Source organism: Massilia sp. BGA-UO-ETr-WB1 (assembly GCF_059567845.1).
Genome location: NZ_JCAQOT010000024.1, coordinates 957924 through 1014802, shown reverse-complemented (window position 1 = coordinate 1014802; position 56879 = coordinate 957924). Strand labels below are relative to the sequence as shown.

The 56879-nt window shown below is 67.8% G+C and carries 49 protein-coding genes (2 of these 49 cut by a window edge); 26 read left to right on the top strand and 23 right to left on the bottom strand.

Translation table 11 applies throughout. From position 1 onward, the window contains the following. From AC56DV_RS17705 to AC56DV_RS17665, 9 genes are all read left to right on the top strand, one after another. Positions 1-53, top strand: partial view of a TIGR04552 family protein gene (locus AC56DV_RS17705; protein WP_496315550.1) — the 3' portion only. The gene continues 1156 nt to the left of window position 1, outside the view; 53 of the gene's 1209 nt are visible here — the last part of the coding sequence; its start codon lies beyond the left edge, outside the window; it ends in the stop codon at positions 51-53. 11 nt (positions 54-64) lie between these two features. Next, positions 65-901 (top strand): substrate-binding periplasmic protein, encoded by an 837-nt coding sequence (locus AC56DV_RS17700; RefSeq protein WP_496315549.1) that lies wholly within the window; start codon positions 65-67, stop codon positions 899-901. A gap of 3 nt (positions 902-904) precedes the next feature. Continuing rightward, on the top strand, positions 905-1708 hold the full coding sequence (locus AC56DV_RS17695; RefSeq protein WP_496315548.1) for a transporter substrate-binding domain-containing protein: 804 nt from the start codon (positions 905-907) through the stop codon (positions 1706-1708). Positions 1709-1837: 129 nt separating this feature from the next. Then, positions 1838-2509, top strand: a complete 672-nt coding sequence (locus AC56DV_RS17690) for an RDD family protein (protein WP_496315547.1) — start codon at positions 1838-1840, stop codon at positions 2507-2509. Positions 2510-2519: 10 nt separating this feature from the next. Beyond that, positions 2520-3479, top strand: coding sequence for a stage II sporulation protein M (locus AC56DV_RS17685; protein WP_496315546.1), 960 nt, complete (start codon positions 2520-2522; stop codon positions 3477-3479). Next, complete coding sequence (locus AC56DV_RS17680; RefSeq protein WP_496315545.1) at positions 3469-5094, top strand: hypothetical protein; 1626 nt, start codon at positions 3469-3471, stop codon at positions 5092-5094. Before AC56DV_RS17685 ends, AC56DV_RS17680 begins: the two co-directional genes overlap by 11 nt. Beyond that, positions 5091-6428: a DUF4350 domain-containing protein gene (locus AC56DV_RS17675; protein WP_496315544.1), complete on the top strand. Its 1338-nt coding sequence runs from the start codon at positions 5091-5093 to the stop codon at positions 6426-6428. The genes AC56DV_RS17680 and AC56DV_RS17675 overlap by 4 nt, the downstream gene beginning before the upstream one ends. Then, complete coding sequence (locus AC56DV_RS17670; protein WP_496315543.1) at positions 6415-7437, top strand: AAA family ATPase; 1023 nt, start codon at positions 6415-6417, stop codon at positions 7435-7437. Before AC56DV_RS17675 ends, AC56DV_RS17670 begins: the two co-directional genes overlap by 14 nt. Beyond that, positions 7434-8798 carry a DUF58 domain-containing protein gene (locus AC56DV_RS17665; RefSeq protein WP_496315542.1) on the top strand — a complete coding sequence of 455 codons (1365 nt, stop codon included), beginning with the start codon at positions 7434-7436 and terminating at the stop codon, positions 8796-8798. Before AC56DV_RS17670 ends, AC56DV_RS17665 begins: the two co-directional genes overlap by 4 nt. A 3-nt stretch (positions 8799-8801) precedes the next feature. Here AC56DV_RS17665 and AC56DV_RS17660 read toward each other — a convergent pair whose 3' ends face one another. Beyond that, on the bottom strand, positions 8802-9374 hold the full coding sequence (locus AC56DV_RS17660) for a DUF805 domain-containing protein (protein ID WP_496315541.1): 573 nt from the start codon (positions 9372-9374) through the stop codon (positions 8802-8804). Between the two features lie 57 nt (positions 9375-9431). Between AC56DV_RS17660 and AC56DV_RS17655 the strand changes: the two genes are divergently transcribed. Next, on the top strand, positions 9432-10379 hold the full coding sequence (locus AC56DV_RS17655; protein ID WP_496315540.1) for an alpha/beta fold hydrolase: 948 nt from the start codon (positions 9432-9434) through the stop codon (positions 10377-10379). A 16-nt stretch (positions 10380-10395) separates the two neighbouring features. Here the strand turns inward: AC56DV_RS17655 and AC56DV_RS17650 are convergent, their stop codons facing one another. Both AC56DV_RS17650 and AC56DV_RS17645 read right to left on the bottom strand, forming a co-directional pair. Further along, positions 10396-11847 carry a M16 family metallopeptidase gene (locus AC56DV_RS17650; protein ID WP_496315539.1) on the bottom strand — a complete coding sequence of 484 codons (1452 nt, stop codon included), beginning with the start codon at positions 11845-11847 and terminating at the stop codon, positions 10396-10398. Positions 11848-11857: 10 nt separating this feature from the next. Continuing rightward, positions 11858-13264: a M16 family metallopeptidase gene (locus tag AC56DV_RS17645; protein ID WP_496315538.1), complete on the bottom strand. Its 1407-nt coding sequence runs from the start codon at positions 13262-13264 to the stop codon at positions 11858-11860. Positions 13265-13423: 159 nt separating this feature from the next. On the opposite strand from AC56DV_RS17645, the gene AC56DV_RS17640 reads away from it, so the two are divergent. The 3 genes from AC56DV_RS17640 to AC56DV_RS17630 all read left to right on the top strand — a co-directional run bounded on the left by AC56DV_RS17640 (position 13424) and on the right by AC56DV_RS17630 (position 17228). Then, entirely contained in the window at positions 13424-13888 is a 465-nt protein-coding gene (locus tag AC56DV_RS17640) for a cache domain-containing protein (RefSeq protein WP_496315537.1), read from the top strand. 114 nt (positions 13889-14002) lie between these two features. Next, positions 14003-16321 carry a putative bifunctional diguanylate cyclase/phosphodiesterase gene (locus AC56DV_RS17635; protein WP_496315536.1) on the top strand — a complete coding sequence of 773 codons (2319 nt, stop codon included), beginning with the start codon at positions 14003-14005 and terminating at the stop codon, positions 16319-16321. 568 nt (positions 16322-16889) lie between these two features. Beyond that, complete coding sequence (locus AC56DV_RS17630; RefSeq protein WP_496315535.1) at positions 16890-17228, top strand: HNH endonuclease family protein; 339 nt, start codon at positions 16890-16892, stop codon at positions 17226-17228. A gap of 55 nt (positions 17229-17283) precedes the next feature. Here the strand turns inward: AC56DV_RS17630 and AC56DV_RS17625 are convergent, their stop codons facing one another. Further along, positions 17284-17970: a hypothetical protein gene (locus AC56DV_RS17625; RefSeq protein WP_496315534.1), complete on the bottom strand. Its 687-nt coding sequence runs from the start codon at positions 17968-17970 to the stop codon at positions 17284-17286. A 453-nt stretch (positions 17971-18423) separates the two neighbouring features. Between AC56DV_RS17625 and AC56DV_RS17620 the strand changes: the two genes are divergently transcribed. Continuing rightward, positions 18424-19119, top strand: a complete 696-nt coding sequence (locus AC56DV_RS17620) for a hypothetical protein (protein ID WP_496315533.1) — start codon at positions 18424-18426, stop codon at positions 19117-19119. 63 nt (positions 19120-19182) lie between these two features. On the opposite strand, the gene AC56DV_RS17615 is transcribed toward AC56DV_RS17620, so the two are convergent. Further along, the gene (locus tag AC56DV_RS17615) at positions 19183-21246 is read right to left on the bottom strand and encodes a S9 family peptidase (protein WP_496315532.1); all 2064 of its coding nucleotides are present in this window, start codon (positions 21244-21246) and stop codon (positions 19183-19185) included. A gap of 166 nt (positions 21247-21412) precedes the next feature. Further along, positions 21413-21865: a hypothetical protein gene (locus tag AC56DV_RS17610; RefSeq protein WP_496315531.1), complete on the bottom strand. Its 453-nt coding sequence runs from the start codon at positions 21863-21865 to the stop codon at positions 21413-21415. Between the two features lie 196 nt (positions 21866-22061). Here AC56DV_RS17610 and AC56DV_RS17605 point away from each other — a divergent pair, with 196 nt between their 5' ends. Both AC56DV_RS17605 and AC56DV_RS17600 read left to right on the top strand, forming a co-directional pair. After that, positions 22062-22514: a GNAT family N-acetyltransferase gene (locus tag AC56DV_RS17605; RefSeq protein ID WP_496315530.1), complete on the top strand. Its 453-nt coding sequence runs from the start codon at positions 22062-22064 to the stop codon at positions 22512-22514. Next, complete coding sequence (locus AC56DV_RS17600; protein WP_496315529.1) at positions 22514-22867, top strand: nucleotide pyrophosphohydrolase; 354 nt, start codon at positions 22514-22516, stop codon at positions 22865-22867. The genes AC56DV_RS17605 and AC56DV_RS17600 overlap by 1 nt, the downstream gene beginning before the upstream one ends. 8 nt (positions 22868-22875) lie before the next feature. Here the strand turns inward: AC56DV_RS17600 and AC56DV_RS17595 are convergent, their stop codons facing one another. The 8 genes from AC56DV_RS17595 to AC56DV_RS17560 form a co-directional block, all read right to left on the bottom strand. After that, positions 22876-23781: an alpha/beta hydrolase gene (locus tag AC56DV_RS17595; RefSeq protein ID WP_496315528.1), complete on the bottom strand. Its 906-nt coding sequence runs from the start codon at positions 23779-23781 to the stop codon at positions 22876-22878. A gap of 65 nt (positions 23782-23846) precedes the next feature. Continuing rightward, positions 23847-26309, bottom strand: coding sequence for a TonB-dependent receptor plug domain-containing protein (locus tag AC56DV_RS17590; RefSeq protein WP_496315527.1), 2463 nt, complete (start codon positions 26307-26309; stop codon positions 23847-23849). 34 nt (positions 26310-26343) lie between these two features. Then, on the bottom strand, positions 26344-26844 hold the full coding sequence (locus AC56DV_RS17585) for a RidA family protein (protein WP_496315526.1): 501 nt from the start codon (positions 26842-26844) through the stop codon (positions 26344-26346). A gap of 8 nt (positions 26845-26852) precedes the next feature. Continuing rightward, positions 26853-27245: a c-type cytochrome gene (locus AC56DV_RS17580; protein WP_496315525.1), complete on the bottom strand. Its 393-nt coding sequence runs from the start codon at positions 27243-27245 to the stop codon at positions 26853-26855. Positions 27246-27253: 8 nt separating this feature from the next. Then, the gene (locus AC56DV_RS17575) at positions 27254-28822 is read right to left on the bottom strand and encodes a flavin monoamine oxidase family protein (RefSeq protein WP_496315524.1); all 1569 of its coding nucleotides are present in this window, start codon (positions 28820-28822) and stop codon (positions 27254-27256) included. A gap of 347 nt (positions 28823-29169) precedes the next feature. Beyond that, positions 29170-30966: a TnsB C-terminal domain-containing protein gene (locus tag AC56DV_RS17570; RefSeq protein WP_496315523.1), complete on the bottom strand. Its 1797-nt coding sequence runs from the start codon at positions 30964-30966 to the stop codon at positions 29170-29172. A 275-nt stretch (positions 30967-31241) separates the two neighbouring features. Further along, the gene (locus tag AC56DV_RS17565) at positions 31242-33545 is read right to left on the bottom strand and encodes a DEAD/DEAH box helicase (RefSeq protein ID WP_496315522.1); all 2304 of its coding nucleotides are present in this window, start codon (positions 33543-33545) and stop codon (positions 31242-31244) included. A 48-nt stretch (positions 33546-33593) separates the two neighbouring features. After that, on the bottom strand, positions 33594-34511 hold the full coding sequence (locus tag AC56DV_RS17560; protein ID WP_496315521.1) for a substrate-binding periplasmic protein: 918 nt from the start codon (positions 34509-34511) through the stop codon (positions 33594-33596). 122 nt (positions 34512-34633) lie between these two features. Between AC56DV_RS17560 and AC56DV_RS17555 the strand changes: the two genes are divergently transcribed. After that, positions 34634-35026, top strand: a complete 393-nt coding sequence (locus tag AC56DV_RS17555; protein WP_496315645.1) for a nuclear transport factor 2 family protein — start codon at positions 34634-34636, stop codon at positions 35024-35026. 66 nt (positions 35027-35092) lie between these two features. After that, complete coding sequence (locus AC56DV_RS17550) at positions 35093-36745, top strand: M28 family peptidase (protein ID WP_496315520.1); 1653 nt, start codon at positions 35093-35095, stop codon at positions 36743-36745. On the opposite strand, the gene AC56DV_RS17545 is transcribed toward AC56DV_RS17550, so the two are convergent. Both AC56DV_RS17545 and AC56DV_RS17540 read right to left on the bottom strand, forming a co-directional pair. Then, the gene (locus tag AC56DV_RS17545) at positions 36742-37812 is read right to left on the bottom strand and encodes a histone methylation protein DOT1-like protein (protein ID WP_496315519.1); all 1071 of its coding nucleotides are present in this window, start codon (positions 37810-37812) and stop codon (positions 36742-36744) included. The genes AC56DV_RS17550 and AC56DV_RS17545 overlap by 4 nt on opposite strands. Positions 37813-37821: 9 nt before the next feature. Beyond that, positions 37822-40641, bottom strand: a complete 2820-nt coding sequence (locus AC56DV_RS17540) for a bifunctional diguanylate cyclase/phosphodiesterase (RefSeq protein ID WP_496315518.1) — start codon at positions 40639-40641, stop codon at positions 37822-37824. A gap of 198 nt (positions 40642-40839) precedes the next feature. Between AC56DV_RS17540 and AC56DV_RS17535 the strand changes: the two genes are divergently transcribed. The 5 genes from AC56DV_RS17535 to AC56DV_RS17515 all read left to right on the top strand — a co-directional run bounded on the left by AC56DV_RS17535 (position 40840) and on the right by AC56DV_RS17515 (position 47060). Next, positions 40840-43905, top strand: coding sequence for a DUF6701 domain-containing protein (locus tag AC56DV_RS17535; protein ID WP_496315517.1), 3066 nt, complete (start codon positions 40840-40842; stop codon positions 43903-43905). 73 nt (positions 43906-43978) lie between these two features. Beyond that, complete coding sequence (locus AC56DV_RS17530) at positions 43979-44689, top strand: dienelactone hydrolase family protein (RefSeq protein WP_496315516.1); 711 nt, start codon at positions 43979-43981, stop codon at positions 44687-44689. 99 nt (positions 44690-44788) lie between these two features. Then, on the top strand, positions 44789-46672 hold the full coding sequence (locus AC56DV_RS17525; RefSeq protein WP_496315515.1) for an amidohydrolase: 1884 nt from the start codon (positions 44789-44791) through the stop codon (positions 46670-46672). 11 nt (positions 46673-46683) lie between these two features. Beyond that, positions 46684-46911 (top strand): DUF1427 family protein, encoded by a 228-nt coding sequence (locus tag AC56DV_RS17520; protein ID WP_496315514.1) that lies wholly within the window; start codon positions 46684-46686, stop codon positions 46909-46911. Beyond that, the gene (locus AC56DV_RS17515; RefSeq protein ID WP_496315513.1) at positions 46908-47060 is read left to right on the top strand and encodes a DUF1427 family protein; all 153 of its coding nucleotides are present in this window, start codon (positions 46908-46910) and stop codon (positions 47058-47060) included. Before AC56DV_RS17520 ends, AC56DV_RS17515 begins: the two co-directional genes overlap by 4 nt. 27 nt (positions 47061-47087) lie before the next feature. On the opposite strand, the gene AC56DV_RS17510 is transcribed toward AC56DV_RS17515, so the two are convergent. Next, complete coding sequence (locus AC56DV_RS17510) at positions 47088-47912, bottom strand: SDR family NAD(P)-dependent oxidoreductase (RefSeq protein ID WP_496315512.1); 825 nt, start codon at positions 47910-47912, stop codon at positions 47088-47090. A 31-nt stretch (positions 47913-47943) separates the two neighbouring features. Then, a complete protein-coding gene (locus AC56DV_RS17505) occupies positions 47944-48420 on the bottom strand; it encodes a DUF2306 domain-containing protein (RefSeq protein ID WP_496315511.1) in 477 nt (158 codons plus the stop codon). Between the two features lie 257 nt (positions 48421-48677). Between AC56DV_RS17505 and AC56DV_RS17500 the strand changes: the two genes are divergently transcribed. Continuing rightward, positions 48678-49898, top strand: a complete 1221-nt coding sequence (locus AC56DV_RS17500; protein WP_496315510.1) for a PQQ-dependent sugar dehydrogenase — start codon at positions 48678-48680, stop codon at positions 49896-49898. A 54-nt stretch (positions 49899-49952) separates the two neighbouring features. Next, positions 49953-50396, top strand: a complete 444-nt coding sequence (locus AC56DV_RS17495; protein WP_496315509.1) for a thioesterase family protein — start codon at positions 49953-49955, stop codon at positions 50394-50396. A gap of 11 nt (positions 50397-50407) precedes the next feature. Here the strand turns inward: AC56DV_RS17495 and AC56DV_RS17490 are convergent, their stop codons facing one another. Continuing rightward, positions 50408-50911, bottom strand: coding sequence for a DUF3016 domain-containing protein (locus tag AC56DV_RS17490; protein WP_496315508.1), 504 nt, complete (start codon positions 50909-50911; stop codon positions 50408-50410). A gap of 145 nt (positions 50912-51056) precedes the next feature. After that, entirely contained in the window at positions 51057-53309 is a 2253-nt protein-coding gene (locus tag AC56DV_RS17485; protein WP_496315507.1) for a PhoX family protein, read from the bottom strand. A 413-nt stretch (positions 53310-53722) separates the two neighbouring features. Between AC56DV_RS17485 and AC56DV_RS17480 the strand changes: the two genes are divergently transcribed. Further along, positions 53723-55225: a DUF3369 domain-containing protein gene (locus tag AC56DV_RS17480; RefSeq protein WP_496315506.1), complete on the top strand. Its 1503-nt coding sequence runs from the start codon at positions 53723-53725 to the stop codon at positions 55223-55225. Between the two features lie 3 nt (positions 55226-55228). Here AC56DV_RS17480 and AC56DV_RS17475 read toward each other — a convergent pair whose 3' ends face one another. From AC56DV_RS17475 to AC56DV_RS17465, 3 genes are all read right to left on the bottom strand, one after another. Beyond that, positions 55229-56320: a Fic family protein gene (locus AC56DV_RS17475; protein ID WP_496315505.1), complete on the bottom strand. Its 1092-nt coding sequence runs from the start codon at positions 56318-56320 to the stop codon at positions 55229-55231. Positions 56321-56323: 3 nt separating this feature from the next. Then, positions 56324-56710 carry a hypothetical protein gene (locus tag AC56DV_RS17470; RefSeq protein ID WP_496315504.1) on the bottom strand — a complete coding sequence of 129 codons (387 nt, stop codon included), beginning with the start codon at positions 56708-56710 and terminating at the stop codon, positions 56324-56326. An 88-nt stretch (positions 56711-56798) separates the two neighbouring features. Then, positions 56799-56879 carry the 3' end of a GAF domain-containing sensor histidine kinase gene (locus AC56DV_RS17465; protein ID WP_496315503.1) on the bottom strand. It continues 1875 nt past the right edge of the window, so the window shows 81 of its 1956 coding nt (coding positions 1876-1956); its start codon lies beyond the right edge, outside the window; its stop codon occupies positions 56799-56801.

Sequence of the window (56879 nt, the reverse complement as noted above, 5' to 3'; positions counted from 1 at the left end):
GCCGCGAGCTGCTGCGCTGGATGGACGAGCACAGCGGCGCCGCCGTCGCCTGAGCGGACCCGCCATGCCGCCAATGCCGACCACCATGCCGACGATGGCTCCATGCATGCCGCCGCTGCGGGCGATGGGAGCGCTGTGGGCGCCGGGGATGCTTGCCGCGGCGCTGGCCTGCAGCCTGCTGTCGACGGCTGCTGCGGCGGCCGGTCCGTTGCTGCTGCGCACGGCCGCGCAGGACAACAACACCCTGAAGTACGAGCTGAACGCCAAGCGCAAAGGCATCTGCGTGGAAGTGCTCAAGGCTGTCGAGCAGGTGGCGCCGGGGCTGCGCTTTAGCGGCTGGACCCAGCCCATGTCGCTGCCGCGCATCGAATCGGCGCTGGCCGAGGGCCAGCTGGACGCGTTCTGCGCGCTGATACCGACCCGGGCGCGGCAAGCGAAGTTCGCCTTCATCGAGATCCCGGTCTATACCGTGCGCCACAAGATCGCCGTGCGCGCCGACGACAAAATCGCCATCAGCACGCTGGACGAGATCCGCAAGCTGGGGCCGGACAACGTGATCATCGTATCCAGGGGCTCGGCGTATGAGAGCATGCTGCTCAGCGAACCGGGACTGCGCCTGGACGCCAGCAGCAGCGACACCGAAGTCAATCTGCGCAAGCTGCTGAACAAGCGCGGGCGCTTCTTCTACCACACCGAAGGCGCGCTGCGGCGCAGCATCGCCGACGAACATCTGACCGGCATGATCAAACTGCTGCCCATGGTGCTCCGGGAAGAGCCGCTGTACTTCGCGGTCTCGCGCAAGCTGGCGCCGGCCGCCACCGACCAGCTCAGGCAGGCGCTGCAAACGCTGGCCGACCGGGGCGAGCTGCAGAAGATCTACGCCAGCTACAAGGACAACTGACCCATGCCGCGCCTGCCCCCGCTTCTGTGCCTGCTCCTGCCTCTGCTGGCCGCGCCGGCGCGCGCCGGCGGCGGCGAGCAGGCCGGCCAGCCCGCGCCGCTGGTCATGTGCTATGAGGACGTGGAGCAGCGCCCCTGGAGTTCGCCGGACGGCACCGGCTTGAACTTCGAGCTGCTGCGGCGGGTGGAAAAGCAGCTGGGCGAGCGTTTCGTGTACGCCGCCAAGCCCTGGCGGCGCTGCATCGAAGAGCTGCGCCTGGGCACGGTGGACGCCGTCATCGCCGCCGCCGACGCCAAGGCCCGGCGCAGCTTCGCCGCCTATCCGCTGCTGCCGGACGGCAGGGCCGATCCGGCGCGCGCGCTGTACGCGGACAACGTCAACGTGTTCCTGCGAGCGGGCGGGCAAGGCAGCTGGGACGGCCACACGCTGCGCGCGCCCAACCAGGAAGTGGCGGTGCAGTCGGGCTACCTGATCAGCTCGGTGCTGCGCGAGCGCGGCTACCGCCCGCGCGAGCTGGTGAAGTCGGCCGACGACGCCTTGCGCCTGCTGTCGACCGGCATGTTCGACGTCGCCATCCTGCAGGGCCTCGAAGCGAGCAAGCTGGCGCGCAGCGACCCGCGCTTCCAGGGCCAGGTGGTGCAGGCCGCGCAGCCGTACTGGGTGGTGGAACTGCACCTGGCCTTCAACCGCGCCGCCTACCGCCGCAGCCCGCAGCGCGCGGACGCCATCTGGCACGCCATCGCCGCCGTGCGCAACTCGGCCGACTACCGCCGCCTGGCCAGCGAAGCCGGGGTGCCGGAACCGTAGCCGGCACCATGGCTGGAGCCACGGCCATCCACGCAGGGCGGTTAGCAAGCTGCCCTGTTTACGTTTTTTGCAACCCTTATGCCGTTCTTGGATACAATATGACTCCATGAACACCCCACCGCCACGGCCTTGATCGACGGCCGCCTCTCGCTCACCACGCCGGAAGGCACGCGCTTGCTGCTCACCCCGGCCGGGCCGGCTCCGCGCGCCTGGGCCTGGGCGCTGGACGTCACGCTGTGGCTGACCTTCATGTTGCTGGCCAACTGGCTGCTGAGCGGACCGCGCATGGCGCAGGGCGTGCTGGCGGTGCTGGCCTTCGTCAGCTATTGGGGCTACCCCGTCATCTGCGAAGTGTATTTCCAGGGCCAGACCGTGGGCAAGCGCGCGCTCGGCCTGCAGGTACGGCGCGACAACGGCCTGCCCGTGGGCTGGCGCGAATCGGCGCTGCGCAACCTGCTGCTGGCGGCCGACTTTTTGCCGCTGGCCTACGCAACCGGCCTCGCCTGCATGCTGTACGACCGCCAGTTCCGCCGCCTGGGCGACATCGTGGCCGGCACGCTGGTGGTGTACCGCGACCGGGCGCCGCCGCGTCCCGCGGTGCGCGAAGCGACGCCGCTGCCGCTGCCATTCCCCCTCACATCCGCGCAGCAGCGCGCGCTGGCCGACCTGTTCGAGCGCGAACAGGGCCTGCCGCCGGCGCGGCTGGAAGAGCTGGGCAGCATCGCCGAGCCGCTCACCGGCGCCACCGGCGCGGCCTCGCTGGAGCGGCTGCGCTCCTACGCGGCGGGGCTGAAGCAATGAGGCAGAACCGATGAAGCAGACCCAGTTCGAACAGCAGCACGCGCCGCTGTGGGAAGCCATCGACGCCATCCTGCAGAACCGCTCGGACGACGCGGCCGCGCTGCCGGCGCTGTACCGCCGCCTGTGCCAGTGCCTGGCGCTGGCCGGCCAGCGCGGTTACTCGCCTGCGCTCACGGACTACCTGCACGCGCAGGCGGCGGCCTGCCACCTGCGCCTGTACGGCAGCGTGGCCGAACGTCCGCGCGCGCTGCTGCAATGGATGCTGGTGGATTTTCCGCGCCGCGTGCGCGCCGAATGGCGCCTGCTGCTGCTGGCGGTGCTGGCGGTGTTCGGCGTGGCGCTGGGACTGGGCCTGCTGGTGTGGCAGCAGCCGCATTGGGCGCACAGCTTCATCGATCCGGCGCAGCTGGAAAAATACCGCCAGATGTACCGCCCCGGCCGCATCGACCTCGGGCGCGGACAGGAAGGCGACCTGCAGATGTTCGGCCACTACATCTGGAACAACGTGTCGATCTGCTTCCGCACTTTCGCCGGCGGCATTTTCGGCGGCCTGCCGTCGCTGCTCAGCCTGGCCTTCAACGGCATGCACATGGGCGTGATCGCCAGCTGGCTGAACATGGACCCGCTGACGCGCACCAATTTCTGGTCCTTCGTGGTGACCCACTCCAGCTTCGAGATTACCGGCCTGGTGCTGGCCGGCGTGTCCGGCATGCGGCTCGGCCTGGCGCTGATCGCGCCCGGACGCCTGAGCCGGCGCCACGCGCTGCACGCAGCCAGCCGCGCCATGTTCCCGGTGCTGGTGGGCGCCGCGCTGCTGACCCTGCTGGCGGCCTTCGTGGAGGCCTTCTGGTCGGCCAGCGCGGCGGTGCCGCCGCAGGTGAAGTACGCGGTGGGCGGCGTGTGCTGGGCGGCGGTCATCGCCTTCTTCCTGCTGGCGGGCCGCAGCCGGGGAGCGCAACATGCGGATTGACAATCTGCAGATCGCGCTGCGGCCGCGCCCCGCTCCGCAGGCGCTGGACCTGGGCTTCGCGCTGCTGCGCGCGCACGCCGGCCCGGTGTACAAGACCTGGCTGGCGCTGTGGCTGCCCTTGTGCGCGCTGTCCCTGCTGCTGATCTGGGCGGCGCCCGGCTACGCGGCCTTATGGATGTTCCTGCCCTGGTGGCTGCGGCCATTGCTGGAGCGCGGCCCGCTGTACGTGCTGTCGCGCCAGGTGTTCGGCGAAGACGTGACGTGGCGCCAGGCGCTGCGCGCGTGGCCGCGCCAGCTGGGCGGCGGCTGGTTCCGGATGCTCACGTGGTGGCGGCTGTTCATGCCGGGGCGCGGCCTGTACCAGCCGGTCTGGCAGCTGGAGCAGGCGCGCGGGGCCACCGCCAGCGAGCGGCGGCACGCCATCGGCCGCAACGGCACCGGCGCCGCCGCCTACCGCTTCGGCCTGGCCTGCGCGCATTTCGAGGCGGTGCTGAACTTCGGCCTGGTGGCCCTGGTCGGGCTGTTCCTCAGCGACGGGGCTTCCATCAATCCGCTGGCCATTTTCTTCAAAGGCTCCAACGGCCCGCTGCTCGACTTGCTGGCCATGGCCGCCTATGTGGTGGCGGGCGGCATCGTGGGACCGGTCTACACGGCGTGCTGCTTCACGCTGTACCTGAACCGGCGCGCCACGCTGGAAGCATGGGATATCGAGATCACGCTGCGCCAGATCCAGGCCCCAGCCGCTCGGCACCAGGCGCCTGCCCCGCTGCAGGCCGGCCATGCGAGTCCGCTGCTGCTGGCCTGGCTGGCCGCGCTGGGGCTGGCGGCTGCGCTGCTGTTCCCGCCGGCCAGCGCCGAGCCGCTGCAGGCGGCCGCGCCGCCCCCGGCTGCGGCGCCGGGCGACGCGCAGTGCGCGCGGCCCCGCCACTTGCAGGACCCGGTCGGCAGGCACGCGCCCGCGCGCAGCGCCGAACAGGCCGCGCTGCGCAAGGAACTCAAGCAGCTGTACAACAGCGACGACCTGCGCGGCTACAAATGCGAGGACAGCTGGCACCTCAAGGATTTCGACGACCCGCAGCCCGAGCAGCCGCTCAAGATGCCGGACCTGAGCGCCCTGGCGCTGGCCATCAAGGTGGTACTGATCGCCAGCGGCGTTGCGCTGGTGGCCTGGCTGATGTACCGCTATCGCGGCAAGTTCGCCTGGCTGCTGCCGGCGCCCGCCGTGCAGGCGGCCACCGAAATCGCGGGGCTGGACATCCGCGCCGAAAGCCTGCCGGCCGACGTGGCGGGCGCGGTGCGCAGCCTGTGGGAACAGGGCGAACGGCGCGGCGCGCTGGCCTTGCTGTACCGCGCCACCTTGTCGCGCCTGGTGCACCAGGATGGATTGCAACTGGCCCAGGGCGCCACGGAGGGCGACTGCCTGCGCCTGGCGCAGCAGGCCGGCCTGCCTCCCGCGCGCTACCAGGTCGCCGCCACCGCCACCACGCTGTGGCTGAACGGCGCCTATGGCGCGCGCTGGCCGGATAGCGCCGCGCTCTACGCCGCCTGCGGCGCGTGGCGGGCGCAGTTCGATGCGGCCGCAGCAACACCCGCCCCGCAGGGGGAGCACGCGTGAGCGCCGCCAAGCCAGCCATACAGCGCCGCCCGGGCCGAAGCGGCGCGCGCGCGCTGATCGCCCTGGCCTGCGTGGCCGCGCTGGCGGGCTGCGTGTGGCTCTGGTACGCGGTCATGGAGCGCTCGCCGACCGCGGTGACCTATATTTCCCCGCTGGCCATCGACAACCCCATGCTGGCCGCCGGCACCTTGCTCAAGCAGCACGGCTACAGCGTCCATGTCGAGAAACGCCTGAGCGGCGCAGGCCTGGCAGCGCTGCCGGGCGGCACGCTGATCCTGGCCGACAACAACGGCCAGGTCAATCCGGTGCAGGCGGCGCAGCTGATGGAATGGGTCCGGCGCGGCAACACCGTGGTGCTGCAGCCCAAGTGGGTGCCGGTGCAGTACCGCGACGCGGACAATGCGCGCCGCCCCGACACGCAAAAGCGGCTGACGCCGCTGACCGAACCGGACCCGCTGGGCGCGCGCTTCGGCGTCGGCCTGAGCTACCGCACCAAGCTGCGCGCCAACTGCGACACGCTGAATGGCGCCGCAGCGGCCCTGCCGCCCGAGGACGACGAGGAAGACGAGGAATTCGAAGAAGAGGCAAGCGCGGCCACGAACAAGCCGAAAGAGCTGCGCCAGCTCACCTGCGTCACCCTGCCCGGCGGCAGCTATCCGCTCGCGCTGGACACCGGCACCGAGGTGCTGCACACGCTGCGCGCCGGCCGCCAGCCCCTGTGGAGCGATTTCGACGGCATGTCGGTGCGCGTGTACGCCGAAGGGCGCGGCCATGTCGCCATGGTGTCGGACAATTACTTCAACAACCAGCGCCTGCCGCGCTTCGACCACGCCGAACTGCTGCTTGGCCTGGCGCGCCTGAACCAGCAGGGCCGCAACGTGACGCTGGTGCTGCACGCCGACGCGGCGCCGTGGTACGCCATAGTATGGCGCGCCGCGTGGATGCCGCTGACCGCGCTGGCGGTGCTGCTTGCGCTGCTGCTGTGGCGCGCGGCGCGCCGGTTCGGCCCCATGCTGCCGGAACCGGACGCCGAGCGCCGCTCGCTGCTCGAACACATCGAGGCCAGCGGCAACTGGCTGTGGCGCGCCAAGGGCGGCCGCGACGTGCTGCTGGCCGCCGCGCGCCAGGAAACCCAGGCGCTGCTGCGGCGGCGCGCGCCGGAGCTACAGCAGCTCGGCGACGAAGAACAAGCGGCGCGCCTGGCGCGCCTGTGCAATGTGCCGCTTATCGACATGCACAGCGCGCTGCACGGCCCGGCGGCGCCCCACCCGGCCGCCTTCACGCGCCAGATCCAGCTACTCCAACAAGCGAGAATCCACCATGAGCGACAGTAACCAAGCGATCCCCAACGAAGACAGCGCAAGCGGCGGCGAAATCAGCCCCGAGCGCCTGCAGCAGGCGCTCGACATTGTGCGCCGCATGGCCGGGGAAATCCGCCGCGCCGTGGTGGGCCAGCAGGAAGTGATCGACCAGGTGCTGGCCTGCATGCTGGCCGGCGGCCACGTGCTGGTGGAAGGCGTGCCGGGGCTGGGCAAGACGCTGCTGGTGCGCGCGCTGGCCAAGACCTTCGCCGGCGAATTCTCGCGCATCCAGTTCACGCCCGACCTGATGCCGGCCGACGTGATGGGCCACGCCGTGTTCGACCTGAAGAACCAGACCTTCAGCGTGCGCAAAGGCCCCGTGTTCGCCAACCTGCTGCTGGCCGACGAGATCAACCGTGCGCCGGCCAAGACCCAGTCCGCGCTGCTGGAGGCGATGCAGGAAAGCCAGGTCACCATCGAAGGCGAGGCGCACGCGCTGGCGCCGCCGTTCATGGTGCTGGCCACCCAGAATCCGCTGGAGAACGAAGGCACCTACCCGCTGCCCGAGGCGCAGCTGGACCGTTTCCTGATCAAGGTGCGCATCGCCTACCCGAGCGAGGGCGAGGAGCAGGCCATGCTGCAGACGGTCACGCGCAACCGCGTGGGCGACGGGCTGGACGTGGCCGCCGTGGCCACGCTGGTCAAACCGGAAACGGTGCTGGCGCTGCAGCAGCTGGTGGCGCGCATCCGGGTGGACGACAGCGTGGCCAACTACGCGGTGCGCCTGGTGCGCGCCACGCGCGACTGGCCAGGCATCGCCATCGGCGCCGGCCCGCGCGGCAGCATCGCGCTGGTGCGCATGGCGCGCGCCATGGCCCTGCTGGCCGGGCGCGACTACGTGACGCCGGACGACATCAAGCAGGCCAGCCTGCCGGTGCTGCGCCACCGCATCGCCATCTCGCCGGAAAGCGAACTCGACGGCCTGAACAGCGACCAGCTGCTGGCGGCGCTGGTGCAGCAGATCGCCGCGCCGCGCGCATGACGCCTTCGCGCCGCCTGCTGTTGCTGGTGCTGGCCTGGGCCGGCGCCGGCGCCGCCGCCAGCGCCGGCCTGGCGTGGGCGTCCCCGCCTGCCGCCCTGGCCACGGCGGTGACGGCCGCGTGGTGGCTGGCCGGCGCCGCGCTGCTGGCCGCCGCGCTGGCCGACGCCTGGCAGGCGCTGCGCGCGCCGCCGCTGCGGCTGGAGCGCCAGCTGTCCGGCGTGCTGCCGGTGGAGCTGTGGCACGGCGTAACGCTGACGGTGCACAACCTCGGCGCGCGCCCGCTGCGGCTGGACCTGTTCGACGCCTATCCCACCGCCTGGGCCATGGAGGGCATGCCGCACGCCTGCACGGTGGACGGCGGCGCCTTCGTGTCGGTGGCCTACCGCGTCAGGCCGGACCGGCGCGGCAACGCGCAGTTCGGCCAGCCGCACGTGCGCATCGCCACGCCGTGGGGCTTGTGGCAGCGCACGCGCCGCATCGGGCCGCAGCAACAGGTGAAGGTATTCCCCGACTATTCCCGCCTGCTGGGCCAGACCCTGCAGGCAACCGACCGCCGCGCGCCGGCGGCCGGCGCCATCCGCAAGCGGCGGCGCGGCGAAGGCACCGACTTCCGCCAGCTGCGCGAATACCGCCAGGGCGACAGCCTGCGCTCGATCGACTGGAAAGCCACGGCGCGCCAGCGCAAGCCGATCGCCCGCGAATACCAGGAGGAGCGCGACCAGCAGGTGGTGTTCCTGCTCGACTGCGGCCGCCGCATGCTGGCCCGGGAACAGGACGGCAGCGAACATGGCAGCCATTTCGACCACGCGCTGCAGGCGGTGCTGACTTTGGGCTTCGTGGCGCAGAAACAGGGCGATGCGGTGGGGCTGATGAGTTTTGGCGGGGCTGCCGGCAACGGGGACAACCGCTGGCTGGCGCCAAGCAAGGGCCGCGCCGGTTTCGACCGCCTGCTGGCGGGCGTGTATGATGTGCAGCCGGATGAAACCGCGCCCGACTACACGCAGGCGGCGGGCGCGCTGATGAAGAAGCTGTCCAAGCGCGCCTTCGTGGTGTTGATCACCAACCTGCGCGACGAGGACGACCAGGCCATGCGCAGCGCCTGCGAGCTGCTCGGCACGCGCCACATGGTGCTGTGCGCCAGCCTGCGCGAGCAGGCGCTGGACCGCGCCGCCGCCGCGCCGGTGGCCGGCTTCCAGGACGCGCTGCGCCAGCCGGCCGCCATGCTGTATCTGCAGCAGCGGCGCGAAGCGATACGGCGCCTGGGCCTGCGCGCCAGCGCGCTGGTGGACGTGGCGCCCGGCCAGCTCAGCGCCGCGCTGATCGAGCGCTACCTGGACATCAAGGAAAGCGGGCAGCTGTAGCGCTTACAGGCCCTGGCTTGCCGACGCGGCTTTCGCCTTCTGCACATAGTCCTGGTAGGCGGGAATGGCGACGGCGGCCATCACGCCGATCACGAACACGGTGAACAGGATGGGGAACACCAGGCCGAAGAGCTTGATCATCGTGGTGTTGGGCGAAGGCGCGGGGCCGAAATCGTTGCCGCCCTCGTCGCCGCGCGCGAAGACCAGGTACAGCGAGACGATGAAGTTCACCAGCGGCACCCACAGCAGCAGCGAGAACCAGCCGGAGCGGTTCACGTCGTTGAAGCGGCGCTTGGCCAGCACGAAGCTGAACACCAGCAGCGGCAGGTAGAGCACGGTGCTGATGGCGACGATGGCGTCCGGGTTGTCCGACAGGGCGCCGCTCGCGCCCAGCACGCCCATCAGGACGGTGACCGGCAGCATGTTGATGAGGGAGACGATGAACAGGTAGGCCAGGTAGCGCAGGCGGCCGATGCGGCCGCGCCAGGCCCACAGCCGGGGTTCGTAGGTGTCCTTGCCCGACGCCAGGCCGGACAAGGCGGCGCCGGGCGCCGAGTAAGGATTGGTAGTGTTCACGGTGATGCTCCCTGATATGCGTAAGTTTAAGTAAGTTCAATAAAAGGAAAATCTGTCATGGATCCACAACAACTGGTCTACTTCATCAGCGCCCTGCTTTCCCTGGGCGCTGCGGTGCTGATGGCGCTGGTCCTGTTCGACCGCCTGGCGCCGATAGCCGCCGCCCGCGTCGGCATTGCGCTGGAGCGGCTGCGCGCCGGCCTGCGCCTGCGCCAGGCCAGCGTGCCCGGCTTCAGCATGCCCTACCTGGAAGGCGGCAAAGGCGACACCCTGGTGCTGGTGCACGGCTTCGCCGGCGACAAGGACAACTTCACCCGCATGGCGCGCTTCCTCACGCCGCATTACCGCGTGATCTGCCCCGACCTGCCCGGCTTCGGCGACGCCGGCCGCGACCCGCAGGCCGCCTACGGCATCGCCGAGCAGACCGAGCGCCTGCGCGCGCTGCTGGACCAGGTCGCGCCGGGCAAAATCCACCTGGGCGGCAATTCCATGGGCGGCTTCATCGCCGCGCAGTTTGCCGCCGCCCATCCGGAGCGCGTGGCCAGCCTGTGGCTGCTGGACGCGGCCGGCACCGAAGCGTCGTACAGCTCCGACGTGCTGAAGCACTACGACGCCAGCGGCGACATGCCGCTGCTGGTGCGCGAAGAACAGGAGTACGGCGCCCTGGTCGACGCCTGCACCCGGGAACGCCCTTTCCTGCCGCATTCGGTGCTCACCGCGCTGGGCCGGCGCGCCGCGGCCGACTTCCCGCTGCATACGGCCATCATGCGCCAGGTGTCGGCCTCGCCGCTGCTGCAGCCGCAGCCGCAGTACGCGGCCCTGCCGGCGCTGGTGGTGTGGGGCGAGCAGGACAAGATACTGCACCCGTCCGGCGCCGCCGCCTTCGCCCGGCTGTTCCCGCGCAGCCGCACGGTGATGATGCCGGGCGTGGGCCACCTGCCGATGGTGGAAGAACCCAGGCGCACCGCGCAGGATTACCTGGACTTCCGCCGCACGCTGGCCTGAGCGGCGGCTGCGCGCCCTAGCGGTCGGTGACGGTGAACTCGCCGAACTCCTTCAGCTGTTCCTCGATGGCCTTCCTGTCGCCCACCACCACGATGGACTGGCTCTCCGGCGCGAAGTACTTCCTGCCCATCTCGCGCACCTGCTCGGCGCTCACCTTCTGAATCTTCGGCACGAAGCTGCCGAGGAATTCAGGCGGCAGGCCCACCAGCCAGTTGCCCGCCAGCGTGGCCGCCACCGCGCGCTGCAGCTGGTTGGTGATCAGGTAGGAGCCGGCCACGTAGCGCTTGTTCATGCTCATTTCCTCGTCGTCCACCAGCTCCGTGCCCAGCTTGCGGTACTCCTTGAAGTACTCGCCCAGCGAGGCGCCGGTGACTTCGTTGCGCACGTCCGCGCCGCCGACGATGGCGCCGCCGTTGCGGCTCATGCGCGCGCCGGCCGAGGCGCCGTAGGTGTAGCCCTTCTCTTCGCGCAGGTTGAGGTTGACGCGGCTGCTGAAGCCGCCGCCCAGGATGGTGCTGGCCAGGCGCAGCGGCACGTGGTCATCCACGCTGGCGGCGGCGCCGGGGCGGCCCAGGCGCAAGGTGGACTGCACGCTGCCGGCCCGCTCGAGCAGCAGGCGCTGCGGCGCCATGGCGGCCGGCGCGGGCGGCGTTTCCGGCAGCGCCGGGCCGCTGGCCTTCCAGCTGCCGAAGGCCGCTTCGGCCAGTTTCATGGCGTCCGCTTCCTTGATGCGGCCGGTGACCACCAGCAGGCTGCGCTCGGGGCGGAAGCGCTTGGCGTGTTCGGCGCGCAGCAGCGCGGCGTCGGTCGAATCGATCGATTCGGCGGTGGCGGTGGTGCGGCCGTAAGGATGGTCGCCGTAGACGGTGCGCGAGATGGCGCGTTCGGCGCGGAACGCCGGGCGCGCCTCGGCCGCCTTCAGCGCCTGCAGGGCGTTGGTCTTGGCCAGCTTGACTTCCTCGTCCGGGAAGGACGGCTCGCGCGCCACTTCGGCCAGCAGCGCCGCCATTGGCGCGGCGTTGGAGGCCAGCGCGTTGCCGAACACGGTGATGCCGTCGTTGGCGGTGGAGGCGCCCACGCTGCCGCCCATGCCCTGCGCCGCTTCGGCGATGGCGCGCGAGCTGCGCTTGGCGGTGCCTTCATTGAGCAGGTTGGCCAGCAGGCTGGCGAAGGCCGGATGCTTGGCGTCGTCGGCCGCGTAGCCGGCGCCGCGCACGGCCAGCACGAAGTCCACGCGCGGCAGGCCCTGGCGCGGCACCACCCACACTTCCAGGCCGTTGGCCAGCGTCTTCTTGGCGATCTTGGGCACCGGCAGCGGCTTGTCGGCGCCGTAGGGCGGCACCGGGGACACCGCGGCAGCGGCTGCGGGCGGCGCCGCCGGCGTCCCGGCCTTGGCGGCGGCGGTCTGGGCGTGCAGCATGGGAGCGCACAGCGTGGAGATGGCCACGGCCAGTATCAGTTTCTTCATGGTGCGGTCCTTATTTCGTGGCTGGGGCAGGCGCGGCGGCAGGCGCTGCAGGGGCGGCGGCCGGGGCGTCCTTGAGCGCCGGCTTGCGGTCGATCACGGTGCGGTTGGCCTTGGTCAGATAGGTGGCCGCCACGCGCTGGATGTCTTCCGATTTCACGCCGTCGATCCAGCCCGGAATCTTGTTGACCACCTTGGCGTCGCCCCACAGCGTTTGCAGCTTGGCCAGCGTGTCGGCCCGGTCCATATAGCTTTCCAGCTTGTTGTACCAGTCGGCCAGCATGGCGGTCTTCACGCGCTGCAGCGTGGCCGCGTCCACGCCCTCCCTGGCCACCTTGGCGATCTCCTCGTCCATGGCCGCCAGCACCGCGTCGGCGCTGCTGGTGGGCTTGTACATGCTGAACACCGTGAACAGGGTCGGGCCGTCGTATTCCCACGGGCCGGTCAGGCCGTACAGCGGCGACAGGTTGAGCGCCAGCTCGCGGCCCTTGACCAGGCCCTGGTACAGGCGCGAGGCGTCGCCGCCGGCCAGCAGTTCGCCCAGCACCGCCATCGGCGCCTGGTCCTTGCTGCCCCGGTCCGGCATTTTCCAGGCCGCCGCCAGCGCCGGCACCTGCGCCAGCGCGTCGCTCTGCTGCACCCGCTTTTCGGCCGTGTTCAGGCCTTCGCTGAAGTCGCCGAAGGCCGGCGTGGCGCGCTTGGGTATCGCGCCGAAGTATTTTTTGGCCAGCGCGTAGCCCTGCTGCGGCGTGACGTCGCCGGCGATGGCCAGCACCGCGTTGTTGGGGCCGTAGTAGTCGCGGTGGAAGGCGCGCACGTCGTCCAGGCTGGCCCCTTCCAGGTCCTGGAAGCTGCCGTAGCCGTCGTGGTTGTTTTCCCACTTCTGGAACGCGTGCTGGCCGATGTCGATCCACATGAAGCCGCCGTACGGCTGGTTCTTGACGTTGACGCGGATTTCCTCCTTCACCACGTCCTGCTGGTTCTTCAGCGTTTTCTCGTTGAAGTCCAGCGTCTTCATGCGGTCCGCCTCCAGCCACAGGATGGCGTCCAGCGCGGACGCGGGCGCGGTCTCGATGTAGTTGGTGAAGTCGGCGCGGGTGGAGCCGTTGTTGCGGCCGCCGCCCGCGGTGATGGTCTTGTCGAACACGCCCTTGGGCGCGTTCGGCGTGCCCTGGAACATCAGGTGCTCGAACAGGTGGGCGAAGCCGGTGCGGTTCTTCGGCTCCAGGCGCATGCCGACCTTGTACACCACGCTCACGCCCACGGTGGGCGAGCTGTGGTCTTCGGTGACGATGACGGTCAGGCCGTTGTCGAGCTTCTTGACGTGGACCGGCACGTCCCAGCGGTCGGCGCTGGCCGCTTGCGCCGACAGCGTGAACAGGGCCGCGGCCAGCAGGACGGGAATTTGGCGCATGCGCATAAGGTCAACCTTTCAGATAGGGATAGAGCTTTCCGGCCTTTTTGCCGAATCAGCAATTTTGCCTGTTACGTTTCGAAAGATACTCACCAATTATTGCGAATGCCATCTTTTTTTTTCAGCTAAGATGTACCCACATCCACAACGTTCGGAGGTGCGCCCATGAAACGACGGCTGATGCTACTAACTCTTGGTACTTCCCTGCTGCTGGCGCGCCTGCCGGCCCACGCCGCCGAACGCGGCACCGCCGACGAGGCGGTGGCCATGGCGAAGAAAGCCATCGCCTACCTGAAGGCCAACGGCCGTGAGAAGGCCTTCGCCGAGATCAACGATCCGCGCGGCCAGTTCACCGACCGCGACCTGTACGTGGTGGTGTACGACCTGAACGGCAAGAACCTGGCGCACGGCCAGAACGCGCGCATGATAGGCAAGGACCTGATCGACATCCGCGACGGCGACGGCAAGTACTACATGCGCGAGCGCATCGAGATCATCAAGACCAAGGGCAAGGGCTGGCAGGACTACAAATTCCTCGATCCGCTGACCAAGAAGATCGAGCCGAAATCGATGTACATCGAAAAATACGAAGACCTGATCGTCGGCTGCGGCATCTACAAACCGGATTAACCGGCACGCGGCTCGCCTTCCAAACCGTGACAGCATGCGGGTTTGCAGGTAACATGTCTGGTAAGCAACAACACCAACAACACACATGTTACTCGCCACGAAGGAGGGCTGCGATTGGCAGCGCTAAACGACGTCGCGCACTGGCGCGGCCAGATCTTTAAGCGCATCCTGCAGTTCGTCCTGGGATTGGGCGTGGTGACGGCCGTGCCCAGCATCCTGCTCAGCATTGCCGAAAACCTGTGGTCGGTGGTGGTGCTGGACGTGGCGGCGCTGGTGTGGATCTTCGGCATCCTGCGCCTGCCCGGCATCTCCTACGGCGCGCGGGTGCTCAACTTCCTGGCCGTGACCTTCATCTTCGGCGTCGGCCTGCTGGTCAAGGTGGGGCCGGTCAGCCAGATCTACCTGATGGCCGTGCCGGTGCTGGCCGCGCTGCTGCTCGGCCTGCGCGCCGGCCTGTGGGCGCTGGCCATCGACACCGTCGCGCTGCTGGTGATCGGCTTCTACACCAACACCATCCCCGACCTGCAGGGCCTGGAACTGACCGCCTTCCTCAAGTGGAGCGTGATCACGTCCAACTACCTGTTCATCACGGCGGTGCTGACCCTGTCCTGCGGCGTGCTGCTGCAGCGGCTGGAAAAATCCATCGGCGACCTGCGCGCCACCGCCGCCTCGCTGGAACAGGGGCAGCAGGAGCTGACCGCGCTGAACGCCGAACTGCGCCTGACGGCGGCGGCCGTGGCGCGCCTGAACGACATGGTCAGCATCGCCGAAGTGGCGGGCACCGAGCAGCGCATCATCTTCGTCAACCGCGCCTTCGAGCGGCGCAGCGGCTACAACCGCGACGCCATGCTGGGCGGCAGCCTGCGCCTGCTGCAGGGGCCGGAAACCGCCACCGGCACGCTGGACCGCATCAACCAGGCCATGGCGCGCAGCGAGGCGGTGCGCGCCGAGCTGCTGAACTACACGCGCTACGGCGAGCCGTACTGGGTGGAGCGCGAGCTGGTGCCGATCTCCGACGAGGGCGGCACCAACACGCACTGGGTGGCCGTGGAGCGCGACATCACCGAGCGCAAGAAGTCCGAGGACGACATCCACCGCCTGGCCTACTTCGACGTGCTGACCGGCCTGCCGAACCGGCGCCTGCTGATGGACCGCATCGACAAGCTGCTGGCCAGCTCGGAGCGCAACAGCCAGTACAGCGCGGTGATGTTCATCGACCTGGACAACTTCAAGTACATCAACGACGCGCGCGGCCACGCCACCGGCGACGCGCTGCTGAAGAACGCGGCCGCGCGGCTGGCGCAGCTGATGCGCAAGGCCGACACGGTGGCCCGCATCGGCGGCGACGAATTCGTGGTGCTGCTGGCGCACCTGAGCGGCGTGCACGCCACGGCGGCGCACGCGGCGCTGGTGGTGGCGGAGAAGATCCGCGCCACCATCGCGGAAGACTTCGTGATCGACGGCCAGAGCTACAGCAGCTCGGCCAGCATCGGCGTGACCCTGCTGCCCAAGGGCGCATTGGGCCCATCGGGCGCGGCCGGGGCCGCCGGCGCGGCGGGCGAGCAAAGCGCGCAGGACCTGCTGCGCGAGGCCGACATCGCCATGTACCGCGCCAAGGCGGACGGCCGCAACGGCATCGCCTTCTTCGAGGCGGCCATGCAGGCCGAGGTGGAGCAGCGCCTGAACCTGGAGCGCGACCTGGCGCAGGCGATCGAGCAGCGCGAACTGGCCATGCACTACCAGGCGCAGGTCGACTGCGACGGCAGGATCATCGGCGCCGAGCTGCTGATGCGCTGGCAGCGCGCCGACGGCAGCTGGGTGTCGCCGGCGCTGTTCATCCCGCTGGCCGAGGAATCGGGCCAGATCCTGGCGCTGGGCGCCTGGGCCATGCGCCAGGCCTGCGACGCCGTGCTGCAGCTGAAGGCGGCCGGGCACGCGCTGCCGCTGTCGGTCAATGTGAGCCCCAGCCAGTTCCGCCAGCCGCAGTTCGTCGAACAGGTGCGCGCGCTGCTGGCCGAGACCGGCGCGCCGGCCGAGCTGCTGATCTTCGAAGTGACCGAAGGCCTGCTGGTGGAAAAACTGGAAGACACGGTGCTGCGCATGCGCCAGCTGGCCGCGCTCGGCATCCGCTTCTCGATCGACGATTTCGGCACCGGCTATTCCAGCCTGGCCTACCTGAAGAAGATGCCGCTGTACGAGCTGAAGATCGACCGCAGCTTCATCCAGGACACGCCGGCCGACGCGTCGGTGACGGCCATCGTGCAAACCATCCTGGCGATGGCGCACCACCTGGGCCTGAAGGTGGTGGCCGAAGGCGTGGAGACGCAGGCGCAGGCGGACTTCCTCATCAACAGCGACTGCCACGGCATGCAGGGCTACCTGTACGCCCGCCCCGCCCCGCTGGACGCGCTGCTGGCGCGGCTGGACGGCTAAGGTGGATGGGGGGCGGTCCCCTGGCGCGGCCCCCTCTGTATGACTTGTCTCGTTCCGCTATCTCATTCTGTCTCTTTTGAACTTGTTTCGTCTCGCGCTGCCTAACAGACAGAACGCGACAAAACGAGACAGGATCAGAAAGGGGAATGAGCATGGTTATACAGACGCAGACGGCCGGGGTACCACCAGCTGCCCATCTCGAACTGGTGAATTATCTGCGCACCTCGGGCAGCACCCTGAGCGTTTCCGAAGCGCAGAGCCACGCGATCAAGCATTGGATCGACGCCCAGCGCGCAGCGGCGGCGCCCATGCGGGGCTTCCAATGGAAGTGCCTATTTCTGCCATCCGGCTCCCTCTTTGCGGATGACGCACGATGGCGAATGCCACTATGCCAGGGTGGTCGGCGAAGCACTCCTATACCACGGCGCCAGCGTTTCACCGCGCCAGTTCACACTGACGGTACAGGCCCCTGCCGCTTGACGACTGATCACGCGGGCTTTCTGCTAAAAACGGCGCGGAGTTCGCGCGGTCCGCTATCATTAGCGTTCTTCGCACCTTCCCGAACACTATGGAACTGATTGTCGTTGCGGTGTGCCTGCTGGCGGCCGCCCTTGCCTACTCGTTTCGCGCCGCCGGCACCAAGCCGGTCAAGGGCAGCGATTTCTACGTGGTCTCGCGCGACGGCCGCGTGCTGCGCACGCGCGGGCCGCAGGTGAAGTGCCTGCGCGCGCTGGCCATGCCCGATGGCCTGCGGGTCACGCTCAGCAACGGCAGCCGCACTGGCCAGTTCTTCGTGCACGACCTGGTGGCCGAAGCCCACCTGCCCAACCCAGCCCGCCTTGCCCGCGTGCGCCACAAGGACGGCAACAAGCGCAACAACGCCGTTGCCAACCTGGAATGGTACTGAGGTGCGCGCACCACGCCCACCTGGCCAGTTGCCGGCACACTAACTACCCTGCCTGCTACATTTCACTGGCAAGCTGGGTTGCCAGCAACAGCGCCTCGCCGGTCATCAGCTCTCCCAGAACACTGACCACATCGCTAAACTCCTCTTCGGTCCTGATCAGGCCTCGCAGCTTGGCATAGCACGCGGTTCGATATAGCGCCAACGCATAGAACTGGCGATTGGGCGCGGTGGTGTTCAGCACGTCGATGAAGTCCAGCTTCATCGCCAGATAAAAGTTCCCGTCCCGCATGTGCTTGTTGAGCGTATCGTTCGTCCAGCCCGGCTGAACCCCGGATCCGCCCGTTGACGAAGCGCCGCCGACCGAGCCGCTGGGGCTGCGATGATGGTAGTAGTACATGGAATGCGCCGGCCGCTCTCCGCTGGAAAGCGACTCCCATTGCGAACCCCGATACGAAGCCTCCGGCGGCGAATGGTTACTCTCCAAATAGATCATCGAGCGTGCTTCACTGTTGTACTCGCGGGTCTTGGTATGGGGGCCGCCGTACGGATAGGCGAACACTTGTCCCACCTTGCGCCCTTCCCGGGCAGCCGCGATGCGCAACTCGCGCTGCAAGGCCTTGCTGACAACTGCGCTTTTCTTGAAGGTCCTTGAAAGGCGTATCCTGCTCAGCCGGGCTTGCTGCGTCTGTTTTGCGTTGAATTTCTCAATCAGCTTCTTATCCTTCGCACTCAGCTTTCCCATAGCTCTCCTTAAATTGCAGCACACGCGGCACGAGTGACTTGGATTGCAATATTGACACAAAAATACATAGCTGTGAATCCGGCTGCTCTTCCCCAAAAAGAAAAAGGTTCTTCACGAATTTCCGGGCATCGAACTGCGATACGTCCACTTGCCGGCGTCCCTACCGTGTGCCCGCACCGCTCGACGGCCAGTGACGCTGGGCCGTGTCTCGTGTTTTCGGCTTTTTACTAAAACATGCTACCCCTTGCTACATCGCTATATACCGCGATATTCAGCACGATTCTTCTCTAATCCGGAACTAAACGTCACTAGACGCATCTAACCAACATGGGCGAGACAATCTGGCATTGTCTATCGTTCGGCATCGCAACTTTAGTAACGGGTAGCGCGTTGTAGCACTGCTTAGCATTGGTTAGCAGTACATAGTAAAAACCACTTTTCGAGAGGCGCACCATGTCCATCCATACAATGCCGGTCCATCTCCCTTTCGAGACACTGCAAGCGCTGGGCGAATTCACCGGAAAATGGTGGTCGGATACCTATAACCTGGAACCGTTCGTTTGCCAGGCCATCGACAACTTCGTAAAGCAGGCGCCGGCAGCCGAACAGGCGCCGCAGGTGCCATCCGAGGCTGGATACCAATGGAAGCAGGTATTTCTTCCGGAGGGCACCAGGCTGCGCGCCAGTTTTGGCAAGCAGCCCTACTACGCCACGGTGGAAGGGGCGGAAATCAGGTATGGCGAGCGCGCAGTGTCGCCGTCGTGCTTTGCGAATCTGCAAGGCAGCGGCAACCGCAACGCCTGGAAGGCCATCTGGTTACGCCTGCCAGGCAGTGATGAATGGCTGCTCGCCGATGTCTGCCGGTCCGCGCGCAAAGCGGCAATAGCACGCTTGCTTGGCAGCGCGGTTCAGGCCGGCCACCCGCAGCAAGAGAACGAGCGGCAGCCACACACACGCCCAACAGGTGGCCGTTCGGTTGACGACGTGCGTGTTGAAAGCCCGCGACCCGCTACCGTGCAGGCCAACAGTCCACCGGCTCGCCCTGTGTTCGACACTCCGGCACCGGCGAGCGGTAATGCCCAACGCCGCCCAGGACGACGCAGCCGCCGTAAGCGCCGTGCTGCGAAACACCTTCCCGGAAATCCGTGAAGAACCAAGAAAAAGCCCGCTGGGGCGAACCGCAGCGGGCTTTCGGTTGCGGCGTGGCCGGCCTCACTTCCTGGTGTAGGTGTTCAGCCAGTCCAGCACCGTGTGGTGCCACTGCACCGAGTTGGCCGGCTTCAGCACCCAATGGTTCTCGTCAGGGAACACCAACAGCTTGCTGTCGATGCCCTGGCGCTGCAGCGCGGTGAAGGTGCCCAGCGCTTGCGCGGTCGGGATGCGGAAGTCCAGGTCGCCCTGGATCACCAGCATCGGGGTCTTCCACTTGGCCACGTGGTGCACCGGGTTGAACTTCTCGTGCGACTCCACCGCCTTGTAGTACGGGCCGCCGTATTCCCACTCGGTAAACCAGATTTCTTCGGTCGAATAAGCCATGCCGCGGATGTCGAATACGCCGTCGTGGTTGACGATGCACTTGAAGCCGTCGGCCCAGTTGCCTTCGATCCAGTTCATCATGTAGCCGCCGTACGAGGCGCCCAGCGCGCAGCTGCGCTCGCGGTCCAGCCACGGGAACTTGGCCGCTGCCGCTTCCATGCCCTTCTTCAGGTCTTCCAAAGGCTTGCCGCCCCAGTCGCCGCTGATCGAATCGGTGAAGGCCTGGCCGTAGCCGGTGGAGCCGTGGAAGTCGATGAACACGGTGGCGTAGCCGGCGCCGGCGTACACCTGCGGGTTCCAGCGGTAGCTCCAGGAGTTGCCGAAGCTGCCCTGCGGGCCGCCGTGCACCAGGAAGGCGATCGGGTACTTCTGGCCCGGCTGCGCGTTCCACGGCTTCATCACGTGGCCGTACACGGTGTCGCCGTTGGCGCCCTTGAAGGAGAACTGCTCGTACTCGCCGAAGCGCACGTCGGCCAGCGCGGCCTCGTTCACATTGGTCAGCTTGTCGGCTTTAGACGGCGCGCCCAGCTTGAACTTGTACAGCTGCGCGCCGGACGCCAGCGAGGCTTGCGCCATCACCACCGTGTCGCGCGCCACGCTGAAGGCCGACACGTAGCCGGGGCCGGACACGGCGCTGGCCTTGCCGCTGGCGGCGTCGATGCTGAACAGGCGGTGCTGGCCGACGTCGTCGGCGGTGGCCAGCAGCGTCTTGCCGTCCGGCGCCCAGCGGTAGTCGGACACGGAACGGTCCCAGGCGTCGGTCAGCGCGCGCTTCTTGCCGGTGGCGACGTCCATCAGCACCAGGTGGAAGCGGTCGGCCTCGAAGGTGGGGCGCTTCATGGCCGTGTAGGCCAGCGTTTTGCCGTCCGGCGAGAAGCTGGCCTTGGTGTCCCAGGCCGGGTTCTCGGCGGTCAGGTTGCGCGGCTCGCCGCCGGCGGCGGGCACGCTGTAGATGTCGAAGTTGGTGGACCAGGCTTCGGTCTTGCCGGCCACGCGCGCCGAGAACACCACCGTCTTGCCGTCCGGGCTGAACTGGTATTCCTCGTGGTCGCCGAACGGCTTGGACGGCACGTCGCCGTCGATGCCGCCGCTCAGGCTGACCGGCGCGGCGCTGACCTTGCCGCTGGCGTCGATCGGCGCGGTGTACAGCACGTTGTTGCGGCCGTCCTTCCAGGTGTCCCAGTGGCGCACGAACAGGCGGTCGTAGACCTTGCCGGTGGCCTTGTTCTTGGCTTGCGCTTCCAGGCGCGCCTTGCTGCAGGCCAGGTCGGCGCAATCGCGGAACACGGCCAGGCTCATGGCCAGGCGGTCGCCCTGCGGCGACAGGCGGAAGTTTTCCACGTCCACCGGCAGGTCGGTCACGCGCGCCGCTTCGCCGCCGGACAGCGGCAAACGCCACACCTGGTTGCTGCCGCTGCGGGCCGACAGGAAGTAGAGCGCGTCGCCGGAAGGCGACCATTCAGGGTCGGTGCTGCTGGCGTCGGCCTGGGTCAGGCGCACCGGCGCCGGCTTGGCCGCGCGCAGGTCCAGCATCCACAGCTGGGTGTTGCCGCGGTTCTTGTCCATATTCGTGGCGCGCACCGTGTACACCACTTTCGACGCGTCCGGCGACAGCAGCGGGCTGCCGACGCGTTCCATTTTCACCAGGTCTTCCACGGTAAAGCCGCGCGGGGCGGCTTGTGCGTGCTGAGCACCGGACGCGGCAAGCGCGGCCGCCAATACCAGCAGACGTAATTTCATGCGGTTATCTCCGACATCGTTATAAAAAAGGCCAGCTTGTGGCTGGCGCAGTCGGACATGATACCAAGATTTGCGGACGAAAGAGGACCGCCGGCGCCCCGCGGGAGCCGGCGGAAAAGGGAGACACCCCGGGCGGCGGACACGCCCGGAGTTTGCTACAAAATCGCTAGCGCAGCGACACCAGCAGGTACTGCACCGGCTGGCCGGCGATGGCGGGCTGCTTGGCGATCAGCAGTTCGCCGCCCATCTCGCCGCCGTACTTCGGTTCAAAGCGCATCTGCACGCTGCGGTCCAGCGCCACGAAGCTGTGCTTGCCGGTGCCGACGATTTCGGTGCGTTCACCATCGTCGAGCTGCGCGTACATGCGCCGGCCCTGGGAACTCAGCTGCAGCAGGCCGCCGTTGCTCAAGTCGTAGGCGCCCTTGTAGGCGCCGAAATCGATCGCATACCGGGGCAGCCGGCGCGCCGGCACCTCAATGCTCAGCGGTGCGGTGGCGGGGATTGTCACCGCATCGAGCACCTGGGGATTCCGTTCGTTTTGCGGGTTCTGCACGGTCTGCGCCACGGCGGCGGCCCCGCAGGCCAGGCCCAGCAACGCGAACAACAGCAGGTTTTTCATGATGATCTCCTTGCGGCTCGCGAGGTGCGCTTTCGCGCCCCGCTAAGATTCAATATAGCGAGCTTTCGCCGCGGCGAGATAGTATTTTTCTCGTCCCCGCGCGGGGTGCATAGCGCCCCTGCATAGGCCTTGCGGAGCGCCGCGCAGGCTTGCGCTACAATGACAATCACACCCGTTCCCCACTTCCATCACGCCCATGAATATCGCATTCGAAACGCCGGACCAGCCCGAGATCATCGCCCTCATCGCCGACCTGGACGCCTACCAGTTGACCCTGTATCCGCCGGAAAGCGTGTACGCGCTGGACATGGCCTCGCTGAAGCAGCCCAATGTGCTGTTCGCGGTGGCGCGCAACGCGGACGGCGCGGCGGTGGGCTGCGGCGCGATGGTGGTGACGCCGGAATTCGCCGAAGTCAAACGCATGTATGTGCGCCCGGAAGCGCGCGGCCAGGGCCTGGCCAGGCGCGTGCTGTCGCTGCTGGAGCAGGAAGCGGCGCAGCGCGGCAGCACCCTGTACACGCTGGAGACCGGTCCGTCGCAGCCGGAGGCGATCGCGCTGTACGAACGGCTGGGCTACCAGCGCTGCGGCCCGTACGGCGACTACCGCGACGATCCGCTCAGCGTCTTCATGCGCAAGACGGTGCAGTGATGGCGCAAGACAGTCTGATTGAACTGCGCGACCTGGCGCGCGCCTTCGCCGCCGAACGCGACTGGGGCCAGTTCCACACGCCGAAGAACCTGGCCATGGCGCTGACGGTGGAGGCGGCCGAGCTGGCCGAGCATTTCCAGTGGCTGCCCACCGGCGCCGACCACGAACTGGACCAGCGCAAGCGCGAAGGCATCCGGCACGAGCTGGCGGACGTGATGCTGTACCTGATCCAGCTGGCCGACAAGACCGGCGTGGACCTGCGCAGCGCGGTATTGGAGAAGATGGAGCTGAACCGCGCCAAGTACCCGGCCGAGCAGGTGCGCGGCGACGCGCGCAAATACACCGAGTACTGAGGCCGATACTAAGGCAGCGCCAGCGCCTTGCGGATTTCGGCGTAGACCAGCTTCCACGCCGGCGAGCTGGCGGCCACTTCGTCGTAATGGCTGGCGTTGGGCAGCACCACCACCTCGGCCGCGTCGCCGGCGGCCCGGGCGCGGCGCGCATAGTCCTGCGCCACGCGCACCGGCGAGACCGTGTCCAGTTCCCCCGTCACCAGCACCGTGCGCACGCCGGCCGGCAGCAGCTCGGCGGGCGACGTGTCGGCGAACACGTCCGGCCGCGCGGCGCTCGCCAGGCCGGCCAGCTGCACCATGTCGCGCTCGCAGCTGGTCTTGATCAGCTGCTCCTCGTTGCGCAAGTCGGCCAGCCCGCCCAGGCTGATCACCTGCGGGATGGCCAGCGGCGCGGCGCGCCACGCGGGGCTGGACTGCGGCAGCTTGTGGCGCGACGCGGCCCATTGCGCCAGGTGGCCGCCGGCCGAATGGCCCATGGCCACCACGCGCGTCAGGTCCAGCTGGTGCGCGGCCGCTTCCTGCCGCAGCCGGTCCACCGCCGTGGCCACGTCCTGGTACATGCCGGGGTAGCCGCCGCCCTCCTCGTCCACCCGGCGGTATTCCACGTTCCACACGGCGATGCCGTTCCTGATCAGCTCGCCCGCCATGTTGTGCATCTGCGAGATGCCGCCGAAGTGCACGGTCCAGCAGCCGCCGTGGATCAGGATCACCACCGGGAACGGCCCCGGCCCGGCAGGCTTGAACAGCTCGACGAACTGCGACGGCGCGCCGCCGTAGGCGATGTGCAGGTCCGGCCTGGGGCCGGACAGGGCCAGGTAGTCCTGCAGCGTCATGGGGGCGGCGGCGTGGGCGGCGCCTCCGGCTGCGCCGGCGATGGCGGCGGCGCACAGGGTCTTGCGGAGTGTGGTCAGCATGGGCGGTCCATAAAAAACGGGGCAAGGCGCAGCATACCGCGCCTTGCCCCGCCTGTCATGCGGCCTTAGAACTTATAGCTGGCGCGCGCGTAGTAGTAACCGCCGTTGATGCCGAACGGCGAGAACGACGGATAGATCGTCACGGCCGAGTTGTCCAGGTTGGCGCGGTACACCGCCAGCAGCTGGGGGTTCACCTGGTCCGGATACTTGTTGAACAGGTTGTTGCCGCCGGCCGACAAGGTCCAGCCGTTGCTCATGCGGTAGCTCACCTCCAGGTCGGTGATGGCGGTGACGCCGATCTCCGTCTTGTAGTAGTCCGCGCCGTCCGGCGTGCTCCACTCGGACGACTTGCCGTAGATCGCTTCGCGCAGGTTGACGGTCCAGGCGCCCTTCTTCCACAACGCGCCCAGGTTGATGCGCGCCTTCGGCGAGGCGGTCTCGATGTGCGAGATGGCGGTCCGGTCGAGCAGGGTTTGCGGCCGCAGCTGCGCCGGCGCCTGGTTCACCTTGATGACGGTGACCTTGTTGTAGTTGGCGGCGGCCGACCAGTCCACCCGGCCGTAGTCGCCGTAGTTGCTGTTTACCGTGGCCACGAACTCCAGCCCGCGCGAGCGGGTGTTGACGGCGTTGGAGAAGATGTTGATGCCGGTCTGCACCACCGTCGGGTCGAGCACGTTGCCGTTGGCGAGGATGGCCGCCGTCACCGCCGGCGAGTTGTCGGCGCCGCCGGAGCCGTACAGCGAGCCGCTGCCGACGATGCGGTCGCGGATCGTGATCTGGTAGGCGTCCAGCGTGAGCGCGACGTTGCTGGCCGGGTTGAGCACCAGGCCGGCGCTGAAGTTGGTGGACTTCTCCGGCTTCAGGCCGTTCACGCCCACCAGCGCGGCGCCCGGCGAATTGGGCGCCAGCTGCACGAAGGCGCTGCGCGGCGACACGTTGGTGGCCGAGTAGTACTGCTCGGCCAGCGTGGGCGCGCGGAAGCCGTTGCTGACCGTGCCGCGCAGGGCGAAGGCGGGCGAGAAGTCGTAGCGGCTGGTGACCTTGCCCACCTTGGCGTTGCCGAAGTCGCTGAAGTGCTCGTAGCGCGCGGCCAGGTCCACCGTCAGCGCGTCCACCGGGAACACGATCAGGTTGGCGTACACCGCCTTGTTGTTGCGGTCATGCTTGCCGGCGTCGGTCAGCGAGAAGCCGGGATAGGACTGCGAGCCTTCCTTGTAGCGCGAGAATTCGTCGCCCGCCTGGATCTCGTACTTGTCCACGCGGTGCTCGAGGCCGAGCGCGAAGGTGGCCGGTTTGGAACCGACCAGGCTCAGTTCGCGGCTGAAGTCCAGGTTGTTGGTCCACTGGCTGGCGACGAAGGCGCCGGCCGCGAACACGGTCGGCGTGAAGCCCTTGTCCTGGTACAGCGACACGTTGGCCGAATCCTCGACGCCGATCTCGGCCTTGTCGCGGCCGTAAGTGGTGCTCAGCTCCCAGTTCCAGGCGCCGCCCAGCTTGCCCTTCATGCCGGCGGTGAGCGCGTAGTCCTGGTCCTTGATGGTTTCCTTGGGGCTGAAGCCGAGCGGGTAGACCTGCGGCAGCCGGTCCGGCATGCGGTAGTTCTCGTAGGCGCGCGCTTCCTTGCGGCCCACCGTGCCGAAGGCGTACAGCGAGGTGTTGTCGTCGATGTCGTAGCCGGCGTTCACGCCGAACACGGTCAGGTGGTACTGCGCGTCGCCGCTGATCTTGTTCAGGTTGGGGTAGCCGGGCGCCTGCAGCAGCGGCAAGCGCTTGATGTTGGCCGGGTCCACCACGCGCGGGTCGAGGCCGCCGCGGTTGGTGAAGTCGTGGTATTTCGATTCGGCGCTCAGGCTGACGAAAGCTTTGTCGAACGGCTCGAAGCCGACGTTGCCCATGGCGTCGGCGGTCTTGCCGCCGCCGTCCGAGAAGCCGCCGCCGTTGACGTTGAAGGTGCCGCCCTTGCTGTTGGACTTGAGGATGATGTTGATGACGCCGGCGATGGCGTCGGTGCCGTACTGGGCGGCCGCGCCGTCCTGCAGCACCTCGATGTGGTCGATCATGGCGACCGGGATGTAGCTCAGGTCGGCCGCCGCGCCGCCCTGGAACGGCCCGCCCAGCACCGCCAGGTTGGAGGTGCCGTGGCGGCGTTTGCCGTTCACCAGCACCAGGGTGTTGTTCGGGCTCAGGCCGCGCAGGCGGGCCGACAGGGTCAGGTTGGCGGTATCGCTGCCGAAGGCCTGGGCGGTGAAGGACGGCAGGTTCTGCGCCAGCGCCTGCATCAGGTCGGGCTGGCCGGTGCGGGCCAGCGAGGCGTTGTCCAGCACCTGGATGGGCGAGGCGCTGTTTTCCACTTTCAGGCCGCTGGCGCGGGTGCCGGTGACGATCACCGCGCCGGCCGACGAAGGCGTAACGGCGGCGCCGGCCGCCGCTGCGGCTTGCGCCTCGCCGGCGTCATCGGCCGAATACGAAACTCCCGAGTACAGCACCATGACGGCTGCCGCGCATGCTTTCAATTTGCCCTTCTGCATAACGTTACCCCTTGAATGTTGTATTTGCTTTGTTTTATTTTTTTGCCGCGACCACTTCGATTTCCACCAGCCAGCCCGGCACGTTCAGCGCGGCCACCTGCATCACGGCGCGCGCGGGCAGGTTGGGCTGGGCGCCGCCGAAGTACTGCGTGTACGCCTCCATGAAGCCCTTGACGTCGGCGCGGCCTCCCTTGGCCGGGTCGCCCACCAGGAACACCTGCATCTTCACCACGTCGCCCATGGCCAGGTTCATGCTCTTGAGGATTTCGTCGATCTTCTTCAGCACGCCCATGGTCTGGGTCTTGGTGTCGCCGTAGGCGGCCAGCGAGTCGGGCGCGGCGGCCTTGTCGATCACCGGCGGCACCTGGCCGCTGATGAAGTGGATGGTGGCGTTCGGCGGCAGCGTCACCGCCTGGGCGATGGGGAAGTCGGAGCCGGGGATCTTGTGGCGGATGATGTCCTGCGCCTGCGCGGCGGCGGAGCAGGACAGCAGCGCCAGCATGGCGATGGCATTCGATACGGTAGCTTTGTTCATAGTCTCTTTCAGTGTTTGTTGGACATCTGGCCGTTCGCGAATTGCGGCACGCCGAGCTGGGCGCGCAGCGTCGTCACTTCCTCTCCTTTCAATGGCGGCGCCTTGTTGCCCCAGGCGCTGCGGGCGAAACTGAGCACGGCGGCGATGTCGTCGTCGCTCATGCTGGCGCTGAAGTCGGGCATGCCGCCGCGCCCCCGCAGCAGCACCATGGCCACGTCCGGCGCCGGGCCCTGCACCAGCGGATTGCCGGCCAGCGCAGGGAAGGCGCCGGGAATGCCCTTGCCGCTGGCCTGGTGGCAGGCGGCGCAGTTCTTCTGGAACAGCGCCTTGCCGTCGGCGCGCGCTTGCGGCGCCGCTGCCAGGCTGGCCAGGGCGGATGCGGCCAGCATCATGGTTGCCATGGAACGCTTCATGCGCTGGCCCTTTCATGGATCTTGGCCAGCTGCTGCCAGGCCGATTCGATGGCGCCGGCCTGCCAGCCGGTCAGATAGCTCAGGTGCTCGCCCGCCAGCAGCACCCGGCCCTCGCCTTCCAGCAGCACCGGGTAGGCGTGCTTGCGGCTCTCCTCGTTCCAGTCGGCCCAGCCGCCCAGGCTGTACTGCACCCGGTGCCAGGCCACGGAGAAGGCGCTCTCGAAGGACGCGCGGTAGGCGGGGAAGATCTTTTCGCCCGCCGCCACGGCGAATTCGGCGCGCTCATCGGGTGTCATGGCGCTCACTTCGATGGCCGAGGTCTGGTAGTTGTAGTAGCCGAGCAGCACGCCCTTCTGCTTCTGCCAGCTCGACGAGGGCAGCGAGATGGTGTTGATGCCCTTGATGTCGGTCAGCACGTGGCCGCCGTAGATCTGGTCGTCCTCCTCCCAGAAGCGGCGCTTCATCTGCAGGCCGATTTTGCCGACCGGCGCGTAGGCCACCTGCTTGATGGCGGCCTTGAATCCGGGCGAGAAGTCGGTGTCTATCATGCGCAGCACGGACAGCGGGATGGTGCACAGGCAGTAGTCGGCGTTCACGGTGGTGAACTTGCCGCTGGCGGTGTCCTTGTAGGTCACCGCCACATGCTTTTCGCCGTGGCGTATGGTCTGCACCTCGGCGCGGTAGCGGATGGATTTTCCGATGCGCTTTTCGAACGCTTTCGCAATCTGGTCCATGCCGCCCACCGGCTGGAACATGGTGTTCTGCATGGGGAAGTCCTGCACGGCGCTGTAGACATTGCCGACCTTCGATTCCAGCAGCTCCTTGAAGCCCAGCGGGTCGGACTCCTTGCCGGCGCCGGGCATCATGCCGGCGCCGGGGTTGACCGCGTAGCCGCGGCCGCTGCGCCCCTTGTAGCGCAAGTCGCCCGGGTCCAGCTGGCCCTCGTGCGCCAGGTAGTCCAGCAGCAGGCGCTGGTCCTGCTCGGTCAGCGCCTGGTCGATCTGCTTGGACTTGACCGACTTGGCCAGCAGCTCGGCCACGTGGCCGCGCATGTCGGCCTTGATCTGCGCCGGCCGCAGGCGCTGCCGGGCCAGCGGACCGCCGTTCTCCAGGTAGACGATGGAATGGTCGTTATCGTTGACCATCACTTCCAGCGGCACTTCGAACAGCCGCGTGTAGTGCAGCGTGGACTGGTGGTGCAGCGGAATGCGCCACGGGCCGTGGTTGATGTAGTGACCCTGGTCGAACCGGCAGCGCTGCTCTTCGCCGCCCAGCTCCGTCAGCGCGAAGCCCTTGCGCGCGGTCTGGCAGCGGCCGCCGGCGAAAGCGCGCGCTTCCAGCACCTGGCACTGGTAGCCCAGCTTGCCCAGCTCGAAGGCGGCGGTCATGCCGGCCAGGCCCGCCCCCAGGATCACCACTTTCTTGCCCTTGCCGCTGCCGCTAAGGGCGGGCGGCGCGGACATCGTCGACTCGATGCCCATGCCCCAGGCACTCATCGTGTTCAGCATCAGACCCGTGCCGCCGACTGCGGCGGCGCGGTACAAGAAATCTCTCCTGCTTATCATCGGCAACCTCCTGGTAGTTGGAACTACCCTGATTGCTTAGCAATCGCCGTGCCAATAAACCATAAATGTAATATACATATGCGAAATAAAATAAAGATGGGGGCGGCGGGAAAAACAATGTGGCTGCGCGGCGGCGCGGCGCCAGAGCGGTGATGCAGCGGCGCTTCGGCGGCGGCGCGGCGGCCGCGAACGGACTCTTTTCAGGCGCGCGCAACTCTATTTTGCAACGCAACATATTTTGCGCAGGACAATGAAAAAAGCCGTGACGGGGTGAGCGTCACGGCCTGTTGCTATCGATGTGCTATTTTGATGCGACGCACCATCCCGATGCGCCGGGAGGGTGAAGGTTAGCCCGCCAGCGCGGCCACGATGCGTTCGAAGCTGGCGTACTGGCCCGGCGGCGCGACGTGCTGGCGCGCCAGGAAGTCGCCGGCGCGCATCCGCGCCACTTCGGCCGACGACAGGCGGCGGTGCGCCACGCTGCGTTCGGCGATATGGCAGGCGTGGAAGTGCATCGGCGCCTGCGGGTCGAGCAGGTAGATGGTGTCCAGGCTGGCGCTGTCGCATGCCACCTTCACGTGCCACTGGCCGCGCTGGGCGGCGCGCTCGAACCAGCGTCCTTCCACGGCGCGCGCGCAGCTGTAGTAGGTGCCGTGCAGGCAGATGCCTTCGGCCGTGACCACCGCGTCGTGCACCGGCAGCAGGCTGCAATGCACCAGCTCCTCGGCGTACTGGCGCAGCGCCGTGCCGCGCTGCGCCACGCCCCAGTCCCACAGCTGCTGCGGCGTGTAGCCGTCCGCCTGGCGCGCGTGGTTGTAGGCCAGCACGCTGCTGATGACGACACGGGTGAACTGTTCCAGGTCCAGCACCGCGTCCAGGCGGCCGCACGGCAGCGCGCCGGCTTCGCCCCCGGCGGCCGGGTGGGCCGATGCGGCGCCGCCGGTGGCGGCGGCGGCATTCTGCGGCAGCAGCGCGAAACGCTTGCCCAGCTCCGCGCTCCAGGGCGACGGCGCCGCCGCCGGCGCGACCAGGCAGCGCACGTTGAAGTTGTTCAGCAGCGTGCTGTCGTCGCAGTCGTCGGCATTGCCCAGCAGCGCGGCGTCGGCGAACAGCAGCTCGGGCAGATGGCGCGACTGCCAGGCGCCGGAAGGAATATCGAGGCCATGGCGCAGGCAGTAGCGGCGCTTGTCGGCTGCGCTGTTGGCCAGCGCCATCTGCGCGTGCCGCCAGCTGGGCTGTTCCATGCTGACGTAGATGCCGGCCACTGCGCCGCTGAAGATGTCCGTCACCACATACAGGTAAGGCTTGCCGGTAACCTGGCTGCGGTCGGCGCGCGACACCAGCAGCACGTCGGCCTGCATGGCCTCCACCCGGAAGGCGGCGCCGGGACGGCCGGCGCGCGCGATGGCGCTGTCGGCCTCCAGCGCAGGCGCCATGCGCTGCGCTTCCAGCAGATGGTCCTGCTCCAGCCAGTAGCTGAACTGGCCGAAGGTCGGCAGCGCCGCCGGCGGCTCGCCGCGCTGCACCCGCAAGGTGGCGGGAACAATGCTGCGCTGGCAGAAGAAGTCGCGCAGCATCTGGTCGAAGATGGCGCGGCGCGACAACGCGGGATGCGTGGCGGGGTGGCGCGCCACGGCGACGCGGAACACCGCCCGCATCTGCTCGTCCACGTTCACGCCCGGCGCGGCGCCTTCCTTGCGCGGGCGGCCGCGCTTGACGCCTTCGGAGGCCGCGCGCGTCTTGCCGCGTCCGCCGGAATTGGCGTAATCGGGCAGCAGCGCGTTCGGGGTCTGGCCGCGCTGCCAGTAGCGGCGCAGGTAGCGGTAGATGGTGGGATGCGAGACGCCGTGGCGCATGGTGTACTCGGACACCAGCTGGCCGCGCCGGCGCGGCTCGTAGATGGCCGGCTCCATGGCGGTGAGCTCGCGCACGATCTCCCAGGCGCGGGCGCGCAGCTGCAGGTGCTTCTCAGGCAGCAGGTCCTGGTTCACCACCACCATATAGGGGTCGTCGGGCAGCAGCCGCGCGCGGCCGGAGGCCAGGTCCGCCTGCAGCACCGCCATGCGCGCCAGTTCCGCCTCGGCGCTGTGGGCCTGCACGTCGTACACATAGGCGGTGGTTTGCGCCGCGTCTATCCACAGCACGCGGATCGTTTTGCGATCCGGCCCTGCATATTCAAGAAGGTCATTTCGGGATATCACGTCACCCTCGCTGGACAGGAAATAGTGCTGTAGAAGCAAATTCCAGGCCAGATGGCAAAAAACAGTGCTTGCGGGGCGTGGCGGGGATAGCGCTAGCAGCGGGAGGCCTGCGGACCGGCTTTTTTTGGTGCGCAGCGGCAGCCGGCGCACCGCCAGCGTGCGCGCGCCAAAGAAAAAGGGGCCTTGCGGCCCCTTGGTGCTGACTGTATCCCGGCGGATTACTTGAACTTGTTGAACTTGCCCGGCTTGCGCAGCGGCTTGTCCGTGCCGGGCAGCTTCTTGCCCGGTGCGGCCTTCGGCGGCGTGTGCTTGGCCGATTCCGGCGGCATGGCGTCGGCGTGGCTGATGCGCAGCTGCTGGCCGCCCACCCACACTTTGCCCAGGTGCTGGAACACGTCGTCCGGCATGCCGTCCGGCAGTTCGAGCACGCTGTGGTCGTCGAAGATCTCGATGCGGCCGATGTACTTGGCTTCGATGCCCGCTTCGTTGGCGATGGCGCCGACGATGTTGGACGGCGTGGCCGCGTGCTTGCTGCCCACTTCGATGCGGAAGGCGCTCATCGGCATGGTGACCTTGTGCTTGTCCTTCTTTTTCTTCTTCGGCGCTTCATCTCCGAAGGCCGGTTCGCTGTCGTCGGCTTTCGGGGCCAGCTCCGGTTCCGGCCTTGCGGCCTTCTTCGGCGCAGGTGCGCGATCGGCGGGCGCTGCGCGCGGCGCCGCCGGGGCGCGCGCCGCTGCAGGGGCGGCAGCGGCAGGCGCCTGCTCGCCGTCGCGGCTCAGGCGGATGATCTGGCCGGCGATCTTCACGCCCTGCAGGTGGCTGATGGTGTCCTGCGCCAGGTCGCTCGGCATATCGAGCACGCTGTAGTCGTCGTAGATCTCGATGCGGCCGATGAACTTGGAGTCGATGCCGCCTTCGTTGGCGATGGCGCCGACGATGTTGCCCGGCTTGACGCCGTGCTGGTAGCCCACCTCAATGCGGTAGGTCTGCATGCCCGGCTCCGGTTCGCGGATCACGCGTTCCTTTTTCGGGAAGGCGCGCTCGCCGCGGTCCGGACGGTCCATGCGGTCGGCACGTTCGAAACGGTCGCCGCGGTCGCCGCGGTCGAAGCGCTCGCGCTCCGGACGGTCGCCGCGCGCGGCTTGCGCCGCCGCAGCCGCCTGCGGCGAGTCGTGCCAGCCGGTTTCCTTCTTCTTGTCCAGCAGCAGGGACTTGCCGCCGCGCGCCATGCTGGCCAGCGCCGCCGCGATTTCCACCGCCGGCACGTTGTGTTCGCGCTCGTAGTCCTCGATCAGGCCCTGGAAGTGCTCCAGGCCGCCCTTGGCCAGCACTTCGGTGATCTCGTCCTTGAACTTGGCCACGCGCACGTCGTTCACCGCCTGCAGCGACGGCAGTTCCATCACGCTCACCGGCTGGCGCGTGGCGCGCTCGATGGCTTTCAGCAGCGGGCGCTCGCGCGGGGTGATGAACAGGATGGCTTCGCCGCTGCGGCCGGCGCGGCCGGTGCGGCCGATGCGGTGGGTGTAGCTTTCCGGATCGTGCGGCACGTCGTAGTTCACCACGTGGCTGATGCGCTCCACGTCCAGGCCGCGCGCGGCCACGTCGGTGGCGACAAGAATGTCGATTTTGCCATCCTTGAGCTGGGCGATGGTGCGTTCGCGCGCGGCCTGCTGCATGTCGCCGTTGATGGCCGCGGCCGAGAAACCTCTGGCGTTCAGGCGCTCGGCCAGTTCCTCGGTGCCCATCTTGGTACGCGAGAAGATGATCATGCCGTCGAACGGCTCGGCTTCCAGGATGCGGGTCAGCGCGTCCAGCTTGTGCATGCCGCTCACCAGCCAGTAGCGCTGGCGGATGTTTTCGGCGGTGCCGGTCTTGGCGGCCATGGTCACTTCGGCCGGCTTGTTCAGGTAGGTGGTGGCGATGCGCTTGATCACCGACGGCATGGTGGCCGAGAACAGCGCGGTCTGGCGCGTGGCCGGGGTCTCTTTCAGGATGCGCTCGACGTCGTCGATGAAGCCCATGCGCAGCATTTCGTCGGCCTCGTCCAGCACCAGGGTCTTCAGCTTGGAGATGTCCAGCGAGCCCTTGTCCAGGTGGTCGATCACGCGGCCGGGGGTACCCACCACCACGTGCACGCCGCGGCGCAGCGCCGACAATTGCGGGCCGTAGCTCTGGCCGCCGTAGATCGGCAGCACGTGGAAACCGGGGATGTAGGCGGCGTAGCGCTGGAAGGCCTCGGCCACCTGGATCGCCAGTTCGCGGGTCGGCGCCAGCACCAGCGCCTGCGGCGCGGTCAGCCTGGTGTCGATCTGGGACAGGATGGGCAGCGCGAAGGCGGCGGTTTTGCCGGTGCCGGTCTGCGCCTGGCCCAGCACGTCGCGGCCGTCCAGCAGATAAGGGATGGTCGCGGCCTGGATAGGCGACGGCGACTCGTAGCCGACTTCTTTCAGCGATTTGATCAGCGCGGGGCTGAGATTAAGGTCGGAAAATAGCGTAACTTCGGTATTCGGTGTTCCAGACATGGCGTCACTCACAAGTATGTTCGAATCGCCCAATGCGAAACAAAAGCGCTAGTTTACTCCCTCCGGCCGCCTAATGCCCAATTGTTCGGAATCCCGGGCGGGCTTCGGGCTGGCTCCGGGCTGGCCCTGGGCTGGCTTGTTCGCGCCTGGCGGCTGCGCGGGGAGCGGAAAACTGCTCGCCATTTCGGCCGGCGTGAACAGTTTGCGGGTGCGGGCCAGCAGCTCGCCGTCCCGGCTCAGCTGCTCCAGCATGGCCGCCAGCTGCGCCGCGTCGTCCGGCGCGGTCTTGCGCGAGATGTAGACGCCGCTGGTGGAGGCCGGGATGCCGGCCAGCCGCGTGTAGTGCACCCGCTGGCCGAGCGAATCGCGCAGGCCGAGCTCCTCCAGCGTGCCGGCAAAGGTATTGGACGGCATGTAGGCGTAGTCGGCGCGGCCGATTTCCATCTTGCGCGCGATGGTCTGCGGGTCTTTCACGTATTCCAGCTTGCCCTGCTTGTCCAGCCGCGCCAGCAGCGCCAGGTAGGCCGGGCCGTAGTTAAAGCTGCGCACCACGTTCAGGCGGATGCCGGGGCGCGCCAGCAGCGCATCGGTGCTGCGCGGCGGATCGGGGTCGGTGGAGATCAGCATCCATTCGGTGCCTATCATGGGGATGTAGCGGCCCCACTGGTCGCGCTCGGGCACCTGCACCGCGCCCACCAGCAGGTCCGCGTCGCCCTGGCGCAGCATGACTTCGGCGCGGGCGCGCGGCACCACCGGGAACACGAACTCGCAGCCGGCGCGGCGGCCCCGCTCGCGCAGCAGCTCCGGGTAGACTCCGCCCACGTCGCCGCTGGCCTGGTTCACCGTCATCATCTTGCCCAGCGAGGAAGCCGGCACCACGATGGGGCGCGAACAGGCGGCGCCGGCGCGGCCGGGCAGCAGCGCGGCGGCCAGCGCGGCGGCGGCGAGAAGGGCATTGCGGATCATTGGCGGAATGCTATCACGGCTTGTCCATGCGTGCAGACGAATACCCGGTATGGCCACGGCCGGCGGTTCAACGCGGCGCCTGGCCGGCATGATGGGCCTCCACAAAGGAGCCTCCCATGAACATGAACAACATCTTCCGCCCCCCGTTCAGCGAAGAACAAGCCGCCGTGCTGGACCCGATCAACCAGTATTTCGCCGGCCACGCCAACGACAACGCGGCCCGCATGCGCGCGGCCTTCCTGCCGACCGCCCATATCGAGTCGATGCGCGAAGGCGTGTTCACGTCCTGGCCGCTGGACGTGTACTGCGAACGGTTCAAGGGCGCGCCCGCCGCCGACGAGGCCGAGCGCGAGCGCATCGTGGACTGGATCGACGTGCAGGGCAGCGCGGCCTGCGCCCGCATCACGCTGGTGCACGGCGCCACCACCTTCACCGACTATTTCGTGCTGCTGAAAACGGAAGCCGGCTGGAAAATCGCCAACAAGGCGTTCCACGGCCAGCCGACCGAGGACTGAGCTCTCTCCCCAACTGCCCATGTTGTAAGATAGCCCACCTGACCTATCTCTCAACATGGAGCAGCAATGTCCTTCACCCCGTCCTTCCGCCCGTCCTTCATCTCCCTCGCCATCGCCGCCGGCCTGACCCTGGCCGCCCACGCCGCCCACGCCCAGCAAGCCATCGTGCGCGAAGCGCCGCTGCGCGCCCACTTGTCCTTCCTGGCCGACGACCTGCTCGAAGGGCGCGGCACCGGCCAGCGCGGCGGCGACCTGGCGGTGCGCTACCTGGAAACCCAGGCCGCGCTGATGGGCCTCAAGCCGCTGGCCGACGGCACCTACCGCCAGCCGGTGCGCTTCCAGGGCACCAAGCTGCTGCCCGGCAGCTCGGTGGCGTTCCACGCCGGCAGCGGCACGCGCCTGACGCCGATTCCCGGCCAGGGCATCGTGTACGGCACCGGCAGCGGCAAGGCCAGCGTGAGCTTCGAAGCGCCGCTGCTGTTCGTCGGCTACGGCGTGAAGGCCGAGGAAGAGAACTGGGACGACTACAAGGGCGTGGACGTGAAGGGCAAGATCCTGGTCATGATGGTGAACGACCCGCAGCCCACCGCCGAGGAACCGAACCGCTTTGCCGGCAAGGCCTACACCTACTACGGCCGCTGGCTGTACAAGTTCGAGGAGGCGGTGCGGCGCGGCGCCGCCGGCGCGCTGCTGATCCACACCACGCCTTCCGCGTCCTATCCGTGGACGGTGCCGGCCAATGGCTTCAGCCATGAGCGTTTCCACCTGAACGCCGGCGGCAACAACATCGAGGGCTGGCTGCACGAGGACACCGCGCGCGAGCTGGTGGGCGCCTCCGGCTTCGACCTGGACGAACTGCGCCGCCGCGCCGAACGGCGCGACTTCCAGCCGGTGGACCTGAAAGCGACCGCCCGCGTGGAACTGCGCAGCGTGATCCGCCAGGTGGAGCAGTTCAACGTGGCCGGCATCGTGCCGGGCACCGATCCCAAGCTGAAGGAACAGGCGGTGGTGTATTCGGCGCACTGGGACCACCTCGGCATCGACGAGGGCGTCAAGCGCGACGACAAGACCGACCACACTTACAACGGCGCCATCGACAACGCGTCCGGCGTGGCGGCGCTGCTGGCCATGGCGGCGGAGGCGGTCAAGCATCCGGCCAAGCGCACCCAGGTCTTCCTGTGGCCGGCCGCCGAGGAACAGGGCTTGCTGGGCAGCGCGGCCTACGTGGCCAATCCGGCCTGGCCGCTGAACAAGACCAGCGCCGACCTGAACCTGGACAGCATGAACTTCGCCGGCCGCACCAAGGATATCGGCGTGGCGGGCGCGGAGCGCAGCAGCCTGTACGAGACCGCCGGCCAGGTGGCCAGGAAGATGGGGCTGAAGCTGGCGCCGCTGATTCCGGACCTGTCGGGCGCCTACTTCCGCGCCGACCACTTCAACTTCGCCAAGGCCGGCATCCCGGCGTTCAACGTGGGCTCGGCGGTGTTTTCGGGCGACGGCCATTTCGAATTCGAGAAGAACCAGCAGGCGTCCAGCGAGCGGCTGGTGTCGTTCAAGAAGGACTACCACCAGGTGACGGACGAGTACCGCGCGGACTGGGACTTGTCGGGCATGGTGCAGCAGGCGCAGTTCACCTTGAACCTCGGCTACGCGGTGGCGAATGCGCCGGGCATGGCCAGCTTCAAGAAGGGCGACGCGTTCGCCAAGGTGAAACGCTAAGGCATAGCGTCGTACGCGGCGCACTCGGCGCGGGTGCGGGCTTCCCATTCGTCCGGGTCGGGTGCGTACAGGCAGGCCGGTTGCGGCGGCGGGCCGTCCGCCGCGCCCACCCGCTGGTACAGGAAGACGCCGGTCCAGGCCAGGGTGTTGGACGGGAAGTGCTGCAGCAGGCGGAACGCCGGATGCGACAGCGGGAAGGTGGTGCAGCTCACCAGGCAGCCTTGCGGCAGTTCGCGCGCCAGCTTGGCGGCCAGCGCGTCCATCAGCGGCGCGAAGCAGGTGCTGTAGATGAACACCAGGCTGGCGCGGCTGACGTCGGCCTCGAACATGTTTTGCTCGCGCAGTTCGATGCGGGCCTCCAGCTCGAGCAGATGGCGCAGCGATTCCCGCTGCTGCGGCGCCAGCGCGGCCAGCAGCCCGGCGGCGCGCGCCAGCAGCCGGGCGCGGCGCTCCATGGCCATGGCGTGGCGGTAGGGCAGCAGCTCGACGCCGGTGCAGCGCGCGAACGGCAGGGCCAGCGCGGCCGACATCACCACTTTGCCCAGCCCGCTGCCCAGGTCTATCATCTCCCCGCCCGGCGCCGTCGCCGCCACATAGGGCGCAATCGCGTCGAAGTAGTTTTCCAGCTCGTAGCGCTGGAATTCGCCGTAAATCAGGCTGCCGTCGTCCACCAGCCATTGGCGCAGCTCGGCGTCGCCCACCTGCTCCAGCTGCAGCACGTCCGGCGGCGGCATGGCCGGCTCCGGCGGCAGCATGCCGTGGCGCTGGATGCTGGCCGGCAGCAGCCCTATCACGTAGCGCAGATGCGGCTTCAGGCGCGCCAGAAAATAGTCGCGCCGGGAGGGATCGCGGAAGGCGCGCCGCAGCGCCAGGCCGATCTCGGTGAAGCGCGCGAAGCGGCCGCTGTCGAGCAGCGCGCGCAGCGGCCGCACATGCAACTCGCCGCCCTCCACGCTGTCCAGCAAGGCCGCCAGCACGGCCTCCGGCGTGTCGCAGGCGGCAGGCGCGGCCCCCGGTTCGGCCACGCGGTCGGCGCGGCGCCAGGCGGGAGTCGGCAGCTCAGCCATGCGCAATCCTCAAGAGGCCCGGCCTAACGCCTGCTCCGCCACGGAGCGCGCCTGCGCCGCCGCGTGGGCCTCGTTCTCGGCCAGCACCGCCTCGAAGGCGGCGGCGGGCACCGGGCGGCTGAAGTAATAGCCCTGCATCTGGCGGCAGCCGTGCTGGCGCAGGAAGGCCATCTGCTCCAGCGTTTCCACGCCTTCCGAGATCACGTCCAGCTTCAGGTTGGCCGCCAGCGCGATGATGGTGGTGACAATGGCCGCGTCGTCCGGGTCCACGGTCAGGTCGCGCACGAAAGTCTGGTCGATCTTCAGCACGTCGATCTCGAAACGCTTCAGGTGCGCCAGGCTGGAATAGCCGGTGCCGAAATCGTCGATGGCCAGCAGCACGCCCAGCTTCTTCACCTCGTGCATCACAGAGATGGCGTGCTCGACGTCGTTCATCACCTGGCTCTCGGTCAGTTCCAGCTCCAGGCAGGCCGGCGGCAAGCCGGTTTCGGCCAGCACCTCGGCCACCGACTGCACGAAGTCCGGCTCGGCCATCTGGCGCGCCGACACGTTGACGGCGATGCGCAGCGCGTCGCGCGCGCCGGCAGCGGCGCCATCGGCGCCGGCGGCGCGCCATGCCATCAGCTGCCGGCAGGCGGTGCGCAGCACCCAGGCGCCCACCGGCAGGATCAAGCCGGTTTCCTCGGCCAGCGGAATGAAGCGGTTCGGCGCCACCATGCCCAGGTCCGGGTGCTGCCAGCGGATCAGCGCTTCCATGCCGACGATGCGGCCGCTGGCCGTGTCCACCTGCGGCTGGTAATGCAGCACGAACTCGCGCCGCTCCAGCGCGGTGCGCAGCGCGCCTTCGATCAGCATGCGCTCGCCCAGCTGCTCGTTCATGGCCGGGGTGTAGAACTGGTAGTTGTTGCCGCCCATTTCCTTGGCCCGGTACATGGCGATGTCGGCCCGTTCCATCAGCACGCCGGGATCGGCGCTGTCGGCCGGGTAGACGGCGATGCCGGCGCTGCAGGTGAAGAACAGCTCCTGGCCGTCGATCAGCAGCGGCGCGGCCAGGCAGTCCAGCACGCGCTGCACCTGGTCGGCGCGCGGCGACAGTGCGCCCTGCTCGGGCAGCAGCATCAGCGCGAACTCGTCGCCGCCGATGCGCGCCACCGTGTCCACCGGGCGCAGCGCCAGCTGCAGGCGCTCGGCCACCGCTTGCAGCAGCCGGTCGCCGCCCTTGTGGCCCAGGCGGCTGTTGGTGAACTTGAAGCGGTCCAGGTCGATCGACACCACCCACAGCGCATGGCCCTTGCGTTCGGAGTGCGTGATGGTCTGGCGCAGCCGGTCCAGCAGCAGCACGCGGTTGGGCAGGCCGGTCAGCGCGTCGTGCGTGGACTGGTGGTGCAGTTCCGTCTCGTAGGCCTTGATGGCGGTGATGTCGTGCATGAAGGAGACGAAATGGGTCACTTCGCCATGCTCGTCGCGCACCGGGGACACATAGACGTCGTTCCAGAACATGGTGCCGTCCTTGCGGTAGTGGCGCAGCACGGCGTGCCCTTCGCGCTGCTCGCGCGCGGCGGCGATCAGCTCGTTCACGCCCGGCTGGTCCAGGTCGTCGCGCGGCAGCAGGCGCGTGCTGCGCCCGAGCACATCCGCGCTGGCGTAGCCGGTCAGGCGCTCGAAGGCCGGATTGACGTAGACGATGGCGTAGCCCGGGGCGCCGTCGGTGATGATGATGGCGTTCACGTTGGACTCGATGGCGCGGTCGCGCAGCCGCATGGTGCGGTTGACGTCCTTCAGTTCGGCGGTGCGCTGGTCCACGCGGCGCTGCACGTCGCGGTTGCGGCTGGCCAGCGTCTGCACGTACGCGGCGCCCAGCAGGCTCACCATGGCGCCCAGCGCCAGCGTGAAAATGGAGGCCAGATGGTCGCTGACGAACACCGCGTCCGGCTGGCTGGCCGTCATCAGCCAGGTCTTGCCGGCCACGTCGAAGGGCTGCTCCAGGCGCGCCGGTGCGGCAGGAAACAGCCAGCGCGGCAGCGTGGCCTGGGTCGGCGGCGGCAGCCGCGCCTCGAACACCAGCACTTCCGGGTCCTGTGCGGCGCCGGCGTACACCTTCAGGTCCAGGCCCATGCTGGCGCGCACTCCGGCAGCCTCGTAGATCCGCTCTATCATGGCGCCGGGGCGCATCACCATGGCGGTCTCGCCCTGCAGCGCGGCGCGGCGCGCGGCCGGGTCGGCCGGTTCCGAGCCGAAGCGGTACACCGGCATCGACACGATCACGCCCACGCGCGGCTCCGGCCCCTGCGCCAGGCGCACCAGGTTGCCGGCGGTGGGCTGGCCGCTGTCGTAGGCCCGTTGGCGCGCGCCGCCGTCCAGCGCCGGCCAGGCCGTATCCAGGCCCAGCGCCGCCTCGTTGCCGGCCATCGGTTCGATGAAGTCGATCACGCGGTAACTGGCGCGCTCCCCGGCCGGCACCGGCCTGCCGTCGCGCATTTCGGTCAGCGTGGTGCCCGGGATCACGGCGGCCAGTTCGGCCTCCAGCGCGGCGCGCTCGGCGTGGCTGATCAGGCGCAGATGGCTGATGCCCTGCACGTACGGGGAGCGTTCCAGGATGGGGCGGGTGAACAGGCGGAACTCGGTGCGGGTGACCTGCTGGTGGCTGGCGAACAGCTGGTTGACCGAGTTGAGGCCGGCCAGCGCGTTGCCCACGCCCTGCTGCAGGACGAACAGGCGCGCGTGCGCGCGCTGTTGGAAAGCGAGCGACACCTTGTCCCGCTCCAGCCGGCTCACGCCGGCAAACAGCAGCGCCGTGCAGCCCAGGCCGCACAGCAACGCCAGCGCCATGGGGCGGTATTTCGTCAGGCGGCCCGGCAGCGGCTGCGAAGTAGCGGAAATCGGAGTGGGGGAAGCGCTAATCGGATTCACCCGTCGTGAAAGCTGGTAAAACCGAAAGATTAGCATGGATGGCGCTGGCGTGGCGGCATCGGATCGTGCCGCTGGGCATATAATGAGGGCATCGTGTACATTCGTGGACAATCCGGTATGGCTTCTTTCCTCACACGCTGGATCACCTGCCTGGGCGCCCCACTGGCGCTGACAATCGCCCTGCTGATGGCCGGCCCAGCCCGCGCCAACACCTCTGTGCTGTTCAACGGCGGCCTGGTGGTCGGCTGCGACTACGATGCGGCCAGCTCCACCTATACTTGTAATCCGTTCAGCGCCAGCCAGGACGTGACCATCGCCAGCGGCTACACGGTCAAGGTGAACGGCGCCATGACCTTCGACTACAACCAGAAGCTCACCATGAGCGGCACGGCACGGCTGGAAGTTTCCGGGAAACTCGATATCGGCGACATCCCCAGCTTCAACCTGAACATCACCGGCGGCTCGCTGGCGGCCAGCGGCCCGTTCAAGATGGGCGCCCAGGTGCAGACCATCGTGGCCGACATCAGCGCCGCCCACATGGATATCGGCACCGGCTCGGCCACCAAGGTGACCGGCACCCTGACCGCCAACGGCCCGATCAACATCGCTTCGCACGCCACCATCATCGGCGACATCAACGGCGGCAAGGTCACCACCAACTCGCCGGTGTCGCTGACGGGCGACGTGAATGCCAGCGTATCGTTCAACCTGGCGTCCGGCAGCACGCTGAACGGCAACCTGGTGTCGCCGAAAGTCGACCTGGACCCGTCGCCGTCGCGCGTGAACGGCAACGTCACTGCCAGCAACAAGCTCACCATCGGCTCGGCCAGCAGCATCAACGGCAACGTCGTCGCCGGCAAGGTGGAACTGCAATCGTCGGAAGCCTATATCACCGGCACTGCGCTGGTGGACCGCATCGAACTGCAATGGCACGGCCGGGTGTACCAGGCCATCACCTGCCGCGACGGCACCAGCGGCGACCCTTGCGGCTGCGTGACCGACAACAGCGGCTACCAGAACACCAGCTACGCGGCGGTGTGCACGCCGCCGGGCGGCAACTCGGTGCACCACTACCAGATCACCCACGACGGCCAGGGGCTGACCTGCCAGGCCGAAGCCGTCACCGTGAAAGCCTGCGCCAACGCCGATTGCACTTCGCTGTACGGCGGGGCCGCGCAGGTAACGCTGTCGCCCAACTCGGTGGAGTCGCCCGCGCCCGTCTTCAGCCTGACCAACGGCATCGGCAGCGCCCATGTGCGCCAGACTGTGGCTGGCAATGCCACGCTGGCTATCGCGTCCGCCACGCCTGCGGCCGCCACCGGCACCACTTGCGACGCCCCGTCCAGCGCCTCGTGCGCCATGCACTTCGCCGAAGCGGGCTTGCAGCTAACCGCCGGCGCGCGCCTGGCCGGCGTGAGCGGCAAGTTCACGGTGGAGGCGCTGAAGGAGGACAAGCGCACCCCCTCCAGCTGTATTCCGCTCATCGCCAACAGCTCCAGGACCCTGGTGATGCGCTGCGCCTACCTGGACCCCGACACCAACAGCAACGCGCTGAGCCGCAACGTCAACCTGGCAAATACCAGCGGCGCCACCGCTGCGATGGCGTGCGGCAGCGGCGGCTTCGGCGGCGCCCCCGGCGCCAGCCTGTCGCTGGCGTTCGATGGCAACGGCAAGGCCGAAGGCACGCTGGCGTACGACGACGTAGGCAAGCTGTCGCTGTCGGCCGAGTACACGGCCAGCGGCGCCAACTTCGTCACTGCGGACGGGAAAAGCGCCACCTTCGTGGTCGCGCCGCACCACTACAGCATCGACAATGCAAGCGTGTCCGGCTTCGCCAATCCAGGAGCCGCCGACGCCAGCGGCCCGGTCTTCACCAAGGCAAGCACGCTTTTTTCGGTGCGGGTAACTGCGCTGAGCAAGAACAATATTATTACCACCAATTTCGGCAAGGAAGATGTTCCCGGCCGGTTCAGGCTCACGCACCAGCAGGTCGATCCGGTGCCGCCGGCTGACGGCTACAAGGGCTCGCTGTCGGTTCCCAATCCGCCGGCCTTCGTATCCGCCATCAATGCAGGCGCCAGCGGCGCCTCGCCCGGCAGGTTCCTGCTTGGCGGGCTGGCGTGGAATGAAGTGGGCATCATCTCCCTGAAAGCGTTCACGGAGAAAACAGGGCTGTACGCCGGCATCGACATAGCCGATCTCGAATCCGGCAGCGTGTCCAGTCCCGCCAGCGGCAATATCGGCCGCTTCATTCCAGACCATTTCGACACCGCCCTCACCGCCCCGGACGCCGCGCCTGTCATGGCCTGCCCGGCCGGCGCGTTCCCCATCACTTGCGCCGCCAACCGCTTTATCTACGCGGTACAGCCCTTCGGCCTGACGGTCAACGCCATGAGCGGCACCAGCTTGCCCACGCTGACCAGGAACTACGCGGGCAGCTATGCGCGGCCCATCACCATCACCGCCTGGAACGCGGCGGGCGCCGTCAATCCGCCCTCGCCGGCCGCAGCCACCAACAGCAATCCTGAGCGTCGTCCGGTGGACGCCGCCGCGCGCAGCATGCCGTCAGGCACGGGCGGGCCGTCCGTCGCCACGCCCTTCGTCTTCACGGCCGGCGTGGGCCTGGGCGAGGTCCGATACGCATTCAGCCAGAATTTCGGCACCGCTACACAGCTGAACACCATCTCGCAGCCGGTCAATGTGTTTTTCCGCGCCACCGATGGCGACGGCGTCACCTCGCAGCGCACCGGCGCGGTGGAAGCGGGCATCGCGGTGGTGGCCGGCCGCCTGCAGGTGGCGCACAGCTACGGCTCGGAACTGCTCAGGCGCCAGGTGGGCGTGGAGTCGCAGTACTGGACCGGCAGCCAGTTCCTGCACAATAAAGCCGACGTCACCCAAGGCACCACCGCACTGGGGGGGCTCGATGTGCTTAAGTTTAGCGGGTGCACCAAGAACCTGGCCGCCGGCACGGCCTGTTTCGCCGGCTTGGCAGCGGCCGAGCCGTCGGCCAAGCTGGAATTCACTTCCGGCCGCTCCTCGCTGCGCGTGGCTGCACCCGGCGCCGGCCGCAACGGCACAGCGAACCTGCGCGTCGGCGCCTTTCCCTGGCTACCCAGCACCGCAGGCGTCCTCACCTACGGCGTGTACCGCTCGCCGGTGATTTACCTGCGCGAACTGCACTGAACCAGCGCTGCGGCCGCGCTGCCGGAACTGCGGTAGCATGGCCGTTTCCCCCACCAACGGTAAAGGAGCGGGCATGAACGGCACTTCCCAGTGGATAGAGATACAGGGCGACGGCGGCGTGTTCGGCGCCTACCTGGCGCTGCCGCGCAACACGGCCGCCGGCGGCGGCGCGCCGGGCATCGTGCTGCTGCAGGAGATTTTCGGCGTCAATGAGCACATCCGCGGCGTGGCCGAGCAGTACGCGGCCGACGGCTACATGGTGCTGGCGCCGGACCTGTTCTGGCGCCAGGGCGCGCGCATCGAACTGGGCTACGGCGAGGCCGACTGGCAGCGCGCCGTGCAGCTCAAGCAGGCCAGCGACATCCACCAGGCCCAGGCCGACATCCGCGCCGCCGCGCACGCCTTGCGCGCCCTGCCCGGCGTGGGCGCGAAGATCGCCTCGCTGGGCTACTGCTACGGCGGCCTGCTGTCCTACCACGCGGCCGCCAACGGCGACGTGGACGCGGCCGTGGCCTACTACGGCGGCGGCATCCAGAACGCGCTGGGGCGCGCCGACGAGATCCGCGTGCCGCTGATGATGCATTTCGGCGCCCGCGACAGCCACATCCCGCTGGACGCGGTGAAGAAGATCGCCGAGCGCTTCGACGACCGCGACAACGTGGAAGTGCACCTGTACACCGAGGCCGAACACGGCTTCAATTGCGGCCACCGCGCCAGCTACCGCCAGCAGCCGGCCGCGCTGGCGCACGGCCACACGCTGGTGTTCCTGAGCGAAACCATCTGAGCGGAACCCGACACGGCCGTCTCTCCCCAATGGCGCATAGTATGCCGCCGCGCGCGGCGGCATACTGCAGGCTACCGCTAAAGTCCGCAGGAGAACCGCATGAGTACCCAAGCCACACCCGAACCCGTCCTGATCCTCATCAACGGCTGTTTCCACACGGTCGATAAATCCCAGCCGCAAGCGAGCGCGGTCGCCATCCAGGGCGGCAGGTTTCTCGCCGTGGGCGACGCCGACGAGGTGATGCGCCACCGCACCCCCACCAGCCAGGTGATCGACCTGAACGGCCGCAGCGTGGTGCCCGGCCTGAACGACTCGCACCTGCACCTGATCCGGGGCGGCCTGAACTACAACCTGGAGCTGCGCTGGGAAGGCGTGCCGTCGCTGGCCGACGCGCTGCGCATGCTCAAGGAACAGGCGCTGCGCACGCCCAGCCCGCAGTGGGTGCGCGTGGTGGGCGGCTGGAACGAGTTCCAGTTCGCCGAAAAACGCATGCCGACCTTGGACGAGATCAACGCCGCCGCGCCGGACACGCCGGTGTTCGTGCTGCACCTGTACGACCGCGCGCTGCTGAACCGCGCCGCGCTGCGCGTGGTGGGCTACGACAAGGACACGCCGAATCCGCCCGGCGGCGAGATCCAGCGCGACGCGTCCGGCAACCCGACCGGCATGCTGATCGCCCGCCCCAACGCCATGATCCTGTACGCCACGCTGGCCAAGGGCCCCAAGCTGCCGCTGGACCTGCAGATCAACTCCACGCGCCAATTCATGCGCGAACTGAACCGCCTGGGCGTGACCAGCGCCATCGACGCCGGCGGCGGCTTCCAGAACTACCCGGAGGACTACTCGGTGGTGGACCAGCTGGCGCGCGAGGACCAGCTCACCATCCGCATCGCCTACAACCTGTTCACGCAGAACAAGGGCAAGGAGCTGGAGGATTTCGAGAAGTGGACCGACATGGTCACGCCCGGCCAGGGCACGGACTTCTACCGCCACAACGGCGCCGGCGAAATGCTGGTGTTCTCGGCGGCCGACTTCGAGGACTTCCTGGAGCCGCGCCCGGACCTGAACCCGGACATGGAAGCGGAGCTGGAAAAGGTTGTGCGCCACCTGGTGAGCAAGCGCTGGCCGTTCCGCCTGCACGCCACCTACGACGAATCGATCTCGCGCATGCTGGACGTGTTCGAGAAGGTCAACCGCGACATCCCCTTCGGCGACCTGCACTGGATGTTCGACCACGCCGAAACCATCAGCCCGCGCAATATCGAGCGCGTGAAGGCGCTCAACGGCGGCATCGCCATCCAGCACCGCATGGCTTTCCAGGGCGAGTACTTCGTCGAGCGCTACGGCACGGAAGCGGCCAAGGCCACCCCGCCCATCAAGCGCATGCTGGAGAACGGCGTGCCGGTGGGCGCCGGCACCGACGCCACCCGCGTGGCCAGCTACAACCCGTGGACGGCGCTGTACTGGCTGGTGTCCGGCCGCACCGTGGGCGGCATGCGCCTGTACGACGCAGGCGCCAAGCTGTCGCGCGACACCGCCATCGAGCTGTGGACCGCCGGCAGCGCGTGGTTCTCCAACGAGCAGGGCAAGAAGGGCCGCATCCAGGAAGGCATGCTGGCCGACCTGGCGGTGCTGTCGGCCGACTTCTTCACGGTGGACGAGGAAGCCATCAAGTCGATCGAATCGGTGCTCACCATCGTCGGCGGCAAGGTGGTCTACGGGCAGGCCGAGTTCACGCCGCTGGCGCCGCCGCCGATCCCGGTGCTGCCGGACTGGTCGCCGGTGGCCAGCACGCCGGGGCACTGGCGCCGGGCCGCGCCCGCGCCGCAGACTTCCGTGGCCTCCGCCGCGCTGCCGCACCAGTGCCAGGGCCCGTGCGGCGTGCACGCGCACTCGCACGACCGCGCGCGCCGTTCGTCGGTGCCGGTGTCGGACTTCAGCGGCTTCTGGGGCGCGCTGGGCTGCAGCTGCTTCGCGTTCTGACGGGGGCCGCCATGAACTACACGAAAATCGCGCTGGGCCTGGTGCTGTCCTTTGTGGTGGGCGCCGGCTGCAAGCTGTTCGGCATTCCGGCCGCGTCGCCGCCGGTGCTCAGCGGCGCCCTGCTGGTGTTCGCCATGAGCAGCGGCTACTGGCTGGTGGACCGCTATTTGGCCAAGGAAGCGGCGCAAAACAAGAAGCACTGCGGCGGCCACGCGCTGGGCAAGGAGGGTGTCGAATGAGCCCCCTGCTGATAGGCGCCCTGCTGGGACTGGCCGTGGGCGGCGTGTGCCGCTGGTTCGACATCCCCTCCCCTTCGCCGCCGACGCCGGTCGGCGCGCTGCTGGTGGTGGCCATGACGGCCGGCTACGTGGCCGCCGGGATGATGTAAAGCAGGGTCCGCAACTACATGTCTGACTTACATCTTGGAATCGGCCACGCCGGCCGGTTTTTTGTAGCGCGGCGCCGCCACGCTGAGCGACAAGTTGGGCTGCAGCGCCAGGCGGGCGGCCGTGTAGCGCTGCCAGTCCTGCAGGTCCGGCAGCGACGGGATGGTCACGGCTTCGCCCTGGTCCAGCCCGGACAGCGCGGCGTCCACCATGTCGTCCACGCTCATCACCATGCCGGGCGGGAACGCGTTCAGGTCGATGCCGGCGCGCTCCCAGATCTCGGTGCGGGTGGCGCCCGGCAGCACGGCCTGCACCCGCACCCCGCTCGCCGACAGTTCGGCCTGCATGGCGATGCTCAGGTTCAGCATATACGCCTTGCTGCCGCTATAGGTGCCTGAGAAGCTTTCCGGCAGCAGCGAGGTGACCGAGCCGAGGTTGATGATGGTGCCGGCGCCGGCCGCCGCCATGCGCCCGGCGGCGGCCCTGGCCAGCCGGGTGGGCGCGGTGATGTTCAACGCCAGCATGTTCTCCACCTTGTCCATGTCGGCGCCGACGAAGCTGCCCTCCACCGTGCTGCCGGCATTGTTGAGCAGCAGGGTGATGGCGGCATCCGTGGCCAGGCGCTGCTCGACGCGGGCCAGGTCGGCGCGCGCGGTCAGGTCGGCCTGCAGGGTCTCGACCGCGACGCCGTATTGCCGGCGCAGGCGGGCCGCCACGCCGTCCAGGCGCTGCTGGTCGCGCGCCACCAGCACCAGGCTGTAGCCGCGCCGGGCCAGGCGGTCGGCATAGGTGGCGCCGATGCCGCTGGAGGCGCCGGTGATGAGGGCGGTGCCGGGGAGTGCCGTGTTTGCCATGCTGTTCTCCTGGTAGGCTTAGCTGCAATCGTCATTTGCGCAGGCGCCGCACTTGCAGCGTGGCGCCGATGAGGAAGATCAGGAACAGGATGCCGGCGGCCAGCTTCAGCCATTCGGCTTCCGGGCTGTCGGCCAGCGGGCGGCCCACCGGCAGGCGCACCGCGGTTTCCGTCATGGCCGGGATCATGTGGAAGAAAAAGGTCAGCGAATAGCTGACCGTCATGACGGCGGCGGCCCTGGCGCCGAACAGGCTGCCGCGCGCGGCCAGCCAGGCCAGGCCCAGCACCAGCAGGGTCATCACCCCAAGCGCGTGCGGCTTGCCGAAGCCGCCGCGCTCGAAAATGCCGAAGCCGGTCAAACAGGTCAGCACGGTGGTCCAGATGTAGACCTGGCCCAGGGTGTTGGCGGGGTTGATGCCTTTGTCGCGCCAGAAGGCGATCAGGCCGGCGGCCACTGCGACCAGGCTGATGGCGGTGTGGACGGCGCCGAGCGGGGTAAGTCCAAGCATGATGTCGGTCCTTAGCGTGATGGTGGGGGCTTGCAGCAAAAACAATGCTAATACTGTTGCGCCGCGCCGTCTTATGGCAAAAGGCAGGGATGCGCCAGGGCTGCGTTGGAGAGGGCAACGTTGCCGCAGAAACCGGCATCCGCCCGCCGCATTGAGGCAGCGCAAAGGATGCGCCGATGCGGGCCGGCCCGGCGCCTGCTGCGCGCCGCCGGCCACGCCGGCCCGCTACAATAACCGGCACGGATATGGAGGCTGCCATGCGATCGAATGCGCTGAGAATGCTGGTGTTGTCCTTAGCCCTGGCTGGCCTGGCCGCATGCGGTGGCGGGGGCGGCGGCGCGAGCGCGCCGGTGGCGCCGCCGCCTGTCGTCAACCCGCCCGTGACGCCGCCGGCCACGCTGCAGCTGGCCTTGCAGAGCGTGGCCAGCGGGCTCGCGCAACCGCTCCACCTGACTGCGCCGGCCGGCGACAGCCGCCTGTTCATCGTCGAGCGCCCGGGCCGCATCCGCATCGTGGCCAACGGCGTGCTGCTGGCCACGCCCTTCCTCGACATCGGCAGCCAGACCACCACCACCGGCGAGCGCGGCCTGCTGTCGATGGCGTTCCACCCGCAGTATGCGCAGAACGGCAGCTTCTTCATCTACTACACCGACGTCAACGGCGACATCGCCGTCGACCGCATGAAGGTGTCCGTGAGCAACCCCAACCTGGCCGACCCGGCCGCCACGGGCCGCGTCCTCACCATTGCGCACCGCGAGTTCAGCAACCACAACGGCGGCCAGCTGGCCTTCGGCCCGGACGGCTACCTGTACATCGGCACCGGCGACGGCGGCGGCGGCGGCGATCCGCTGCGCAACGGCCAGAACCTCAACTCGCTGCTGGGCAAGATACTGCGGCTGGACGTGGACATCATCGTGCCCGGCCAAACCTATGGCATCCCGTCCGGCAACCCGTACGCCGGCCAGGCCGGGCGGCGCGGCGAGATCTGGGCATACGGCCTGCGCAACCCGTGGCGCTTCTCCTTCGACCGCAGCGACGGCCTGCTCTACATCGCCGACGTGGGCCAGGACCAGCGCGAGGAAGTGAACGCGGCGCCGGCCGCGCAGGGCGGCCAGAACTACGGCTGGAACATCATGGAGGGCACGGCCTGCTACAGCGCGGCCAGCTGCAACCAGGCCGGGCTGACCTTGCCGGTGTTCGAATACCTGCACGGCGCCAACGACGTGAACGGTTGCTCGATCACCGGCGGCTATGTGTACCGGGGCACGGCCATTCCCGAACTGGCGGGCACGTATTTCTATTCGGACTTTTGCAAGGGCTACCTGAAGAGCTTTGTCTACCGCAACGGCGTGGTCAGCGGGGCGCAGGAATGGGCGGTGGACAATCCCGGCAACGTGCCCTCCTTCGGGCAGGACGCGCAGGGCGAGCTGTACGTGCTGGCCGGCAGCGGCCAGGTGTACCGCATCGTGCGCCGCTGAAGCCGCGCAAGGTAGAATGGCAGGCATCGCAACCCGCCCTTACCGCTTACCGCCATGGCACGCCTGAACCTTGAATTCCCGGAAGACCAGTTTTACTTTTCCACCCAGTTGACCGTGCGCGTCACCGACATCAACGGCGCCAACCACCTGGGCAACGATTCGATGATCTCCATGATCTCGGAGGCGCGCGCGCGCTTCCTGTACGACTTCGGCGTGCGCGAAACGGAAGGCGACGGCAACGGCATCATCGTCACCGACCTGGCCACCACCTACAAGGCCGAGGCCCATGCGCGCGACCATTTGCTGTTCGAGGTGGGGGTGATGGACTTCAACAAATACGGCGGCGACATCACCTTCCGCATCACGCGCCCGCAAGACCAGGCGCTGGTGGCGATGGCCAAGTCGGGCTTCGTGTTTTTCAACTACAAGAGCAGCCAGGTGGTGCCGATGCCGGAGGACTTCCTGGCGAAGTTCCCCCGGGTGAACTGGCTGGATTAAGCGTTGCCGGATCAGCCGCGCGCGCCGCGCACCTTGACGCCGAAGGTCTTGCTGAACCAGTCGTCCAGCATCTGCTTTTCATAGCGCAGCGGCTCGTTGGCGGTGGCCAGGCGGGCGCGGTCCATATAGTTCATGTCGGACAGCTTGGCTTCGCCGCTGCGCAGCACCTTGCCGCCCTCTTCCAGGCGGTAGCGCAGTTCCATGCGCGGCCAGTCGGCCATGCCGCGCATGATGCGGATCTCGTTGGCGCCGCGGCGGCTGAAATCGATGCGGCCGGCCAGGTCCAGGTCGGTCACTTCCACTTTCAGTTCCTGCCCGGCAGGCAGCAGTTTGCCCAGCTCGGCGAAGTGCGAGCTCAGGTCTTGCAGCACGCGCTCGCGGTCGATCGGCGAGAACGGCATGTCGGGGAATTTGTCCGGTTCGACGTAGGTGACGGTGGCGCCGGCCAGGGCGCTGCCGCTGGCCAGCGCGGCCAGGGCCGCCAGCACGGCGGCGGCGGTACGGAATGCACGCATGATGATCCCTTTCAGATAGAGATAGCGGATCACTTCAATATACTCCGTTTGCACCGCCTTGCCCCGCCCTGAAATGATTTCTTACGATTAATACAAAAGGCCGGCGCCATCGCTGGCGCCGGCCTTTTCCGCCACGATTTAAAGCTTAGCTGCCGATGCGGCCGCCGTCATTTTTGGTGATGACGATGGTGGCCGAGCGCGGACGCTTGCCGGCGCCGTAGCCGGCGTTGGAAGGCCACTGGCTGGTGTACTTGCTCGGGTCGGCCAGGTTGGCCTGGGCCGTGCCTTCGCCCGGGTGCTGGATGTTGACGAACAGCGCCTTGCCGTCCGGCGTTTCGCAGATGCCGGTCAGTTCGCAGTCGACCGGGCCGACCAGGAAGCGCTTCAGCGTGTCGGCGGTGGCCGCCTTGCCGACGTAGGTGTCCACAGCCAGCGTGCCGCCGCCGGTGGTCGGGTAGGTCAGGGTGACTTTCTTGCCGTCGCCCACCTGGCCCGGCAGGCCGGCCAGCATCATGCAGTTGGTGACGTCGGTGTAGGCGCCGTCGTCGGTCTGGATCCAGCAGATGCCGGTGGACGGGCTGAAGGCCAGGCCGTCCGGGCTGGAGAAGTCCTGGTCCGAGGTCAGGCTGGACAGGTTGACCTTGCCGGCGTCCGCGCCGCTTTCCGCGCCGAACAGGTAGACGTCCCAGGTGAAGGCCAGCGCGGTGGAGCCGGCCAGCGCTTCCTTGAGGCGCAGGATGTGGCCGTTCGGATTGCCGTTCTGCGAGGTGGTGCCCTTCAGGTCGGTGTACGCGCGCGGGTTGGCGCTGTCCGGCGCCAGCGCGGACGAGCCGCTCGGGGTGGCGCTGCGGTTGCTGTTATTGGTCAGCGAGAAGTACACCTCGCCGTTGGCCGGGTTGACCGAGCACCATTCAGGACGGTCCATCTTGGTGGCGCCGACCGCGTCGCCAGCCAGGCGGGCGTTGATCAGCACGTCGGCCTGGTCGGCGAACTTGTAGCCGGCGTAGGCGGCGATGGCCGGGTTGGTGATGGACAGCTCGATCCAGGTGCCGGAACCGTCGGCGGCGAACTTGGCCGCGTACAGCTTGCCCGAATCCAGGTATTTGTCGCCGGTGGCCAGCATGTCGGCCGGGTTGGCGTCGGCTGCGTTCCATACCGCGGTGGAGACGAACTTGAAGATGTATTCGTTGCGCGAATCGTCGCCCATGTAGACCGCCAGCGGCTGGCCGGCCACCACTTTGCCGAAGGCGGCGCTTTCGTGCGCGTAGCGGCCCAGCGCGGTGCGCTTCTTGACGGCCTTGGTCTTGTTGTACGGATCGGCTTCGACGATGTAGCCCATGCCGTTCATTTCGTTGCGGTAGTCGTCGCTGCCGTCGGCGGACACGCCCAGCTTGCTGTTGTTCCAGCGCGCGTACTTGTCGTCGGCGCCGCCGGTTTCCCAGCCGTGGCGCGAAGCGGCGCCCTGGCTGCGGCCGTAGCGGTTCAGCGAAGCGACGCTCTTGTCGTTGCCGCGCGCGGCATTGTCGGTCGTGCTGCGCACGAAGTAGCCGGACCAGTTTTCTTCGCCGGACACGAAGCTGCCCCACGGGGTCTTGCCGGTGCCGCAATTGTTCAGGGTGCCGCGCGTCTTGGTGGCGTCCTTGGAGTACTTGGTCACCAGCAGCGCATTGCCGCGCGCCGGGCCGGAGATCTCGCATTCGGTCAGGCAGGTGACGCGGCGGTTGAAAGCCGAATCCTTGACGTATTCCCACTTGCCGCCGGCCTTGCGCACTTCGACCATGGACAGGCCGTGCAGCGCGGTTTCGCGGTCCACTTCGGCGGGCGGGCGCGGCAGCGTGTTGGTGCCGCCGTTGGCGTGGATGAAGAACGACGACAGCTGCTGGTTGGTGGTCGCTTCGTGGTTGACGGCCAGGATGCCGCGATCGACGGCGCTGGCGGACGGCTTGCCGTCGGCGGACAGGCCGAAGAATTCCATGCCGTCGTGGTGGTCGCCGGCGCGGTTTTCAAAGTCGGCGTCGGTGCCGTCGTTCTTGAAGGCGGTGGCGCTGGCGGTCAGCGGGTCGCCCAGCGCGTACAGCACGCTGGCGGTGTAGCCGGCCGGCACGGTGACCACGTCGGCCAGGCTCTTGGCCACGGCGGTGAAGCCGAGCAGCTTCTCGGCCGGCGGCGGCGGGATCACCGGATCGGGCACGGTCGGCGAGACGATGTTGTCGCTGCCGCAGGCGCTCAGGCCCATCGAACCGAGCACCACGGTGGCGGCGCTGGCGGCGCCGCCGCGCAGCAGGTTGCGGCGGCTGATGCGCTGTTCCAGCACGGTGCTGAAATGCTCGTTGGGGGTATCGTTGTAGCCAATGTCGTCTGGATCGATGGAAGCTGGGACGCGGTCTTTGCTGTTCATGGTTCTTGTCTTATAGAGTGGAGGGGCTGCGACGCCGGTCATTCTATGCAAGGAAAATGACAACATTGTGACTTGGGCTTTGTCGGCCCGAGCCTGCCGACGCGATGTCGAGAACGAGGTGCTGTTTCGCTGGCGTCTGTGCTGAAAAAGCAATGTCTGGTGCATACGCGAAAAATGTGTCCGCGCTGTAAGCCCCCTTTAACAAAGGACCCACCTGGTCCAGGCCCGGCGGCGTAGCTTTCACCGTGAAAGTTGTCAAAAAATGTATAAAAATCCGCCGCAATAGCTGGATTGTTGTTAAGCTTAGGCGTAATGTTTATTGCCAGTTGTTAATCCATTGGCTGTGGGACTACAATCAAAAGAGTGCGCCTAAAAATTGCGCATACAAGTGTCTTTTTGCGGAAATACGCCTTATGTCTTTTTTGTCCTCATCTACGCCCAAGCTCGCGCCATGGAAAGTCCTGCTGGTCGATGACGAACCCGATATCCACGACGTCACCAAGCTCACGCTGAGCCGCTTCCGCCTCGACGGCCGCGCGCTCAGCTTCGTGCACGCCTACAGCGGCGCCGAGGCCAAGGAAGTGCTGGCGCGCGAGCAGGACATCGCGCTGGTGTTCCTGGACGTGGTGATGGAACAGGAAGACAGCGGCCTGGAAGTGGCGCGCTGGATGCGCCAGGACCTGGACAACCAGTTCACCCGCATCGTGCTGCGCACCGGCCAGCCGGGCCAGGCGCCGGAAGAGCGCGTGATCGTCAATTACGACATCAACGACTACAAGGAAAAGACTGAGCTGGACCGCACCAAGCTGTTCACCACCACCTTCGCCGCCCTGCGCGCCTACCGCGACATCATGAAGGTGGAGGAAGCGCGCATCGCGCAGCTGAACTACCGCGAAGGCCTGGAGCGCGTGATCGCCGCCTCGGCCCACATTTTCCAGCAGCGCAACCTGAAGGATTTCGCCAACGGCCTGCTGCAGCAGGTGGTGGCGCTGCTGCGCCTGGAAAACAGCATGCTGCTGCGCCTGCGCGCGGCCACCGCCATCAGCGGCGAGAACGAATACGAAATCCTGGCCAAAATCGGCGACGAGGAAAACATCCTCACGCCCGAGCTGCTGGCCCAGCTGGACGACGCCAAGAGCAACCGCATTTCCAAGCTGCAGGGCGACACCTATGTCGGCTACTTCCCCAACAGCAGCGGCAAGGCCTCGCTGCTGGTGCTCAAGGGCGTGGAAGAGATTTCCGACATCGACACCAAGCTGCTGGAAGTGTTCTGCTCGGGCGTGGCGATCGCCTTCGACAACATCCTGCTGACCCAGGAAATCACCGACACCCAGGCCGAGCTGATCCTGCGCCTGGGCGACGTGGTGGAATCGCGCTCGAACGAGGCCGGCAACCACGTGCGCCGCATGTCCGAAGTGTGCCACCTGCTGGCCGTGGCCAGCGGCATGCAGGACGACGAGGTGGCCGTGCTGCGGCATGCCGCGCCGATGCACGACATCGGCAAGATCGCCACGCCGGACGCGGTGCTGCTCAAGCCGGGCAAGCTGGACGCGGCCGAGTGGGAAATCATGAAGCAGCACCCGGCGGTGGGCCTGTCCATCCTGGACGGCTCGCAGCGGCCGATCCTGAAGGCGGCCGCCGTGATCGCGCACCAGCACCACGAGAAATTCGACGGCAGCGGCTATCCGCAGGGGCTGAAGGGGGAAAACATCCACCTGTACGCGCGCATTGTGGCCGTGGCCGACGTGTTCGACGCGCTGATGCACAAGCGCTGCTACAAGGACGCGTGGCCGGTGGACCAGGTGGTGACGCATTTGCGCGAAGTGGCGGGCCACCACCTCGACCCGGTCTACGTCGAGCACCTGATCAACAACATCGACAAGGCGCTGGCCATCAACGAGCGCTTCCCGGACTGACGGTCAGGCATCGAACGCCGCCCGCACGGCGCCCGCAATGCGGCCGGCCAGTTCCGGGTCGGCCAGCATGGGGAACTCTTTCCTCAGTTTGTTCGACACGGACCAGCCGTTTTCGCGCACCGAACGCACGATGCGGTCGATCTCCGCGTCCGGCCCTTCCAGCCAGTTTTTGACTTCACGCCGCGCGCGGTAGACGCCGCGCAGGTAAGCCGCTTCGGCCGGCATCTCTTCCGCCAGCGTGTGCCGCAGCACGCCGCCCAGGTAAGCAGCGTGTTCGCTCAGGTCCGGATAGCGCCACGCCGCCATCGCATCCTCGTAAGCGCCGAACGCGAAGTTTGAACGCACGCCATCCGCGTACTCCGCCATGGCGCCGAAGCGGTACTGCTGAGCGTATTTGCGCATCAGCGGCCGGGAGAAGATTTCCAGGGTCCGGTCATACGCCGCCCTGGCGCCCGCCGAGCGCGTGATGGATGCTGACACCGGCAGCACGAATGGCGCCTGCACCGCGCCATCGCGCCGCAGGATGTCGTTGATCAGAAACCGCGAAATGCGGCCGTTCCCGTCCGACATCGGATGGATATAGACGAAACCGAACGAGGCCACCGCCGCGCGGATGGCGGACGGCTGGCCGGCCGTGCGCATCAGGCTGGCGCCCAGGCCGGCCAGCAGCGGCAAGGTCGCGTCCCAATGCGGCGCCACGTAATCGACCACGTCGTTATAAGTGTTGAGGTGGCCGACAAACACCGGCGAACGGCGTAGCCCGTAGCGCGTTGCGGCCGGTCCCAGTATGCTGGCCTGCAAGGCCGCCAGGCTGTCGAGCGCCAGCGGATTTTCCGCCCGGCCGCACATTGACTCCATCGCCGCGGCGAAGCGCTGGATGCGGGTTTGCTGACTCTCTTCATGTTCGATAAGGAAGCTGGCACGGCTTTCCCTGACCGTCAGCCAGACCGCGCTGCGCCGGATGATGTCCTGCCCATAGTCCGATTCCAGGTCCGCCAACGCCTGGGCAAAATCGATCGCCTCCGCCGCCCTCACTTCCGCGCTGCGCAACACCACGGGACAAAACGCGCGCGTGCCAGGCAGATTGTCGCGCACCCGCTAGCGCTGGCTGGGAATGAACTTGGCTGCGGTGAGGTAGGCATCGGCATCGACGGCATCGACGTAGTTGCCCGCAGCCGTATCGGGCACCGCCAGCGTCCGCCCGGTCAGCCACTCATAAAAGAATCCCGCCCTGCGGGCATACTGCCCCGTGGGCTCGCGCCGGATCCACTCTTCCAGCTCGGCCGGCTCAATCCCTGCGCACAAGCGCGCCAGCAACTCCAGATGCAAGCACTCATGCTTCAGCGCAAAAGTAAGCTGCCCGCGCAAGTCCGGCGGCGGCAGCGCCGGGACTGGGATGCGCTGGGTACGCAGCGGCTGTACCGCCGCAACGCCATAGCGCTCCGCCAGCCACCGCCACCCTGCCCAGCTTGAAGTATCCGCCATGGCAATCGTCCTGAGTGACCTCAAAACGATTATGCGCCGAAACAAAAAGATTACAAAACGTGATCTTGGCCAAAAAATGATTACAAGATCAAACCTGCGGCTTGCCGTGCTGCACGCGGGGGAAGCGCAGGTTGTAGTGCAGGCCCATGTTGGGCGCGCTGACCACTTT

What these genes read in the sequence shown, in the direction of transcription:
- AC56DV_RS17655 (WP_496315540.1), top strand. Translation starts at nt 9,432, where the DNA reads ATGGATCCACAACAACTGGTCTACTTCATCAGCGCCCTGCTTTCCCTG.
- AC56DV_RS17480 (WP_496315506.1), top strand. Translation starts at nt 53,723, where the DNA reads ATGTCTTTTTTGTCCTCATCTACGCCCAAGCTCGCGCCATGGAAAGTC.
- AC56DV_RS17510 (WP_496315512.1), bottom strand. Translation starts at nt 47,912, where the DNA reads ATGGCAAACACGGCACTCCCCGGCACCGCCCTCATCACCGGCGCCTCC.
- AC56DV_RS17560 (WP_496315521.1), bottom strand. Translation starts at nt 34,511, where the DNA reads ATGATCCGCAATGCCCTTCTCGCCGCCGCCGCGCTGGCCGCCGCGCTG.
- AC56DV_RS17470 (WP_496315504.1), bottom strand. Translation starts at nt 56,710, where the DNA reads ATGGCGGATACTTCAAGCTGGGCAGGGTGGCGGTGGCTGGCGGAGCGC.
- AC56DV_RS17615 (WP_496315532.1), bottom strand. Translation starts at nt 21,246, where the DNA reads ATGAAATTACGTCTGCTGGTATTGGCGGCCGCGCTTGCCGCGTCCGGT.
- AC56DV_RS17550 (WP_496315520.1), top strand. Translation starts at nt 35,093, where the DNA reads ATGTCCTTCACCCCGTCCTTCCGCCCGTCCTTCATCTCCCTCGCCATC.
- AC56DV_RS17565 (WP_496315522.1), bottom strand. Translation starts at nt 33,545, where the DNA reads ATGTCTGGAACACCGAATACCGAAGTTACGCTATTTTCCGACCTTAAT.
- AC56DV_RS17685 (WP_496315546.1), top strand. Translation starts at nt 2,520, where the DNA reads ATGAAGCAGACCCAGTTCGAACAGCAGCACGCGCCGCTGTGGGAAGCC.
- AC56DV_RS17580 (WP_496315525.1), bottom strand. Translation starts at nt 27,245, where the DNA reads ATGGCAACCATGATGCTGGCCGCATCCGCCCTGGCCAGCCTGGCAGCG.
- AC56DV_RS17500 (WP_496315510.1), top strand. Translation starts at nt 48,678, where the DNA reads ATGCGATCGAATGCGCTGAGAATGCTGGTGTTGTCCTTAGCCCTGGCT.
- AC56DV_RS17695 (WP_496315548.1), top strand. Translation starts at nt 905, where the DNA reads ATGCCGCGCCTGCCCCCGCTTCTGTGCCTGCTCCTGCCTCTGCTGGCC.
- AC56DV_RS17505 (WP_496315511.1), bottom strand. Translation starts at nt 48,420, where the DNA reads ATGCTTGGACTTACCCCGCTCGGCGCCGTCCACACCGCCATCAGCCTG.
- AC56DV_RS17555 (WP_496315645.1), top strand. Translation starts at nt 34,634, where the DNA reads ATGAACAACATCTTCCGCCCCCCGTTCAGCGAAGAACAAGCCGCCGTG.
- AC56DV_RS17495 (WP_496315509.1), top strand. Translation starts at nt 49,953, where the DNA reads ATGGCACGCCTGAACCTTGAATTCCCGGAAGACCAGTTTTACTTTTCC.
- AC56DV_RS17605 (WP_496315530.1), top strand. Translation starts at nt 22,062, where the DNA reads ATGAATATCGCATTCGAAACGCCGGACCAGCCCGAGATCATCGCCCTC.
- AC56DV_RS17490 (WP_496315508.1), bottom strand. Translation starts at nt 50,911, where the DNA reads ATGCGTGCATTCCGTACCGCCGCCGCCGTGCTGGCGGCCCTGGCCGCG.
- AC56DV_RS17680 (WP_496315545.1), top strand. Translation starts at nt 3,469, where the DNA reads ATGCGGATTGACAATCTGCAGATCGCGCTGCGGCCGCGCCCCGCTCCG.
- AC56DV_RS17590 (WP_496315527.1), bottom strand. Translation starts at nt 26,309, where the DNA reads ATGCAGAAGGGCAAATTGAAAGCATGCGCGGCAGCCGTCATGGTGCTG.
- AC56DV_RS17600 (WP_496315529.1), top strand. Translation starts at nt 22,514, where the DNA reads ATGGCGCAAGACAGTCTGATTGAACTGCGCGACCTGGCGCGCGCCTTC.
- AC56DV_RS17670 (WP_496315543.1), top strand. Translation starts at nt 6,415, where the DNA reads ATGAGCGACAGTAACCAAGCGATCCCCAACGAAGACAGCGCAAGCGGC.
- AC56DV_RS17630 (WP_496315535.1), top strand. Translation starts at nt 16,890, where the DNA reads ATGGAACTGATTGTCGTTGCGGTGTGCCTGCTGGCGGCCGCCCTTGCC.
- AC56DV_RS17585 (WP_496315526.1), bottom strand. Translation starts at nt 26,844, where the DNA reads ATGAACAAAGCTACCGTATCGAATGCCATCGCCATGCTGGCGCTGCTG.
- AC56DV_RS17515 (WP_496315513.1), top strand. Translation starts at nt 46,908, where the DNA reads ATGAGCCCCCTGCTGATAGGCGCCCTGCTGGGACTGGCCGTGGGCGGC.
- AC56DV_RS17620 (WP_496315533.1), top strand. Translation starts at nt 18,424, where the DNA reads ATGTCCATCCATACAATGCCGGTCCATCTCCCTTTCGAGACACTGCAA.
- AC56DV_RS17520 (WP_496315514.1), top strand. Translation starts at nt 46,684, where the DNA reads ATGAACTACACGAAAATCGCGCTGGGCCTGGTGCTGTCCTTTGTGGTG.
- AC56DV_RS17595 (WP_496315528.1), bottom strand. Translation starts at nt 23,781, where the DNA reads ATGCTGACCACACTCCGCAAGACCCTGTGCGCCGCCGCCATCGCCGGC.
- AC56DV_RS17485 (WP_496315507.1), bottom strand. Translation starts at nt 53,309, where the DNA reads ATGAACAGCAAAGACCGCGTCCCAGCTTCCATCGATCCAGACGACATT.
- AC56DV_RS17545 (WP_496315519.1), bottom strand. Translation starts at nt 37,812, where the DNA reads ATGGCTGAGCTGCCGACTCCCGCCTGGCGCCGCGCCGACCGCGTGGCC.
- AC56DV_RS17625 (WP_496315534.1), bottom strand. Translation starts at nt 17,970, where the DNA reads ATGGGAAAGCTGAGTGCGAAGGATAAGAAGCTGATTGAGAAATTCAAC.
- AC56DV_RS17575 (WP_496315524.1), bottom strand. Translation starts at nt 28,822, where the DNA reads ATGATAAGCAGGAGAGATTTCTTGTACCGCGCCGCCGCAGTCGGCGGC.
- AC56DV_RS17700 (WP_496315549.1), top strand. Translation starts at nt 65, where the DNA reads ATGCCGCCAATGCCGACCACCATGCCGACGATGGCTCCATGCATGCCG.
- AC56DV_RS17535 (WP_496315517.1), top strand. Translation starts at nt 40,840, where the DNA reads ATGGCTTCTTTCCTCACACGCTGGATCACCTGCCTGGGCGCCCCACTG.
- AC56DV_RS17540 (WP_496315518.1), bottom strand. Translation starts at nt 40,641, where the DNA reads ATGGCGCTGGCGTTGCTGTGCGGCCTGGGCTGCACGGCGCTGCTGTTT.
- AC56DV_RS17665 (WP_496315542.1), top strand. Translation starts at nt 7,434, where the DNA reads ATGACGCCTTCGCGCCGCCTGCTGTTGCTGGTGCTGGCCTGGGCCGGC.
- AC56DV_RS17525 (WP_496315515.1), top strand. Translation starts at nt 44,789, where the DNA reads ATGAGTACCCAAGCCACACCCGAACCCGTCCTGATCCTCATCAACGGC.
- AC56DV_RS17530 (WP_496315516.1), top strand. Translation starts at nt 43,979, where the DNA reads ATGAACGGCACTTCCCAGTGGATAGAGATACAGGGCGACGGCGGCGTG.
- AC56DV_RS17610 (WP_496315531.1), bottom strand. Translation starts at nt 21,865, where the DNA reads ATGAAAAACCTGCTGTTGTTCGCGTTGCTGGGCCTGGCCTGCGGGGCC.
- AC56DV_RS17645 (WP_496315538.1), bottom strand. Translation starts at nt 13,264, where the DNA reads ATGCGCATGCGCCAAATTCCCGTCCTGCTGGCCGCGGCCCTGTTCACG.
- AC56DV_RS17640 (WP_496315537.1), top strand. Translation starts at nt 13,424, where the DNA reads ATGAAACGACGGCTGATGCTACTAACTCTTGGTACTTCCCTGCTGCTG.
- AC56DV_RS17650 (WP_496315539.1), bottom strand. Translation starts at nt 11,847, where the DNA reads ATGAAGAAACTGATACTGGCCGTGGCCATCTCCACGCTGTGCGCTCCC.